General features: G+C 35.9%; 61 protein-coding genes, 1 pseudogene and 1 riboswitch (1 of these 63 only partly in view). Of the genes and pseudogenes, 21 read left to right on the top strand and 41 right to left on the bottom strand.

What is annotated here, in order from left to right:
- Both AC1Q8N_RS13695 and AC1Q8N_RS13690 read right to left on the bottom strand, forming a co-directional pair.
- Window positions 1-1437: the 5' portion of an ABC transporter ATP-binding protein gene (locus AC1Q8N_RS13695; protein ID WP_075312062.1), read on the bottom strand. The gene continues 564 nt to the left of window position 1, outside the view; 1437 of the gene's 2001 nt are visible here — the first part of the coding sequence; its start codon is at window positions 1435-1437; its stop codon lies off the left edge, out of view.
- Window positions 1434-3194 (bottom strand): ABC transporter ATP-binding protein, encoded by a 1761-nt coding sequence (locus AC1Q8N_RS13690; RefSeq protein WP_493521213.1) that lies wholly within the window; start codon window positions 3192-3194, stop codon window positions 1434-1436. The genes AC1Q8N_RS13695 and AC1Q8N_RS13690 overlap by 4 nt, the downstream gene beginning before the upstream one ends.
- A 589-nt stretch (window positions 3195-3783) precedes the next feature.
- On the opposite strand from AC1Q8N_RS13690, the gene gapN reads away from it, so the two are divergent.
- The 5 genes from gapN to AC1Q8N_RS13665 all read left to right on the top strand — a co-directional run bounded on the left by gapN (window position 3784) and on the right by AC1Q8N_RS13665 (window position 9740).
- Window positions 3784-5223, top strand: a complete 1440-nt coding sequence (gene gapN, locus AC1Q8N_RS13685; protein WP_087985762.1) for an NADP-dependent glyceraldehyde-3-phosphate dehydrogenase — start codon at window positions 3784-3786, stop codon at window positions 5221-5223.
- 178 nt (window positions 5224-5401) lie between these two features.
- A riboswitch (Lysine riboswitch) is annotated at window positions 5402-5584 on the top strand.
- Window positions 5585-5730: 146 nt separating this feature from the next.
- Complete coding sequence (locus AC1Q8N_RS13680) at window positions 5731-7155, top strand: amino acid permease (protein ID WP_048545652.1); 1425 nt, start codon at window positions 5731-5733, stop codon at window positions 7153-7155.
- A 60-nt stretch (window positions 7156-7215) separates the two neighbouring features.
- Complete coding sequence (locus tag AC1Q8N_RS13675; RefSeq protein WP_262753547.1) at window positions 7216-8415, top strand: ABC transporter permease; 1200 nt, start codon at window positions 7216-7218, stop codon at window positions 8413-8415.
- Between the two features lie 281 nt (window positions 8416-8696).
- Complete coding sequence (locus tag AC1Q8N_RS13670) at window positions 8697-9212, top strand: type 1 glutamine amidotransferase domain-containing protein (RefSeq protein ID WP_061672622.1); 516 nt, start codon at window positions 8697-8699, stop codon at window positions 9210-9212.
- A 324-nt stretch (window positions 9213-9536) separates the two neighbouring features.
- A complete protein-coding gene (locus tag AC1Q8N_RS13665) occupies window positions 9537-9740 on the top strand; it encodes a hypothetical protein (protein WP_001063863.1) in 204 nt (67 codons plus the stop codon).
- A 51-nt stretch (window positions 9741-9791) separates the two neighbouring features.
- On the opposite strand, the gene AC1Q8N_RS13660 is transcribed toward AC1Q8N_RS13665, so the two are convergent.
- Window positions 9792-11054, bottom strand: coding sequence for an MDR family MFS transporter (locus tag AC1Q8N_RS13660; protein ID WP_098079865.1), 1263 nt, complete (start codon window positions 11052-11054; stop codon window positions 9792-9794).
- Window positions 11055-11159: 105 nt separating this feature from the next.
- On the opposite strand from AC1Q8N_RS13660, the gene AC1Q8N_RS13655 reads away from it, so the two are divergent.
- On the top strand, window positions 11160-12899 hold the full coding sequence (locus tag AC1Q8N_RS13655) for an SgrR family transcriptional regulator (RefSeq protein WP_048545660.1): 1740 nt from the start codon (window positions 11160-11162) through the stop codon (window positions 12897-12899).
- A gap of 21 nt (window positions 12900-12920) precedes the next feature.
- Here the strand turns inward: AC1Q8N_RS13655 and AC1Q8N_RS13650 are convergent, their stop codons facing one another.
- Together AC1Q8N_RS13650 and AC1Q8N_RS13645 are read right to left on the bottom strand one after the other, a co-directional pair.
- Window positions 12921-13466: an NAD(P)H-dependent oxidoreductase gene (locus AC1Q8N_RS13650; RefSeq protein ID WP_048545661.1), complete on the bottom strand. Its 546-nt coding sequence runs from the start codon at window positions 13464-13466 to the stop codon at window positions 12921-12923.
- A gap of 23 nt (window positions 13467-13489) precedes the next feature.
- Window positions 13490-14029 (bottom strand): ester cyclase, encoded by a 540-nt coding sequence (locus AC1Q8N_RS13645; RefSeq protein ID WP_061672626.1) that lies wholly within the window; start codon window positions 14027-14029, stop codon window positions 13490-13492.
- Window positions 14030-14199: 170 nt separating this feature from the next.
- On the opposite strand from AC1Q8N_RS13645, the gene AC1Q8N_RS13640 reads away from it, so the two are divergent.
- Window positions 14200-14538, top strand: a complete 339-nt coding sequence (locus tag AC1Q8N_RS13640; protein ID WP_000997915.1) for a winged helix-turn-helix transcriptional regulator — start codon at window positions 14200-14202, stop codon at window positions 14536-14538.
- Between the two features lie 186 nt (window positions 14539-14724).
- Here the strand turns inward: AC1Q8N_RS13640 and AC1Q8N_RS13635 are convergent, their stop codons facing one another.
- From AC1Q8N_RS13635 to AC1Q8N_RS13615, 5 genes are all read right to left on the bottom strand, one after another.
- The gene (locus tag AC1Q8N_RS13635; RefSeq protein WP_048545666.1) at window positions 14725-15927 is read right to left on the bottom strand and encodes an MFS transporter; all 1203 of its coding nucleotides are present in this window, start codon (window positions 15925-15927) and stop codon (window positions 14725-14727) included.
- Window positions 15928-16138: 211 nt separating this feature from the next.
- Complete coding sequence (locus tag AC1Q8N_RS13630; protein WP_001993037.1) at window positions 16139-16717, bottom strand: TetR/AcrR family transcriptional regulator; 579 nt, start codon at window positions 16715-16717, stop codon at window positions 16139-16141.
- Window positions 16718-16868: 151 nt separating this feature from the next.
- Window positions 16869-17183: a DMT family transporter gene (locus tag AC1Q8N_RS13625; protein ID WP_000539670.1), complete on the bottom strand. Its 315-nt coding sequence runs from the start codon at window positions 17181-17183 to the stop codon at window positions 16869-16871.
- A gap of 2 nt (window positions 17184-17185) precedes the next feature.
- Window positions 17186-17530 carry a DMT family transporter gene (locus tag AC1Q8N_RS13620; RefSeq protein ID WP_048545668.1) on the bottom strand — a complete coding sequence of 115 codons (345 nt, stop codon included), beginning with the start codon at window positions 17528-17530 and terminating at the stop codon, window positions 17186-17188.
- A 415-nt stretch (window positions 17531-17945) separates the two neighbouring features.
- Window positions 17946-18305, bottom strand: a complete 360-nt coding sequence (locus AC1Q8N_RS13615; protein ID WP_048545671.1) for a MerR family transcriptional regulator — start codon at window positions 18303-18305, stop codon at window positions 17946-17948.
- 137 nt (window positions 18306-18442) lie between these two features.
- Here AC1Q8N_RS13615 and AC1Q8N_RS13610 point away from each other — a divergent pair, with 137 nt between their 5' ends.
- Window positions 18443-19213, top strand: a complete 771-nt coding sequence (locus tag AC1Q8N_RS13610) for an SDR family NAD(P)-dependent oxidoreductase (RefSeq protein WP_048545673.1) — start codon at window positions 18443-18445, stop codon at window positions 19211-19213.
- Between the two features lie 65 nt (window positions 19214-19278).
- On the opposite strand, the gene AC1Q8N_RS13605 is transcribed toward AC1Q8N_RS13610, so the two are convergent.
- Both AC1Q8N_RS13605 and AC1Q8N_RS13600 read right to left on the bottom strand, forming a co-directional pair.
- The gene (locus AC1Q8N_RS13605; RefSeq protein WP_048545675.1) at window positions 19279-19734 is read right to left on the bottom strand and encodes an N-acetyltransferase; all 456 of its coding nucleotides are present in this window, start codon (window positions 19732-19734) and stop codon (window positions 19279-19281) included.
- 128 nt (window positions 19735-19862) lie between these two features.
- The gene (locus tag AC1Q8N_RS13600; RefSeq protein WP_048545677.1) at window positions 19863-20357 is read right to left on the bottom strand and encodes an Lrp/AsnC family transcriptional regulator; all 495 of its coding nucleotides are present in this window, start codon (window positions 20355-20357) and stop codon (window positions 19863-19865) included.
- Window positions 20358-20562: 205 nt separating this feature from the next.
- Between AC1Q8N_RS13600 and AC1Q8N_RS13595 the strand changes: the two genes are divergently transcribed.
- Window positions 20563-21474, top strand: coding sequence for a DMT family transporter (locus AC1Q8N_RS13595; RefSeq protein WP_048545678.1), 912 nt, complete (start codon window positions 20563-20565; stop codon window positions 21472-21474).
- 33 nt (window positions 21475-21507) lie between these two features.
- Here AC1Q8N_RS13595 and AC1Q8N_RS13590 read toward each other — a convergent pair whose 3' ends face one another.
- The 9 genes from AC1Q8N_RS13590 to AC1Q8N_RS13550 form a co-directional block, all read right to left on the bottom strand.
- Entirely contained in the window at window positions 21508-21993 is a 486-nt protein-coding gene (locus AC1Q8N_RS13590) for a PRK06770 family protein (RefSeq protein ID WP_048545679.1), read from the bottom strand.
- A complete protein-coding gene (locus AC1Q8N_RS13585; protein ID WP_048545680.1) occupies window positions 21993-22394 on the bottom strand; it encodes a nuclear transport factor 2 family protein in 402 nt (133 codons plus the stop codon). Before AC1Q8N_RS13585 ends, AC1Q8N_RS13590 begins: the two co-directional genes overlap by 1 nt.
- A 155-nt stretch (window positions 22395-22549) precedes the next feature.
- Window positions 22550-22954, bottom strand: coding sequence for a DoxX family protein (locus AC1Q8N_RS13580; RefSeq protein ID WP_001077749.1), 405 nt, complete (start codon window positions 22952-22954; stop codon window positions 22550-22552).
- A 160-nt stretch (window positions 22955-23114) separates the two neighbouring features.
- Window positions 23115-24179, bottom strand: coding sequence for a DUF871 domain-containing protein (locus AC1Q8N_RS13575; RefSeq protein ID WP_493521212.1), 1065 nt, complete (start codon window positions 24177-24179; stop codon window positions 23115-23117).
- Window positions 24180-24227: 48 nt separating this feature from the next.
- Window positions 24228-25592 (bottom strand): PTS transporter subunit EIIC, encoded by a 1365-nt coding sequence (locus AC1Q8N_RS13570; protein ID WP_098080779.1) that lies wholly within the window; start codon window positions 25590-25592, stop codon window positions 24228-24230.
- A gap of 24 nt (window positions 25593-25616) precedes the next feature.
- On the bottom strand, window positions 25617-26501 hold the full coding sequence (gene murQ, locus AC1Q8N_RS13565) for an N-acetylmuramic acid 6-phosphate etherase (RefSeq protein ID WP_493521211.1): 885 nt from the start codon (window positions 26499-26501) through the stop codon (window positions 25617-25619).
- Between the two features lie 309 nt (window positions 26502-26810).
- Window positions 26811-27674, bottom strand: coding sequence for a MurR/RpiR family transcriptional regulator (locus tag AC1Q8N_RS13560; protein ID WP_048545687.1), 864 nt, complete (start codon window positions 27672-27674; stop codon window positions 26811-26813).
- Window positions 27675-27703: 29 nt separating this feature from the next.
- Window positions 27704-28018, bottom strand: a complete 315-nt coding sequence (locus AC1Q8N_RS13555) for an outer surface protein (RefSeq protein WP_087979550.1) — start codon at window positions 28016-28018, stop codon at window positions 27704-27706.
- 125 nt (window positions 28019-28143) lie between these two features.
- On the bottom strand, window positions 28144-29367 hold the full coding sequence (locus AC1Q8N_RS13550; protein ID WP_098079900.1) for a cation:proton antiporter: 1224 nt from the start codon (window positions 29365-29367) through the stop codon (window positions 28144-28146).
- 180 nt (window positions 29368-29547) lie between these two features.
- Here AC1Q8N_RS13550 and bcaP point away from each other — a divergent pair, with 180 nt between their 5' ends.
- Entirely contained in the window at window positions 29548-30951 is a 1404-nt protein-coding gene (gene bcaP, locus AC1Q8N_RS13545; protein ID WP_493521210.1) for a branched-chain amino acid transporter BcaP, read from the top strand.
- 28 nt (window positions 30952-30979) lie between these two features.
- Here the strand turns inward: bcaP and AC1Q8N_RS13540 are convergent, their stop codons facing one another.
- The 3 genes from AC1Q8N_RS13540 to AC1Q8N_RS13530 all read right to left on the bottom strand — a co-directional run bounded on the left by AC1Q8N_RS13540 (window position 30980) and on the right by AC1Q8N_RS13530 (window position 33909).
- Window positions 30980-31150 carry a hypothetical protein gene (locus AC1Q8N_RS13540; protein ID WP_001174844.1) on the bottom strand — a complete coding sequence of 57 codons (171 nt, stop codon included), beginning with the start codon at window positions 31148-31150 and terminating at the stop codon, window positions 30980-30982.
- A 12-nt stretch (window positions 31151-31162) separates the two neighbouring features.
- Complete coding sequence (locus AC1Q8N_RS13535; RefSeq protein WP_000391504.1) at window positions 31163-31366, bottom strand: hypothetical protein; 204 nt, start codon at window positions 31364-31366, stop codon at window positions 31163-31165.
- 80 nt (window positions 31367-31446) lie between these two features.
- Window positions 31447-33909 carry a LamG-like jellyroll fold domain-containing protein gene (locus AC1Q8N_RS13530; RefSeq protein WP_493521209.1) on the bottom strand — a complete coding sequence of 821 codons (2463 nt, stop codon included), beginning with the start codon at window positions 33907-33909 and terminating at the stop codon, window positions 31447-31449.
- 351 nt (window positions 33910-34260) lie between these two features.
- Between AC1Q8N_RS13530 and AC1Q8N_RS13525 the strand changes: the two genes are divergently transcribed.
- Window positions 34261-34686 (top strand): S-Ena type endospore appendage, encoded by a 426-nt coding sequence (locus AC1Q8N_RS13525; RefSeq protein ID WP_098068530.1) that lies wholly within the window; start codon window positions 34261-34263, stop codon window positions 34684-34686.
- A 57-nt stretch (window positions 34687-34743) separates the two neighbouring features.
- Here the strand turns inward: AC1Q8N_RS13525 and AC1Q8N_RS13520 are convergent, their stop codons facing one another.
- The 4 genes from AC1Q8N_RS13520 to AC1Q8N_RS13505 form a co-directional block, all read right to left on the bottom strand.
- Window positions 34744-35088: a DUF3992 domain-containing protein gene (locus AC1Q8N_RS13520; protein WP_000525813.1), complete on the bottom strand. Its 345-nt coding sequence runs from the start codon at window positions 35086-35088 to the stop codon at window positions 34744-34746.
- A 20-nt stretch (window positions 35089-35108) separates the two neighbouring features.
- Window positions 35109-35477: a DUF3992 domain-containing protein gene (locus AC1Q8N_RS13515; RefSeq protein ID WP_064470958.1), complete on the bottom strand. Its 369-nt coding sequence runs from the start codon at window positions 35475-35477 to the stop codon at window positions 35109-35111.
- Window positions 35478-35588: 111 nt separating this feature from the next.
- Entirely contained in the window at window positions 35589-36194 is a 606-nt protein-coding gene (locus tag AC1Q8N_RS13510) for a DedA family protein (protein ID WP_000435010.1), read from the bottom strand.
- Between the two features lie 11 nt (window positions 36195-36205).
- Window positions 36206-36487, bottom strand: coding sequence for a YkvA family protein (locus AC1Q8N_RS13505; protein WP_000733852.1), 282 nt, complete (start codon window positions 36485-36487; stop codon window positions 36206-36208).
- A 349-nt stretch (window positions 36488-36836) separates the two neighbouring features.
- On the opposite strand from AC1Q8N_RS13505, the gene ku reads away from it, so the two are divergent.
- The gene (ku, locus tag AC1Q8N_RS13500; RefSeq protein WP_098079846.1) at window positions 36837-37649 is read left to right on the top strand and encodes a non-homologous end joining protein Ku; all 813 of its coding nucleotides are present in this window, start codon (window positions 36837-36839) and stop codon (window positions 37647-37649) included.
- Window positions 37650-37666: 17 nt separating this feature from the next.
- Here ku and AC1Q8N_RS13495 read toward each other — a convergent pair whose 3' ends face one another.
- Both AC1Q8N_RS13495 and AC1Q8N_RS13490 read right to left on the bottom strand, forming a co-directional pair.
- Complete coding sequence (locus tag AC1Q8N_RS13495; protein ID WP_493521208.1) at window positions 37667-38446, bottom strand: DUF2935 domain-containing protein; 780 nt, start codon at window positions 38444-38446, stop codon at window positions 37667-37669.
- Window positions 38447-38460: 14 nt separating this feature from the next.
- Window positions 38461-38874, bottom strand: a complete 414-nt coding sequence (locus AC1Q8N_RS13490) for a VOC family protein (RefSeq protein ID WP_097891327.1) — start codon at window positions 38872-38874, stop codon at window positions 38461-38463.
- Between the two features lie 48 nt (window positions 38875-38922).
- On the opposite strand from AC1Q8N_RS13490, the gene AC1Q8N_RS13485 reads away from it, so the two are divergent.
- The 4 genes from AC1Q8N_RS13485 (at window position 38923) to brnQ2 (ending at window position 41526) form a co-directional block, all read left to right on the top strand.
- Window positions 38923-39138, top strand: coding sequence for a spore coat associated protein CotJA (locus tag AC1Q8N_RS13485; RefSeq protein WP_001046257.1), 216 nt, complete (start codon window positions 38923-38925; stop codon window positions 39136-39138).
- Between the two features lie 8 nt (window positions 39139-39146).
- Window positions 39147-39410, top strand: a complete 264-nt coding sequence (locus tag AC1Q8N_RS13480; protein ID WP_000194492.1) for a spore coat protein CotJB — start codon at window positions 39147-39149, stop codon at window positions 39408-39410.
- A 12-nt stretch (window positions 39411-39422) separates the two neighbouring features.
- Entirely contained in the window at window positions 39423-39992 is a 570-nt protein-coding gene (cotJC, locus tag AC1Q8N_RS13475; protein WP_000265275.1) for a spore coat protein CotJC, read from the top strand.
- A 217-nt stretch (window positions 39993-40209) separates the two neighbouring features.
- Window positions 40210-41526, top strand: a complete 1317-nt coding sequence (brnQ2, locus tag AC1Q8N_RS13470; protein ID WP_098068529.1) for a branched-chain amino acid transport system II carrier protein BrnQ2 — start codon at window positions 40210-40212, stop codon at window positions 41524-41526.
- 38 nt (window positions 41527-41564) lie between these two features.
- Here brnQ2 and AC1Q8N_RS13465 read toward each other — a convergent pair whose 3' ends face one another.
- The 3 genes from AC1Q8N_RS13465 to AC1Q8N_RS13455 all read right to left on the bottom strand — a co-directional run bounded on the left by AC1Q8N_RS13465 (window position 41565) and on the right by AC1Q8N_RS13455 (window position 44260).
- Window positions 41565-42569 carry an ABC transporter permease gene (locus AC1Q8N_RS13465; protein ID WP_098079842.1) on the bottom strand — a complete coding sequence of 335 codons (1005 nt, stop codon included), beginning with the start codon at window positions 42567-42569 and terminating at the stop codon, window positions 41565-41567.
- 1 nt (window position 42570) lies between these two features.
- Window positions 42571-43437, bottom strand: a complete 867-nt coding sequence (locus tag AC1Q8N_RS13460) for an ABC transporter permease subunit (RefSeq protein ID WP_141520054.1) — start codon at window positions 43435-43437, stop codon at window positions 42571-42573.
- 88 nt (window positions 43438-43525) lie between these two features.
- On the bottom strand, window positions 43526-44260 hold the full coding sequence (locus tag AC1Q8N_RS13455; protein ID WP_048545708.1) for a YwaF family protein: 735 nt from the start codon (window positions 44258-44260) through the stop codon (window positions 43526-43528).
- A 211-nt stretch (window positions 44261-44471) separates the two neighbouring features.
- Between AC1Q8N_RS13455 and AC1Q8N_RS13450 the strand changes: the two genes are divergently transcribed.
- The 4 genes from AC1Q8N_RS13450 (at window position 44472) to entC (ending at window position 49258) form a co-directional block, all read left to right on the top strand.
- Complete coding sequence (locus AC1Q8N_RS13450) at window positions 44472-45575, top strand: efflux RND transporter periplasmic adaptor subunit (protein WP_048545709.1); 1104 nt, start codon at window positions 44472-44474, stop codon at window positions 45573-45575.
- Window positions 45572-46246, top strand: coding sequence for an ABC transporter ATP-binding protein (locus AC1Q8N_RS13445; protein ID WP_000609100.1), 675 nt, complete (start codon window positions 45572-45574; stop codon window positions 46244-46246). Before AC1Q8N_RS13450 ends, AC1Q8N_RS13445 begins: the two co-directional genes overlap by 4 nt.
- Before the next feature lie 2 nt (window positions 46247-46248).
- Entirely contained in the window at window positions 46249-47427 is a 1179-nt protein-coding gene (locus AC1Q8N_RS13440; RefSeq protein ID WP_098079838.1) for an ABC transporter permease, read from the top strand.
- 457 nt (window positions 47428-47884) lie between these two features.
- Window positions 47885-49258 carry a cell wall-binding protein EntC gene (gene entC, locus AC1Q8N_RS13435; RefSeq protein WP_493521207.1) on the top strand — a complete coding sequence of 458 codons (1374 nt, stop codon included), beginning with the start codon at window positions 47885-47887 and terminating at the stop codon, window positions 49256-49258.
- Window positions 49259-49358: 100 nt separating this feature from the next.
- Here entC and AC1Q8N_RS13430 read toward each other — a convergent pair.
- From AC1Q8N_RS13430 to AC1Q8N_RS13395, 8 genes and pseudogenes are all read right to left on the bottom strand, one after another.
- Window positions 49359-49481, bottom strand: a pseudogene (locus AC1Q8N_RS13430) (HEAT repeat domain-containing protein); the annotation flags it as partial.
- Window positions 49482-49573: 92 nt separating this feature from the next.
- Window positions 49574-50659, bottom strand: coding sequence for a DUF871 domain-containing protein (locus AC1Q8N_RS13425; RefSeq protein ID WP_048545715.1), 1086 nt, complete (start codon window positions 50657-50659; stop codon window positions 49574-49576).
- Window positions 50649-50927: a hypothetical protein gene (locus AC1Q8N_RS13420; RefSeq protein ID WP_000900031.1), complete on the bottom strand. Its 279-nt coding sequence runs from the start codon at window positions 50925-50927 to the stop codon at window positions 50649-50651. Before AC1Q8N_RS13420 ends, AC1Q8N_RS13425 begins: the two co-directional genes overlap by 11 nt.
- Window positions 50903-52213, bottom strand: coding sequence for a PTS sugar transporter subunit IIC (locus AC1Q8N_RS13415; RefSeq protein WP_002063903.1), 1311 nt, complete (start codon window positions 52211-52213; stop codon window positions 50903-50905). Before AC1Q8N_RS13415 ends, AC1Q8N_RS13420 begins: the two co-directional genes overlap by 25 nt.
- Before the next feature lie 79 nt (window positions 52214-52292).
- Complete coding sequence (locus tag AC1Q8N_RS13410; protein WP_061680155.1) at window positions 52293-52598, bottom strand: PTS sugar transporter subunit IIB; 306 nt, start codon at window positions 52596-52598, stop codon at window positions 52293-52295.
- Between the two features lies 1 nt (window position 52599).
- Entirely contained in the window at window positions 52600-52920 is a 321-nt protein-coding gene (locus AC1Q8N_RS13405) for a PTS lactose/cellobiose transporter subunit IIA (protein WP_000131328.1), read from the bottom strand.
- 111 nt (window positions 52921-53031) lie between these two features.
- Window positions 53032-54972: a BglG family transcription antiterminator gene (locus AC1Q8N_RS13400; protein ID WP_493521206.1), complete on the bottom strand. Its 1941-nt coding sequence runs from the start codon at window positions 54970-54972 to the stop codon at window positions 53032-53034.
- A gap of 76 nt (window positions 54973-55048) precedes the next feature.
- Window positions 55049-56137: a DUF871 domain-containing protein gene (locus AC1Q8N_RS13395; protein ID WP_493521205.1), complete on the bottom strand. Its 1089-nt coding sequence runs from the start codon at window positions 56135-56137 to the stop codon at window positions 55049-55051.
- 320 nt (window positions 56138-56457) lie between these two features.
- On the opposite strand from AC1Q8N_RS13395, the gene AC1Q8N_RS13390 reads away from it, so the two are divergent.
- Window positions 56458-57660 (top strand): MFS transporter, encoded by a 1203-nt coding sequence (locus AC1Q8N_RS13390; RefSeq protein WP_493521204.1) that lies wholly within the window; start codon window positions 56458-56460, stop codon window positions 57658-57660.
- Window positions 57661-57671: the final 11 nt, after the last annotated feature.

The following is a 57671-nucleotide window of genomic DNA, read 5'->3' as shown; positions in this document are numbered from 1 at the left end:
CTCATAAAACTGGAAGAGTACATTCATAATAGAACTTTTTCCTGATCCAGTATGACCGACAAGTGCCACTGTCTCTCCTTGTTTCGCTTCAAAAGAAATATTTTTTAGCACTTCATCTTTTCCATTATAAGAAAACGACACATTATCAAACTTCACATTTCCTTGTAGGCGAGGCATACGTTCCTCTTCTACTGCTTCCCCTTTTTCCTCTAACAATTCAAAAACACGTTCTGATGCAACACGCGATTGTTCTAAGTTAGCAAGCTGATTTACCATATTTGTAATTGGCGAGAACAATCGTGTTAAATAATCAACGAACGCATACAATATCCCTAGAGAAATGACGCCTGAAGCACTTAATGAAGCACCACCAAAATACCAAATCACACCTGTGAAAGCGATATTTCTTAATACAGACACTAAATTATGAGAAGTTGCTGCATTTAAATTCAAAATTTTATTTTGATACTTAAAATAATCGCCATTTAATTCTTCAAACTCTTTCTTCGTTTCACGCTCTTGACGAAACGCTTGAATAATCGGCATCCCTTGAATAGATTCATTCACTGTTCCGTTAATATCAGATAAACGTGAGCGCATTTTATGATTGTATACAGACGCATACTTTCTATAAAGAATTGCCCAAACAATTAAAATCGGGATGATAAGTAAACATAACGTCGCCAATTTTACATCGAGTAAAAATAGCGCAGCGAATATCCCGATAATATAAATGATACTAGAAACGAATGTCGCCAGTACCGTTACGTATAAATCACGAATGGCTTCCGTATCATTCGTAACACGCGATACAATTTTCCCTGCTGGTAAATGATCGAAATAACGAATCGGCAACGTTTGAATATGAGAAAAGACATCTTCCCTCATAATTTGAATAATTTTGTTCGCTGCCTTCTGTAGGAAAAATTGCTTTCCGTATGCAAATAATGAGACAACTACTAATAAAGCGAAATAACCACCACCAAGTAATAATAGGGGGTTTATTTCTGGTTTATAAAACGCAAACACTTCTTCTTTCGTTAATGCTTTCGCTTTATACACTTGCACTGCCTTACCATTTTGGACGGTAATCATATCATCTTTTACAGTACGTGACCCTTCAGCATTCACTTTATTCGGTACAAAGTAATATTGAAAACCGACTTGCATCACGCGTACTTCTTTTCCTTTTTTCTCACCTTCCTGGAAGCGATCACTTCGCTTATAAAAGGCGCCATTATACGAAACAGCCTCTTCACTCTTTTCTGTTTCATACCAAGGTTTCTCTATCCCGACGATATGATCGTCAATCATCGTTTTCGCGACGAAAGGACCAGCAAGCTCTGCGATAACGAAAATAAATAACATTAGCATCGCTGCAAAAATTGTCCCTTTTACTTTCATCGCATATTGAAACAATCGTTTTGAAACGCTCATATTTTCACCCCACTATCCGCACTTTCATTTTCCCCTTGTTGTCTTTCAAACTGCTCAGCATACCAGCCTCCGCTTTGAATAAGCTGTTCATGCGTACCCTCTTCCATTACTTCTCCTTCATCCATAACGAGAATCCAATCCGCATGTTGTACGGCAGATAAACGGTGCGTCGTAATAATCGTCGTTTTTCCGCTTCTTTCTGTTCTTATATTTTCAATGATCGCTGCTTCCGTACGAGCATCAACAGCTGATAAAGAATCGTCCAAAATTAAAATTTCTGGATTTTGAATGACAGCTCGCGCAATTGAAATCCTTTGTTTTTGCCCTCCTGATAAAGAAACACCCTTCTCTCCAACGAGCGTTTCTAACCCTTCTGGTAAAAACTCTAAATCCTTTTTAAACGCCGCAATTTCAATCGCTTTCTCGAGTTCTTCTTCCGTCGCTTCTCGGTTTCCGAATAAAATATTTTCCCTCGCTGTTTTTGAGAACAAAATATGTTCCTGAGGTACATACCCAATCCATCCGAGTACATTTTCATTCGTTATGTTATCTAACGTCACATCAGAGACTGCAATATCCCCATCTCCAAGTGGGTATTGACGAAGAAGCTGGCGTACGAGCGTCGTTTTTCCGCTTCCTGTTTTTCCAACAACCCCAAGCGTTTCCCCTTGTTTTAATGTAAATGAAACCTTTTTTAAATTTGTTTCAGTTGATGAAGGATATGAAAAGGTAACGTCATCGAACTGAATATAATCCGGCTCTTGTACAAGCTTTGGATTTTTCGGATCCTTGACATCCGGTTCATACGCTAACGTTTCATTCACACGGTCTAATGAAGCATTTCCTCTTTGCATAACATTAATTAATTCGCCAATTGCAAACATCGGCCAAATCATCATCCCTAAATACACGTTAAATGAAACAAGTTCACCAAGTGTTACCTTTGATTGAAATACAAGATACGCGCCATACACTAAACCAATTAAATAACTAAGACCAACAAGCATTTTCACAGTTGGCTGGAATAATGCATCGATTCTAGCTACTTTCATATTTTTTTCGTATACGTCATCTCCTAAATGATGAAATCTTTCCTGATCCGCGTTCTCTTGTACGTATGCACGAATAACGCGCACACCAGCGATCGATTCAAGTACTTTATCATTCATATCTCCGAACGCATCTTGCGCAACTGTAAATCTCTCATGCAATTTCTTTCCATATATGTTCATCGCATACGCCATAATCGGAAGCGGTATAAGTGCCGCAAATGTAAGCTCCCAACTAATTGTAAATCCCATCATAAAGACAATCGTAAGCATATATAAACTCGAATCCACGAGCGTTAATATACCGAAACCAGCTGTCATAGCAATTGCTTTTAAATCATTTGTCGCTCTCGCCATTAAATCACCAGTACGATTTTTATGATAAAACGTCGGTGTCATCTTAAGTAAATGCCCCATAAATTTAGAGCGCATCGTCTTCTCCAGTACGAATGCTCCCCCAAACAATTGATGTTGCCAAACGAAAGTAAGACCATATCCAATTACCGTAACCCCTATTAAAATAAGAATAAATTGCATAATTGCTGCATTCGTTAACGTTCCTGTTTTTATATTATCAATCGTAACCCCTAACACTTTCGGGGGAATGACTTCAACTATATTTACAATTAAAAGAGCTCCAATGGCGATACTATATCTCTTCCAATGCTCTTTAAAAAACCATTTTAACTTTAGTAATACTGATAACAATGTAACCTCTCCCTTCTCGTTCTCGTTTCACTCCCATTTCTTTACCCACTATCCAGATCCATCACATTTACATTTCGTAATCCATACAGTCTCATCACATTTTTCCACCTTCCAAATTTTTATATAGTAACGTGGAAAATAAACAAAAAAAAGCATACCGCCGCTTGACGATATGCACAAAAATGCATAAAAGCGTACGTTACGATATACGCAACGTACGCTTTTTATAAGACAAAGATGCCTTATATATCCGCACGGGCTGCGTAATGATATGAATGTTTTCTGCCATTTAACAGAGCTAAGCCCATCACATTTACGATTACAATCATTACGCACACCCCCTTCATTTATTTTCCATTTATAATCTTACAACTTTATTGAGTATTCTGTCAATTGTTTTTTTACAAACCGAATAAAAATATACGCTACATCATTTTGAAATAAGGGAATCTTCTGTAAGAAAGGGCATACAAAATAAAAAAAGAATAAGAAATCGTTTTCACAAACATTTCATTTGAAAAATGTTATCAAACACCCTACAATCACCTTATACTCACTCTTACAAGTTGCTATTTTAGGAGGACTAATCATGACAACTAGCAATACGTACAAATTTTATTTAGACGGAGAATGGAGAGAAAGCTCTTCAGGAGAAACAATCGAAATTCCATCTCCATACTTACACGAAGTAATTGGACAAGTACAAGCAATTACTCGCGGAGAAGTAGATGAAGCAATTGCATCTGCAAAAGAAGCTCAAAAATCATGGGCGGAAGCTTCTCTACAAGATCGCGCAAAATATTTATATAAATGGGCTGATGAGCTCGTAAATATGCAAGATGAAATTGCCGATATCATTATGAAAGAAGTCGGTAAAGGTTATAAAGATGCGAAGAAAGAAGTTGTTCGTACAGCTGATTTCATTCGTTACACAATCGAAGAAGCTCTTCATATGCACGGAGAAAGCATGATGGGCGATAGCTTCCCTGGCGGAACGAAATCTAAACTTGCGATCATCCAACGCGCACCCCTTGGTGTTGTATTAGCAATCGCACCATTTAACTACCCAGTAAACTTATCTGCTGCAAAACTTGCACCAGCATTAATTATGGGTAACGCTGTTATTTTCAAACCAGCAACTCAAGGTGCAATTAGTGGTATTAAAATGGTTGAAGCACTTCATAAAGCTGGCCTTCCAAAAGGTCTTGTAAACGTAGCTACAGGACGCGGTTCTGTAATTGGTGACTACTTAGTAGAACACGAAGGCATCAATATGGTATCGTTCACAGGTGGTACAAACACAGGTAAACATTTAGCGAAAAAAGCTGCAATGATTCCACTTGTATTAGAACTTGGTGGTAAAGACCCTGGTATCGTTCGTGAAGATGCTGACTTACAAGATGCTGCAAACCATATCGTAAGCGGTGCATTCTCTTACTCTGGTCAACGTTGTACTGCTATTAAACGTGTACTTGTACACGAAAACGTAGCGGACGAGCTTGTTAGCTTATTAAAAGCGCAAGTAGCTGAGCTATCAGTTGGATCTCCAGAACAAGACAGCACAATCGTTCCATTAATCGACGACAAGTCTGCTGACTTCGTTCAAGGCTTAGTTGACGACGCTGTTGAAAAAGGTGCAACAATCGTTATCGGTAACAAACGTGAGCGTAACTTAATTTACCCAACATTAATCGACCACGTAACAGAAGAAATGAAAGTTGCTTGGGAAGAGCCCTTCGGCCCAATCCTTCCAATCATCCGTGTTTCTTCAGATGAACAAGCAATTGAAATTGCTAACAAATCAGAGTTCGGTCTACAAGCAAGTGTCTTCACAAAAGACATTAACAAAGCATTTGCAATTGCTAACAAAATCGAAACTGGTTCTGTTCAAATTAACGGACGCACAGAGCGCGGCCCTGACCACTTCCCATTCATCGGTGTAAAAGGTTCAGGTATGGGCGCACAAGGTATTCGTAAGAGCCTTGAGTCTATGACACGTGAAAAAGTAACAGTATTAAACTTAGTTTAATCTTATATGTAGAAGCTGATCTAGTTTTGGATCAGCTTCTTTTTATATCAAATAATTATTCATTCCTAATAACAAACTCTTCTCTATAATCTGATTATTACTATATCCATTGACGTATAAAAATTCATTTGTTACTCTTAAAGACGTTAATTTAATATTTAAATCCTCATTCGTATCTCGGTGAGGTAGAGGTTGCAGTCATTAAGAGTATCATTTCAGGAGATGTAGTGGCATTGATGAAGGAATGAGAAAGGAATGATTGCCGAAGTAAGCCCGTGTCCACCATGCACGCTTGCTGGGTCTGCATTTAATAAGTGCAGAACTGTCACAAACGTTTCGTTTGTGGAGAGCTATCGAGAGGTATGTCGTGGGTTTCTTATAAGATAGAAAGCATGTAGCGGCAAATTACGTGCTTTTTTTGTTTTGTTTGGGACTTCTCTTCTCTACTAAGAAGACATACATATCTCCTCGCTTGACTTGGTTATACTAACTTTGGAGGTATTTTCTATGCAACAAAAAAAATGGGGCTTTTGGGTATTAACAGCTTTCGTTGTCGGTAACATGGTTGGCGCTGGTATTTTCATGGTGCCAAGTACGTTGGCACAAACAGCAAGCCCTCTCGGTGTCACTTTAGCTTGGTTAACAACAGGGTTTGGTGTTTTAATGCTAGCTCTTGTTTTCGGTAATTTAGCAATTCGTCGTCCTGATTTAACGACAGGACCACAAAGTCATGCATATGCTTTATTCTCAACACCAAAAAAGAAAAAAATGGCTGGTTTCAGTATGGTATGGGGATATTGGGTAGCAAACTGGGCAAGTAACGTTGCCATCATTACATCATTTGCGGGATATTTATCACTCTTCTTCCCAATTATGAAAGATACACGACTACTATTTTCAATCGGTTCTTTTAACATAGAAGTCGGAAAACTAATTACATTTACGATTTGTTCCATCTTACTTTGGGGAACTCATATTATATTAACAAACGGTGTAAGCGGAGCTGGAAAGCTAAACTTCTTAGCAACAACAACGAAAGTAACTGGATTCCTTTTATTCATCGTCGTTACTTTATTTGCATTCGAAGCTTCTAAGTTTGGACAATGGTACACACCGATGATCGATAAATCAGGTGTATCACACGGCCTTCTTTCACAAGTAAACTTAGCTGCTCTTACAACGCTTTGGGCATTTATCGGAATTGAATCGGCAGTACTTTTATCAAACCGTGCTACCTCTCCTAAAACAGTAAAACGCGCAACAGTTGCAGGATTACTTATTACAGTTGCGATTTACTTAGGAATTACAATTTTAACAATGGGTGTACTTCACGTTGATAAATTACAAGCTTCTGAACGTCCATTAGCAGATGCATTAAACGCTGCAATGGGTCATGGCGGCGGGAAACTGATGGCATTACTTGCTCTTACTTCCCTATTCGGTTCTATATTAGGCTGGATTTTATTAAGCTCAGAAGTACCGTATCAAGCAGCAAAAGAAGGTTTCTTCCCTTCCTTCTTCACAAAAACAAATAAAAAAGGAAGTCCAATTTACTCATTACGATTAACAAACATTATGTCGCAAGTGTTCTTATTCTCAACATTATCAGGAACTATTGCGGAAGCTTATACATTCGTTATTACCGTATCAACACTGGCCTACCTCATTCCATATCTCGTTTCACCAATCTTCCAGTTAAAACTAGTCGCAACTGGTGAAACATATAAAAATGAAATGCGGGCAAGAATTACAGATGGCATAGTCGCAGTGATCGCACTTTGCTACGCACTATGGGTTATTAAAACCGGCGCATCCGATATAAAAACGTTCCTTCTCGGAATTGGTTTATTCGTAATCGGCTTTGCCTTCTATCCATTAATGAATCGTGATCAGAAAAAAAATAACGAAAAGAAAAACGAGCAAGTTGCATAACGCAATTTGCTCGTTTTTTCTTTTATAAAACATATATAATAGAACAAAGAGGTGAAAAACATGTCAATCGAATCGCTATGGAGCAGCCGCTTCCAACAACATATTCAAAATATCATTACATACTTTGCACGTATGATTAACGGTTTACTATATAGCTTTATCTTCGTTGCCTGTATAGGTGCTTACTATTATGCAAAGTTTCTTAAAACAGCTCCTTCTAAAGGACTATCTTTATTACTTATTACAATCGTCCTAACAGCGATTATAACGAGATGTCCTATCCGTACATTTATTCAAAAACCTGATGCTGTCTATTTACTTGCATTAGAAGAGAAACTAACGTCTTATTTTAAAAAATCTCTTCTATATAATTACATCATTCAGCTTTTTCCATTATTATTTACGTTCCTTATTCTCGTTCCACTTGCCCTGCAATCATTACAAGTAACTGTACCTTTCTTATGTACAATCTTTATCGTTTTAATGATTACGAAAGCTTGGAATATATATACACATTGGATGTGGCGTGATAGTCATGAAAAAAACATATGGTTCATTATTCGTATTGCTTGTAACGCCTTAATCATTTATATGCTGTTTTACTCGGCACATGTTCTCATATTAGGCGGATTGCTCTTACTACTTGCTTTCCTACTTCTATATACGAAAAAACAGCCTACAAAACGAATACCGTGGGATTACATAATCGAGCAAGAAGAAAAAATGAACGTTCGTTTTTATCAATTTGCTAGCATTTTCACCGATGTTCCGCAACTGAATAAGCAAGTAAATAAAAGAAAATGGCTTACAAATTGGATTGAACCTTTATTACATAAAAAACGAGCAACTTTCTTCTATTTACATACACTCGCATTTTTACGCGGGAATGATTATTTCGGTATATATATCCGCTTAGGGGTAATCGGTGCCTTCGCCTTATATTTTATACCAAACATATACGCAAAAGGTGCTATCTCTTACATCGTCCTATATATGATTTCTATGCAGCTACGTTCCTTATGGAAATATTTTTCGGGAAATATTATTGTAGCATTATATCCAATTGATACTGAAAAACGAATGAACCAATTTCTTCGCTTAATCTTTATATTGCTAAGCATTCAACTCATTGTATTTTCAATTGTTATACTCATTGCTACAAGTCAATTTTTACATAGCCTTATCATTATGATTATCGGATTACTCTGGATCAAATTTATTATTGTACCAAAAACGAAGCAACGCGTTTCTGCGTTTTAACGAAAAGAATTATCTTAAAAGCCAAGGAGAGAATAAATTCTCTCCTTGGCTTTTTTATTTTCCCTCCTCAAACAAGAATCACCAGCACAACCGATATTTTATAATTTCACATAAAAAAACGATAATACATGTTTACGTCCTAACAAAAAGGGTATGTATTAAAGTAACAGGGCAAAGAAACTGGAGGGAATGAAAAAATATGAATTAAAGTTTCACTTTATAAAAGACATTGCTCAAGGATGATTCTGAAACCGATAATATAATGTAAGGAGCGGATTAGAATGAGTAAAAAAATTGCTACTTTAATAACAGATTATTTCGAGGACACAGAATACACAGAGCCAGCAGAAGCTTTTAAACAAAAGGGATATGAATTAACAACTATTGAAGCAGAAAAAGGTAAAACGATACACGGTAAACAAGGAAAAAGTGAAGTTGTAATTGATAAAGGTATCGATGATGTTTCTCCAGAGAACTTTGATGCCCTCTTCATACCAGGCGGATTTTCCCCAGATATACTTCGTGCAGATGAACGTTTCGTTCGCTTTAGCAAAGCATTTATGGATGCGAAAAAACCTGTTTTTGCTATTTGTCACGGCCCCCAATTACTCATCACTGCCCAAACGCTTGAAGGACGTGATGTGACTGGATATAAATCCATTTCGGTCGATTTAAAAAATGCCGGTGGAAATTTCCATGATAAAGAAGTCGTCGTATGCCAAAATCAATTAGTTACAAGTAGACAACCGGAAGACATCCCAGCGTTTATTGAAGAATCGTTGCGTATATTAGGATAGCTACTTTGGTTAACTAACCTCCTTTTATTTACATGAAAATAATTAATCAGTGGAGTTTTATTCATCCCCCACTGATTAATTAGCCCTCACCAACTGGTCGTTTACAGAAAATCCGACCACCACAAATAGCGGGATAAATAAAAAGAGTGTAATCCAAAAGTGTAGTTTTAATGGCCTTTTGGGTTACACTCTTTTCTCATCCCAAAATTTCTTATCACTTTTCATAGGCAGTTCTCATATAGTGAAAATGACTATATAATTCCTATCCATAAGTTAAATAACGATTTCGCACATATATAAATACAAAAGATGGGAGCCTTATTTATGAATAACAATCCACCTTCAACGCCCCCAAATCCAACGGAAACGAATAATAATGAAGTGAGCTTACAAACGTTACGCGTCATCGGACTTATTGTACTGATTAGTGGCTACATATTAGTCGCTCTTTCTGAAGTAGGCACATTAAAGAATCTTTTGCTACAGCCTAACACTACTCCAAATTTAGCTGAAGTAGATCCGTTCTAAAAATTATATAAAAAGCGAGTCCCAGTATAACTGGTTCGCTTTTATATAGTTTCATCCAATTTGAGAAACATTTCTCTCATCCTCATACTTCTCTTTCCCTATCGCCTTCATAAATAATAAAATACTGCTCATGCCAACGATAAAGTACAGAGCACTCATGCCCCAAGATGCAAGAAATGAGCCTATCATAACACCTAATGCCCCGTTCATTTTTGCCACTTGAAAGACCATTCCGTTAATCGCCATATAAGAACCTCTTGCCTCGTTTGGCACCATATCTGCCATTATAGATTGACGTACTGGCACATACATCATCTCTCCTACCGTTTGGAAAAGCCCTGCGATTAATAAGATCCATAAACTATTGCTCGTTCCGAGTATTGTAAAGCCAATCGTATAAATGAATAAACCTACATATAAGATTTTCAAATCATTGAAGCGTTTCAGCATTTTAATAAGAAGCGCCGAACATAACACAACTAAAATTGTATTCTCTGCTGAAATCCAGCTCATCATTCGAATACCTGTTAAATCAAACGTAACACCATTCCAAAAGAAAAAGTGCACCGTTTCAAATTCCTGCTGCAAACGTACTCCTAAATAATTATTAACCTGAAACTCTAAAGATAATGTGCATATACTTGCTGCACAAAAAATTAGAAATGCTCTATCTTTCATCACGGCTTTATAACTATCCGCCATATCTTTTAATACATTTTTCTTCTCTACCGTTTTTCGTGCTACATACACTTCTTCCATATATACGGCCATCACATATAATGTAATAACTGCAATAACTGTTAATCCGATAAACAATTGTAATCTATAGTTCTCAAATAGTAATCCGCCAAATATCGCTCCAATCGCAATGGATAAATTAATTGCCCAGTAGTTAATGCTGTACATCACTTTTCGGTTTTCCGGTGTACTCACATCAATTAACATCGCCTCTGTCGCAGGATTCATAAGTCCAGATCCTAAACTATTCACTAACATAAATATAAATGTTAGCCACGGTGAGTCTACATAATCCGAATTCGCAACCCCCATACAAGCGATTGAAATGACTTGTATACTTTGACCGATAATCATCACTTTTTTACGACCGAGCCGATCTCCCACATATCCACCGTATAAACCAATTACTAATGAAGCTATGACATTAATGAGTAATAACGCACCTGCAATCGCACTACCTAACTTTATGGAAAAGTAAATCGCCATAAATGGAAAAATCATCGTGGACACAGCACGTGTTAAAAACGAAGTTATAATTCTAATTTTTATATTTCGATGCATACTCCAAAACCCCATTGTTTCCCCCTCCTTATGCTTACTTATTTTACTTTGAAAAAAAGGAAGAAAAAGGTTAGAATATTCTAAAGAGTTTCCCCTTTTATTATAGAAGGAAGTGTATATATGAAAATTATGGACTATTACATTCGGTTAAGATTACATGCGCAAGATCAACAACATATGCGAAATAGCTTACAAGAGTTAGCAGATATTTTATATTGCAGTACGAAAAACGTAAAAATTTTATTAAAGAAGATGAGTGAGGAGCAATTAATTCGCTGGACTCCCGGGCGAGGCCGCGGGAATAAAACGGAAATCCTATTTATACATAATTTCGTAGAAGCGATTGAGTCCTATACAGATGAACTGTTAACGCAAGAAAAGTTAAAGGATATTTTTCTTCTTTTAAAAGAGCCCCTACCCTTTACACTTCAAAAAAAAATAGAAAATAAACTACATCATCATTTTGGATACGAACCTTCAAATGATATGTACGACATATTAAAGATTCCTATATCGAGAAAGATATTCCCATTAGATCCGGCTTTTGTGGCTGTAACTACAGAGAGCCATCTTACGAGTCAAATTTTTGATACGTTAGTCGTCTATAACGATGTTACTGAAAAAATGGAACCACACATTGCGCATACGTGGGAATTAAGTGAAGACGGACTTACGTGGACTTTTTATTTACGAAAGGATGTATATTTTCATAACGAAACAGTTTTAACTTCTAAAGATGTACAATTTTCATTTGAAAGACTAAAAGAAGTTCACTCTCCTTTCGAATGGTTAACAGAAGAAATTGTTCAAATTGAAACGCCATCACCACTGCAAATTCGATTCCATTTAGCGAAACCAAATTTATTTTTCTTACACTATGTAAGTTCAATGCAGCTCGCAATTTTACCGCGTGATACGAGTATTCAAAATCATCATTATATAGGTACTGGACCTTTCAAACTTGCTCATTACTCGGAAGATAATATCGTACTCGAAGCGTTCACCCATTATTTTAAAGAGCGCGCGTTATTAGACCGTATTGAATTTTGGGGTATTCCTGATCATGTGCAAATAGATGCTGATTATGAACTGCCAAATGAAGAGGAAAATGAAAGGCATGATATACAAATAGAAGAAATAGGTTGTATTTATGCTAGCTTCAACTTTACAAAACCTGGTCCTCATCACGACATTTACTTTCGAAAAGCTTGGAGAGAACTATATGACGTTGAAACGATACTTCGTAGCATAGAGGGTAGACGAACAATTGCTGCTTCAAGCTTTTTCCCTGAAAGAAGCCGCCAAGTTCCTAAAAGATCCTACTCTTTAGAGAAGGCAAAAGAGTATTTAAAAAAGAGCACCTATAATGGAGAAACGATACATATTTACTTCTTCGCATTTAAAGATAGTGCAAATGACGCTCATTTCCTAAAAGAACGATGTGAAAGTTTAGGTATACAAGTAGAGCTTCACCCATTTCCCGTTTCAGATTATATGGATCGCTCTATTGATAAACATGCCGATATTATTTTCATGGGAGAAGTGTTTGCTGCCGATCATGAACTTGCATTCTTAAATGTATTTAAAAATAAAAGTTGCTTCGTAAACCGGTTCATGGACCCGCACTATGAAAAACAAATTAACTGTTTACTTGATACATTTTTATTAGAAGAAAATAAAGAAAAGCGCTACGAACTCATGTATGAGATCGAAGAATTTTTACAAACAGAACACATCATTTTATTTAACTATCACGTTTTAAAAAGAAAAACATACCCTTCTTCTTTGAAAAACGTAACAATTGATTCATTCGGTTGGGCAAATTTTGCGAAATTATGGATACAGCCATCCCCGCATTAAATATGGGGATGGCTGTAATTATTAAATGATTTCTTCTAAATGATTCTTCAAGTTCTCTAAATACTTATCAATTGTAGGATGCTTCACCACATCATAACAAGCAAAGCTCTTTAACGGACTCATGCCAAGAAACTTTTGCACGCGGTGTAAATGGCTAAGCGTTGACTCTAAACTTTCCCCTTCAAAGAACTTCGTCTTATCTCCAAATGCCTTTTCAGGTGCATTCCAAGTTGTAGAAAACATATACGCTTTCTCTTTTAATAAACCGCCTGTTCCATATTCATCAGCACCTTTAAAGAACAAACCATATTCATATACTTCATCCATATACGTTTTAAATAAGCCCGGTACACTAAACCAGTAAATCGGTGTTTGATAAATCACAACATCCGCCCATAAAAACTTCTCTTGTTCTTCTTTAATACTATAGCCATCTTGAATCGTTGTTGTTTTCACATGATGCTTCTCACTTAATACCGTTACCATATAATCAACTAACGTTCTATTTAATCGTCCTTCTTTCGTACCGTATTTTTCATGTCCATTTATAATAAATATATTTTTCATTGCTTTTCTCTCCCCTATATAATTTACTCTTCAGCTATTAACCCAAGTTGTTGTTTCAGCGTAAGATTATCTTCTAAATGCCAGTCTTCCGTGATCTTTCCATCTTTCACATGTAAAATATCAATGGCAAAAAAATTGATTTTCTTATCATTGTGCGTTCCTGTAAAAGAAAGACGAGCTGTTACTTTATCACCAACGACTAATAAATCTTCAATCTCGCAATGTATATTAGGAACAACTTTACGAAAATTTTGTGCCGCAAACTTTAATCCTTCAGTTCCTTGTGGTCGCCCTTTCGGCAATGTATTATCGGAAAAATTTTCAGAAACAGTTTGCAGAATAAGTTCCTCTTTACCTGTATCCCAAAATGCATAAAAACGCTGCGCTGCATGAACCATCTCTGTCGCTTCTTTTTTACTTAGTGAGGGATCAATTGTCATTGCTTTTGGCTTTGGCATTTCTTTTAATAACTGGATTTCCGTTTTTTGTTCCACGCCGCATGCTACAAGTACAATACAAATAACAAACAAACTAAGAAATCCAAATAACTTTTTTATCCCCATGGAAATCACCACCTCCTTATATAAATCCTTTTTGTTTCGTATTGCTATTGTATATGCACTAACTTCCTTTATGGAAGTAGTAATATTTTTTTCATATAGTTACCAAAAGTATAGTTTTGTGATACTATAAAGCAAATTCATCCAAAAAAAATTTTATGGAGGCTAGTTCCATGAACGATATAAATCCAGTTGAATTAACGAAAGGTTTACCTGGCATACCTTGTCCTATCGCTAAAACACTTGATGTAATTCGTACAAAATGGACGTTTTTAATCATTCGTGACCTTCTTATCGAAGGAACATTACGCTTTAGTGATTTACAAAAATCAATGGACGGGATTAGTCCGAAAACATTATCGCTTCGACTAAAAGAATTAGAATCTCAAGGCATTATAACGAGAAAAGTATATCCAGAAGTTCCGCCTCGTGTAGAGTACACATTAACGGATAAAGGAAAGCAATTAGAGGGGATTTTCATTGAATTAAAACGGTTTGGATTAAGCTTATAAAGTGAAACTTTAATCAGTGGGGGTTTTCTTCATCCCCCACTGATTATTAGCCCTCACCAATCGGACTTTAATGGGCAGCCCGACCCCCACCTAAATTCTTTGCTTTCAGTGAATTTTGAGCTGGGGGTCTTACTGCCCATTAAAGCGGGATAAAACAAAAACCCCTTACCGTCGTAAGGGGTTTTATTACTTCGCAAAACTTTCAGCTAGCTGTTTCTCTCTCCACATAAATGTAATGCCGAGACCAACTATTAAAACAACTCCTGAAAATGCATATGGATAATGAATATTCATATCAAATAATATTCCGCCCATCGCTGGTCCTGCGATATTTCCTAAACTCGTATAAGTCGAGTTCATACCAGCAACGAATCCTTGCTCTTTTCCAGCTGCCTTTGATAAAAATGTCGTTAAAGCTGGACGAAGTAAATCAAATGCTAAGAAAATAAAGCAAGTAACGAGAAGTACAATCCAATAATTAAAGACTACAGTTGAAACGAACGCTAATACTGCACCTACAATTAAACATATTTGAATTAACACTTTTTCACCGAACATGTCGACTAATTTGCCAAACATAAATACTTGCACAACTACCCCAAAGATTGAGCTAATCGTAATAATTGCCGCAATATCTTTCGGGGTGAATCCAAACTTATGATCAGAAAATAGACTAAACACAGTTTCATACGCTGATAATCCGAATGCGAGTACAAATACGATAATAAATGCAATTGCATACATTGGATGTAATGATTTCTTTAAATCACCAATAAAACTTGATTCTTTCGTGTTAGCAGAAATCTCTGCAAGTTCTTCTTTCGTTAACGGTTCTTTTAAAATAAAGATCGAAATTACACATGCTATAAAGGCAATTGCTGCTGCAACGAAAAACGGCACACGTATACCGTATTCTGCAATAAACCCACCAATTCCAGGCCCTATAATAAAACCAGTACTAATCGCCGCTGATAAATATCCCATCGCCTTTGGACGTTCCTGCATAGATGTAATATCCGCAACATATGCCGTAACACCAGGCATAATAAACGCGGCACTAATTCCGCCTAACACCCGTGCTGCATAAAGCATCCACACATCTTTTCCTAATCCAAAAAGAAGTTCTGAAACACCAAAAATAAATAATCCAATGATGATCATTTTCTTCCTACCGTAAAGGTCAACCCACCGGCCTGTAATAGGTGACGTAATGAGCTGAGCCATTGCGAATACTGCAACGAGATATCCCATCGTCTTCCCTGTTAAACTCATGTCATTCATAAAGGACGGCATAACCGGAATGATTAATCCAATCCCTAAAAAAGCGATAAATATATTACTCAAAAGAATGACCAATACCATCTTTTGTTCTTTTATCGGTTTCTTCACTTTTTAACACCTCTTCCCGTAAGTTCCTCAAAAAAATAATGCCCAAGAAGCTTTTTCTTTATCCTGCTATTTGTGGGCTAGTCATGAGTAGAGATGCCCCCACTCATTAGAATTTCACTCTATCCTTTCACACATACATACGCATTAGGTGAATGACTATCATTCAGTTTTCCTCAAAAATGAACCTACCTTTTCAGACAGGTTCATCTTACTACTTCTTTATATGTAGTGCATGTGTTAAAAAATCTAGTACTTCTGCCTTTTGTAGCTCGACTTGCTCATCATCTTTATGGTCATATAAATAAACTTGTTCCGCTGCAGATTCAACAAGAGCGATAAATAACTTAGCCGTTCTTTCCGCATGAACCGAATCACGAATTTCACCAGCTTCTTTCGCCGCACTTAAAAACTCGCTTAGCCACATATAAAGAGGCTCATACACAGCTTCCCATTCTTTTATATGTTCTGTAGATGCAAGACCCGCATACATTAAAGCTTGTATTTCACGATATTCCGCTATAAAGTGAAACACCGCATCTATTACTTGCGTCACTTTACTTGAGAAAGGCGCATCATTTTGCACTTTTTCTTTCACTGCAAGTATCATCTTTTCAACCATTACTTCTGCTATTGCAGGCATAACAGATAACTTAGAAGGAAAATATAAATAGAAAGTTCCTTGTGCAATGCCAGCCAATTTCACGATATCAGAAATCTTCGTTTTTTCAACGCCCTTTTCCTGAAACACTTCAATAGCTGCATAGACAATTTTTTCTTTTTTATTCATCATCTAAACCCTTTCACACACATATTGAATGACTGTCACTCATTTTATAAGATAATCGATTGTACTGTCAATGATAGTGAACTCTAAGAGGAAATCATTTTTTAATAATAAAAATCTCCTAATAAACCATTAGGAGATAAAATACAATATATCTTTAAGAAAGAGCCTTTAATCCTGTCACTCCGCATACAATAAGAGCCACACTAATGATACGTGCTTTACTTTTCGACTCACCAAACAGGAACATGTTTAATAAAACGGCACCTGCTGTTCCAATACCAATCCAAACCGCATAAGCGACACTTACTTGTAAAAATAAGAAAGATGTATACAAGAATGCGAAGGATGTAGCAAATCCACCTATATAAATTGCACCATTTGCTAACGTTTTATCTTTACTATACATTTTAAGACCAATCACACCGACTATTTCACTAATTGCAGCACAAAATACGAAAAACCAACCCATCTTTAAGCAGCTCCTTCCACAGTTTCTTCTTTATTATCAGCTAACTTTAAACCGATAACGCCAGCTACAACCATCATGATAAAGAATAGTTTCCCTACGCTAAAACTCCCGCCGAAAAGGAATACATCCATTAAGAAAGTCCCTACCGTACCAGCTCCGGCAAAAATGGCATATACAGTCCCTGTCGCAAGATGTTCACACGCTTTAGAAAGGAAGTGAAAATCAACAGCGATAACTCCTAAAATAATAATCCAATGCCACCAAGTATCGGCGGTATTAAAACCAAACACCCAAAAAATTTCAAAGATACATGTTAATATGACATATAACCAAGCTCTATTTTTCATACCTCTCACCTCTTATGACTGACTATCAGTCATTTTTGTTTTAAAAAAATATACTCCTTCATCACTACTATATATAAACAACTATCATCCTCATTTACCATTTATATTTGTTCCATTGCCAAGATAACTAAATCCTGCCATACGAAAATGACTGAATGTCATTCATATGTATTGTACATGAATATTTTAAAAACTGTCAATACCGAAAGATTATTTGAAATTTCTTTCATCCGATTTGTATATTTCCTAATAACCTGTCAATACTGCTAGTAACATAATATTTTCTCCACTCCCCCTTGGAGAGATCCCTTGAATAGAGCAGTTAGCTTTTGCTAGCTGCTCTTTTTTATTTGCCGGCACACTATGAGATCAAATCCATTTTTATCATAAATAATTAAGGGTCGGATTATGTTTTCTATTTACTTTCCAAAGAGGCCTTATATGCAATAATTTTATTCTCAAGCATCTTTTCTGTAATTACTAAGGTTTCTCTTTGAATCTGAATAGATTTCCTATGATCTTCTAGGAGCTGTAAACGAGCTTCGGTTGTATGCTCCCCTTCTAAATATAACCTAGCGTATTCTCTTATTTTCGCTATTGGCATTTGCGTTTGTTTTAATTTCATGACAAACTGCAACCACTTTATATGTGACTCTTCATACATTCGATTCCCATTTGTATCGCGATTTGCAATTAATATATTTTCTTTTTCATAATAACGTAGTGTATGTGTACTCACTCCTATTAATTTAGCCGCCTCGCTAATTGTGTACATACTCTAACTCCCTCCACGTGCTTACCCGCATATATTTTATAGCCTTATCAACTTCATAAAAAACATTTGACTTAGAGTATACTCTAACAAATAAAATCTAACCATAATATATTTATTTGAATTTAGGGGGATTTTATATGAAATACACTGTTATTACTGGTGCTAGTTCTGGAATTGGCTATGAATCGGCTTTAGCCTTTGCAGCTCGCGGAAAGAACTTAATACTTGTAGCTCGAAGACAAGAAGAATTAGACGGATTAAAATTAAAAATTAACGAAATGAATCCAGAATTGGATGTTGTTATTCGAAGAACAGATTTATCTATTACGGAAAATGTTTATAAGCTGTATGAAAGCCTACAAGCCTTTCAAATTGAAACGTGGATTAACAACGCAGGGTTTGGTAATTTCGCCTCAATTGCTGAACAAAATTTAAATAAAATAGAAACGATGTTACATGTAAATATAGAAGCACTAACAATACTCTCCTCTCTTTTCGTTCGAGATTATTCAATGGTTGATGGCACACAACTTATTAACGTTTCATCAGGCGGTGGATACACAATCGTTGCTGATGCTGTTACGTATTGCGCTACGAAATTCTATGTAAGTGCATTTACAGAAGGTTTATCTCACGAATTGAAACAACAAGGTGCAAAACTGCAAGCAAAGGTTTTAGCGCCTGGTGCAACTGAAACAGAGTTTGCAAAACGTTCATTTGATATTGATGAATTCCAATACGATAATGTTGTACCGAAATTCCACACCGCAAAACAAATGGCACAATTTATGCTTGATCTTTACGAAAGCGATAAAGTTGTAGGGCTTGTCGATGGTTCTACTTATAACTATGAGCTTAAAAATCCCATTTTTAATTTTGCGGTAAGAAAAACGAATTCAAGTTCTTAAATTCCCCTAAAATATAGATGCCCACTATTACGTAAATAATAGTGGGCCTTTTTTCTCTGAAAACTTCACCCAACATATCGAATCATCGCCACCTCATCACAATAATCCACCTTTGGACAATGTCTACAATCGATCCATACTTTCTCTGGTAACGCATCTCTATTCACAAAATCAAACCCGCACTTTTGAAAAAATTCCGTTTCATATGTTAAAGAAATGACTCTATTCACTTTTATTTTCGCTGCCTCATTTATTACATGGTTCACTAACATACGCCCGATTCCTTTCCCTGCATATGTATGCGAGACGACTAACGACCGGACTTCTGCAAGGTCCTCCCCTAACACATGTAAACCAGCAACCCCAACAATCTCATCGCTTTCTTTCACAACATATAAACACTGTAAATATTGATAGAGAGATAAAAGAGAACGTGGTAAAACTACTCCTTCTTTTGCATAAGCTTCAATAAGACTATAAATTTCTTTCACATCACTCGTAACCGCATTAAAGATTTTCATATTATATCCCCTTGTCCCCGATATTAATATTTATAACCTAAATTGAATTTTAATACATAATTTTATATAATAATACATCTCTCTTTTCTCCCCGTCAATCACTTTATACAAACAAAAAACCAAGCAATCTAATCGATGCTCGGTTCCTCATTTCGTATCGGCAATACCGTCGAATATTTAATTTCACGAAGTGCTAAACTCGTCTGTATCCTTGTAATACCAAGCTTATTCAGCTTTCGAATAAACTGCTCCAGCTCTTTACGATCACGATTTGCAACTTTTAATAAATAATCATATTCTCCTGTTAAACAGTGACATTCTAACACTTCTGGCATCGACTCTAATTCTTTCTCCAACACGTCAAGTTTATCCGATTGATGAATATTTGTACTCATAAAAATGAAGCATAACAAATCAAAACCAAGCTTTTCTTGATTTAAAATGGCTACTTGCTTATCAATGAACCCTTCTCCATCTAATCTTTTTATTCTCGCATGCATCGCAGCTGGTGATAAATTAACGCGGCGTGCTAGCTCTGCATTACTTACTTGTGACTCCTTCTGCAATATATCTAAAATTTGTACATCTAAATCATCTAACACTTTAATAACAGACGACTCCATTACAATGCCCCCTTTTTTCTTACCGATGATTATTCGAAAAAACACCTTACACCTTACATAAAACTGAATATCATTCCGTAAATATTATTCAAAACAAAACATTTTATCAACTTTTATCCATTATACAAAAGAATATATTACACAACAAAGAAAAATGCTAAAATTATTTACAATTCATATTGATTACAACAAAGGGGATTTTAATATGCCTTATTTTTATGTCTTTTTACTATTACTAACGAGCTTATTATGGGGGGGAAATTTCGTCGTTGGAAAGTCACTCGTTGATCACGCGTCTCCGATGACACTAACAAGTTTAAGATGGATGATTGCGATCGTTTGTTTATTACCGATGGTATGGTTTAAAGAAAAGAAAATCATTCCACCTCGCGCGGCAATACTTCCGTTAATACTAATGGGAATCTCAGGGGTCGCTCTTTTTAACATCTTTCAATTTTTAGCACTAGAAAAAACATCCGCAACGAATGTAGGGCTTATTTCTACATTAAATGCGATTTCAATTGCATTATTTTCTGTTTTATTTCTAAAAGAAAAAGTAAATACACTTCAAATCCTATCCATGGTTCTTTCATTCTTTGGGGTTATTCTTGTCCTATTAAAAGGTAACTTTGCACTTTTATTTTCACTACATTTTAATAGCGGCGATTTATGGATGATTGCGGCTGTTTGTATTTGGGGAATCTATTCTGTTTGTAGTAAATGGGCAACAAAAACAACGACACCGCTCATGGCAACATTATACTCAGGAATTTTCGGCGTTATTTTATTACTACCATTTAACATAGGGAGCTTCACTGTTACAAACATAAATACTTCTTTCCTAACATCCCTTTTATATACTGGGCTTATTTCCACAGTTCTTTGTATGGTGTTCTGGAATATTGGCGTGCAAAAATTAGGGGCTACGACATCCGGTATTTTTCTAAACTTCAATCCAATTTTCACAGCTATTTTAGCATTTCTTTTCCTCGGAGAAGAACTAACGTGGATACAAATTTTCGGGACAATGATCGTTGTGACGGGATGTTATTTATTTTCTCATTTCAAAACGGTTACCGTTCAGCCTGTTAGACCTTTAATGCGAAAACATTATTAATGAAAAAACATCGTCATCCGAGTGGCGATGTTTTTATTTACTCTTCATTTCTTTTATATACTGCTTTTCCTCTTCTAGTGATAAACGTTCCGTCGCCTTGCCAGTATCTCCACCTTGAAGGCTCCATAAAAAGTTGTGCTCCTCAACAGTTTGAGAAAAATCTCCTTTTTCCCATCTATTTATAATAGAGAATAACTTCATTTTATATTGAAAACCTGTACTATTTTCAATATCTCTTTTTACATTAAAAATTTCCTTTTTTGTCATTTCTAAAAATCCCCATTTTTCAGAGGATTTTACTTTTTGGTGCACCATTTTATGCATAGTAGAAATAATTTCACCTTCACTAGCTTGTGGAGATTCTTCTACAACTTTCTTCTCTTTTTCGTTTTCCGCTTGCTGGGTTTGAATATTTTTATTCTCTTTTTCCACATATGCAAGCAATTTCTTTCCGCCAACTATAGACGAGATGATTACTATAATTGTAATACATATTCCTACAATCCATTTAAAAAGCATTAGCTCTTCATCGCTTCCTTAACAATATGACTATCTACATACTGCTTAAACTTCACGATTTTTCCATTCTCTAGTTGCCATACATGAACAAACTCTGCTTCAAATGATTTTCCCGTTTCTTTATAAACTCCTGAATAAACACCTTCAGCAATAATTACATCTTTTCCGTTTACTTCATGGTACATATTTACACTCGCTTTATAATCATGCCATTCTGATCCTAATCGGCTAAATACATTTTCCATTATTGCTTCTACACCTATATAAGTTCCCCCATAAGGGAATCCTTTTGCCTCTGTCCATTCTACTTTTTCAGAGAGGGCTTCTACTAAATGTTTTGCATTTGAAGAAGCTGACCCTTCATACGTGCTTCGAATAATTTCTAAATTTGATTTAGGCATATTACTTCCTCCCGTTTTATTTATTTTTTACACAAGATGTAACCAATAACGTTACATCTTGTGTAAAAAAATATTTAAATTGTTTTATTCTTAATCCACTAGTTGTAATCATTATAGTTACAATTATGATTCAAGTCAACAATTTATAAATAAGTTTACTTCGCTTTCATTACTTTCTCTTTTACGAAGCGATCTACATATCCTTCTGCTTTTACAACGAATAAATACGCACCCATTGCTAATAATGCAAGATCTAATTCATACCCTGGATTCTTTCCATCTCCTAATAAACCTGCTGCTCCATTTACCTTTACGATAGCTCCAGCTAAAATAAGAGCGAATAATAGTCCTACATATCTTACGCCTAAACCGATAATTAATAATATACCACCAACTAATTCAACTGTTGCTACGCCGTATGCAAGACCCCCTGGTAAGCCGATGCTTGTAAACCATCCTGCTACGTTATCGATACCTGATTGAAACTTCGCTAAACCGTGCGCAAAGAATGTCACTCCTAACACGATACGAATAATTAAATTCCCAATATATTGGTTCATTTTGAACTCTCCTTTTTGTTTTGTTATGGTGAACTTTTATTTACAAGTCAAAACAATACGGTATTTCATTTCATTCGTCAAATACTTTTTTTAAGAAAACAAAAAACATTATCCCTTTTACGGATAATGTTTTCCTACAAAATAGTGCTAATTCAAGCTTTTACTCTATCGCATAAAAAAGTTGAAACATTTTTCCAGCGCCAACATACGGCAATAAAGACAAGTCCTCTTCTACAACCATGCCAACAACATTCACTTTCTCATCTTTAGGCAAATCATGTGTGGCAACTTGCATCTCTCCTGCATATCTACCGTACAATTCATTATCAATTGTAATGCTGCCTTTCTTTCTTACAATTGTATGCATCGGCTTTAAAATCACTCTATTTCCTTCTCTTGATTCAACTGAACGAATGACATCACGAGCTGGATCTAGTCTATTTGTATGCACTCGCTCCACCACTTTTAATGCTTCTTTATCGCATATAAACGATTTATACCGCAGTGGAATAATTCCTCTACTCGCACTCGCTATCTCTTGTACACTTTCTACACTTCCGCTTATATCCCCGATTAACACCTTATCGACACCACAATGTTGTACAAGTTCTAAGTACGCTTCAAGCGGGCGCATATTGCGTTGCTTTTCTAACGTTGGTAAGCCTTCATATAACGGACCACGTTTTTCATCATCTCCCGGAATAAATGCCATCGTTTTTATTCCGCACTCATGTAAGTATTCGTTTTGTTTTTGTAAAAAGGACTTTGCTAGTCCTGTTTCTGGACGCGGATAAAAATTATGCCACGCTTCTACATTCTCTACTTTTATATTTTCTATGATTAACTCTTTCCAAAATGAATCTGTAATCGTACTCGCATTTAAAGCTACTTTCATTTTATGAGATACGCGTGCGATTTCTTTCGGCTTGATGCCGTAGTCCATTCTTAAGCCTGTAATGCCCCAGTCTAATAGCTCCTCCACATTTTCATACGTTATCCCTAAATGGTGTAACGATTTTGGAGAAACATCGACCATTAATTCCATGTCATTTTCAAGAGTTTGTTTCCCAAGTATTTGAATTAACTCTTTATACGTACCGGGTTCATCTTCTGGTATATGAAGTGATGTAAAAATAGATGAAAACCCGTTTTCCTTCGCTACTTTTAGCCACTCTTCTTGCTTCTTTACTCGTTCTTTTGAAAGATAAATTGAAACTCCTATCATATGAATCTCCCTTTCTATGAATAGAAAAAGAGAAAGGAATCCCTTTCTCTATATGTTTTCTGCCATTTCTTCTTTGAATCCAAAGAAGTACGTAAAGATGAATCCGAAAGTATATGCCACTACTAATCCAAGGAAGTATAATAAATATTTATTATCAGCAATTAACGGAATTAATGATAATCCTGATACACCGATTCCGAGTGCAGCTGTTTTCATAACTGCTTGGAATGCACCGCCAACTGCTGCACCTAAACAAGCTGTAAGAAACGGTTTCCCAAGTGGTAATGTAACCCCGTATAATAACGGTTCGCCAATTCCTAAAAATCCAACTGGTAATGCACCTTTAATTACGTTACGAAGTCGTTTGTTTTTTGTTTTTACATAGATGGCAATCGCGGCTCCTACTTGCCCAGCGCCAGCCATTGCTAGTACTGGTAATAAAGGCGTTACGTGCGTTTGATTAATAAACTCCATATGAATTGGTGTTAAACCGTGATGCAATCCGACCATAACGAGAGGTAAAAATGTTCCAGCAAGTACTGCTCCCGCAAATGCGCCGCCAATACTTAAAATACCATTAATTCCGCTTGTAATTCCTTCAGATAAGAAACCTGCTACCGGCTGAATGGCTAACATCGTTACAATACTTACGACTAACACAGTAATGAGCGGTGTCACGATAATATCAACTGCATTTGGCACTGCTTTTCGAACTTGTCTTTCTACTACAACCATAAGCCATGCTGCAAAAATAACTGCAAACAATCCGCCCCGTCCGGGTACGAGCGCTTCACCAAATAACTTTACGTTCGCCATCGCCGGGTTGAAAATTAAAATACCAGCAATTGCCCCAAGAACTGGTGTCCCGCCGAATTCTTTCGCTGTATTCCAGCCGACTAAAATTCCTAAGAATGTAAAGATACCGCCGCCAATAAGTAGTAACATTTGTAGCCAAGTTGCATTCGGATCAGCACCTGCGTTTTTCGCAAAGTTAGCGACCCCGTTTATAATACCTGACGCAACAAGACCTGGAATTAACGGAATGAAAATACTTCCTATTTTTCGTAAAAAGTTTTTCACTGGTGTATTATTTTTCTTCTTAATCTCTGACTTCATTTCTTGCCCAAGGTCTTCAAGGTGATGATCTGCCACCTCACCGATTCGCAGTCCCGTTAATCCTTCCATTTCAGCTGCTACTTTATTTACTGTCCCTGGGCCAACAACAACTTGAAGCGTCTCATCTTCAATAACGCCCATAACCCCTTCAACCTTTTTCAAAAGGTCCATATTCACTTTACTTTCATCATGAAGCGTTAATCGTAGCCTCGTCATACAATGAGCAATGCCACGAATATTTTTTACTCCCCCAAGTTGCTCTGATATTTCTTTGGCCATTTTCTCTTCTTTCTTCATAATAGAATCCCCCTCCCTATTATTTTATAGTGCCTTCTTCACAAACCCTTTCGCTTCTTTTAATTTCTCCAGTGCTTCCACATACTCACACTGTAGTAACACCATAACAATCGCGGCTTTCACATTACGTTCTGCTTTTTCATAACACTCTGCTGCTATTTCATAGCTCACACCTGTTGCTTCCACAATAATGCGTTTTGATCGTTCTACTAACTTTTCATTTGTAGATTGAACATCTACCATTAAGTTTTTATATACTTTCCCCACACCAATCATAGAAGCTGTTGAAATCATATTAAGTACTAATTTTTGCGCTGTACCAGCTTTCAAACGCGTTGAGCCTGTTAAAATTTCTGCGCCTGTTTCTACTTCCACATTTAGTTTTGCATATTTACTTATTTCAGCATTTTTATTACAAGAAATACTCGCCGTGCTCGCTCCCACGCTAGCTGCGTACTTCAAACCGCCAATTACATAAGGAGTTCGACCACTTGCCGCAATTCCAATCACTGTATCTTTCTCGTTTAATCCAATACTTTTTAAATCTTCTTCTGCTAACTCTTCGCGGTCTTCTGCACCTTCCACTGCCTTAGTAAACGCTTTCAATCCACCTGCTATAAATCCTTGCACCATTTTATCATCTGTGCCAAATGTCGGCGGACATTCCACTGCATCCAAAATACCTAAACGGCCACTCGTACCAGCACCAATGTAAATTAAACGTCCCTCTTCTTCAAAAGATTTAATAACAGTCTGTACAACCTTTTCAATTTCTTCTATCTCATTTTCAACTGCTAACGCAACAGTTCGATCTTCTTCATTCATACTTTGTAACACTTCTTTTATGCTCATCTCATCCAGATTCATCGTCTTCTCATTACGATGTTCTGTCGATAAATTTTCTAACATATTACCACCCTCTTTGAAATTATATTTCACACTTTTATTATAACTTTAAGAAACTAAAAATCAATAACTCTTTCTTATTTTATGAAATTAAATTTCACGACATGACATATTTTTGTCAAAGATAATAAAGTGAAACTTTAATCAGTGGGGTTTTGTTCATCCCCACTGATTATTAGTTGAACCAATCGGGCTTTTACGGGCAGCCCGACCCCCACCTAACTTTCTTTGCTTCCGCTGAATTTTGAAGTGGGGGTCTTACTGCCCGGCAAATAGCGGGATAAAAAAAGATGAGTCTCCTCATCTTTTCTTCTACTTTAACTTCCGTAACCGCAACGCTTCTTCTCGCGTCTCCATAAATTGATCCAATACGTTATTACCAATTCGGTTGAAAGTAATCACATATAAAGCATCTATCATATTCAGTTGTGTCATTCTCGAAGCAATACTTGCAATACGATGATCTTGCTCTACATCTGGCATACAAAGACGAATATCCGCTTCTTTATATAAAGGTGATGATTGGTCAAGCTTTGTAATCGCAATAACTGTTGCACCTTGTCTCTTCGCATATTGCGCCATTTCAAGTACATCTTTCGTACGACCAGATGTTGAAATGGCAACAAATATATCGCCCTCTTTTAAATTCGTCACAAGCGGCAACATCATATGAAAATCTGATAGCATCATCGCTGTAAATCCGAGCCTTGTAAATTTATAAGCCCCGTCCATCGCAGGAGTAGCTGATCCGCCTACTCCATAAAATATAATTTTATCTGCATTTACAATACGATCTGCAGCTTTCTCAAGTTCCTTTTTATCTATCGCGGTAACGCTCGCCTCAATTGCAGCTTTATTCACATACGTAACTTTATTAAACAAGTCATACGGTCCATCTTCCGTATTCATAACTGAAAAATCATTAATATTATAATCAGCAATCGTCAATTCACGAACGAGCGCGATTTTAAATGCTTTAAAGCTTCCAATCCCAATCGACTTACAAAAGCGAACAACACTCGCCTCACTTGCGCCCGCATTCGTTGACACTTCTTTCGTCGTTAAGTTCGGAACAATTTCTGCATTCCCCATTATGTACATGGCAACCTTCTTTTCAGCTGGTGAAAATTGATCCATATTACTTTCAATTTTAAATAGTAATGTTGAAGCTTTCACTATTTAACCTCCACTTCTTACGGTTGCTTTCACTTATTTTCTCTTGCTTCAAAAAGATAAAAACCATCATCGCCAGGAGGATGGTGAACAATTACAGTTCGATCCCCTTTTTTATATGACGTTATTTCACCTTCAGATCGCTGTTTTTCCCATCCATGTATCCAAATTGCAAAGTCAGGTACAAAAGCAGTGTACTTATAGTCTTTCGGGTTTTCGTCTTCTACATAGGAAGAAAAAATAGAAACAGGAAAGTCTTTCACTTTTGACTCTTTCCATGCAGTAAATGGTATACATAGCGCAATAAGTATGATTACACCGATAACCTTCCCCTTCGTAATCCTCAAACATTTTCTCTCCTCGACTTATCATATACGTAGATTTTACCATAATTACAACCTATTCATGCTATATGACTATTGCTTTTTCCAATAAAAAAAGAGCTTACCTACATCAGATAAGCTCTTCCTCTCTATACAAAATATTTTTTCAAAAGCGGCGGCGTAATAATCGTCGTTAATATAACAACAATAACAATCGCTGTGAAATTTTCTTTCGCTAATAAATTCGCCGCAAGTCCATTCGCTGCGATAATAAGCGCCACTTCTCCGCGCGAAACCATCCCCGCACCAATACTAATAGAAGATTGAAGGTTGAACCCTGTCAGTCTTGCTCCTAAACCTGATCCGATTAACTTTGTAAAAATTGCAATAAGCGTCATGATGATAATGAACCAAAGCTGGCTTCCGATACCTTGAAATGTAATTTCCATTCCAATACTTACGAAGAACACCGGTACAAATATTGCATAAGCAATCGGTTCAATTTTATGTTCTACTTCGTGCTTATACTCTGTTTGCGAAATGGCAATTCCGGCTGCAAATGCCCCAATAATACCTGCGATCCCCATCATTTCACTGTAATACGAAAATGAGAAACAAATAATAAGAGCTGCACTAATTAACGCTTCTGTTACGCGAAGTGGTACGAGCATTTTCATAATCCATGGAACAACTTTCCAAGAGATGAAAACGATACTGACAAAAAAGACAATTTTCTTTGCAATGACAAGCGTTACATTTACATCTTGTGTGCCTAAAAAACTCATCACAAATGCTAATAAAATAACGACAATTACATCATCAAATACAGCTGCCCCTAAAATCGTCGTACTTTCTCTCGTATTCATTTTCCCTAAATCTCTTAGTGTTTGAACAGAAATACTAACCGAAGTGGCACAAAGTAATAACCCTAAAAAGATCGCATGCGACTGTAACATTCCAAATGCAAGTCCCGCTAAATACCCACCAAGGAATGGGAAAATAATTCCTCCCATCGCTACTGCGAATGCAGATTTCAAATTTCGATTTAACTCTTCTAAATCTGTTTCAAGTCCTGCCATAAACATAAGTAGTAAAACACCAATTTCACTCAGTTCATCGATCAATTCAGAACTATTAATAATACCAAGCACAGCCGGACCGATAATAATACCAACGATTAATTTACCAAGTACAGAAGGCTGGCCAAGCCTAACGCTAATATCACCAGCTAATTTCGTACAAAGTAAAATGACGACAAGTTCAAAATAAAATAACATAACATCTTCTCCTACTTTATAAAGTAAAACTTTTATGAGTGGTTTTGTCACTCTGTTAACCCTCGTCCATTCCTGCCAGTAGTTTCCCCTATTCATTCGCATTTTATTTGTCACATTTTTATTTGACAAAATATTCTGAATTATAATAAAATTAATCCAGCAATTTTAAAAAACAACCTACCATAACTGTACCTCCATTTACTTACATACTCTTTTCTAGTGGGCTCATACTATATTCGCAGTTATGAAAATGAAAAAACGGGGGGAGAGTCCAAAGTGAAGTCATTATTACGAAAAAAACCGCTTAGTACTGAATCACCACGGCAGTTAGATAGAACATTAACTGCACTTGATTTAACGTTTTTAGGAATTGGCGCCGTAATTGGGACAGGGATTTTTGTATTAACAGGTATTGTCGCAGCGAAACATTCTGGTCCTGGTATTATGTTATCATTCCTTATTGCTGCATTTACTTGTGCTTGTGTAGCCTTTTGTTATGCTGAATTTGCTTCTTCTATTCCTGTCTCAGGAAGTGTGTACACTTACGCATATATGACAGTCGGAGAAGTCGTCGCCTTCATCGTCGGCTGGTGTTTAATGCTAGAATATTTACTTGCAGTCGCGGCAGTAGCTGTCGGTTGGTCTGGTTATTTACAATCTTTACTACAAGGGTTTAACGTTCATCTGCCCGCCATAATCGCCTCGGCCCCTGGCGTAGGAAAAGGTGGTCTTATCGATTTACCGGCTGTTTGTATTTTACTACTCATTACAGGTCTTTTAAGTTTTGGTATACGCGAAAGCGCACGCATTAATAATATTATGGTTCTTATTAAGTTAGCTGTTATTATCGCCTTTATCGTAGCAGGGGCAAAATATGTAAAACCTGAAAATTGGACGCCGTTCATTCCATTCGGATACGACGGTATCATTACTGGGGCTGCCACTGTATTCTTCGCCTTCTTAGGCTTTGATGCAATCGCAACCGCTGCAGAAGAAACGAAAAAACCACAGCGCGATTTACCAATTGGCATTATCGGTTCCCTTCTTATTTGTACTGTTTTATACATGATTGTATCTTTCGTTTTAACAGGTATGGTTCCGTATACACAATTAGATGTTTCTGATCCGGTTGCGTTTGCCTTACATTTCGTTGGCGAAGATACAATTGCAGGACTACTCGCTGTTGGGGCGATGACTGGAATGACAACCGTTCTCTTAGTCGTTATGTATGGACAAGTTCGCGTTTCGTATGCAATGAGCCGCGACGGTTTACTTCCAAAAGCGTTAGCACGTGTAAATAAAAGAGTAAAAATCCCTTTATTAAACACGTGGATTACTGGTGTTGTGTCAGCTTTATTAGCAGGACTTTTAGACTTACATTTACTAGCGAATTTAGTAAACATCGGTACGTTAACAGCATTCACATTCGTTTGCTGCGCTGTACTTATTTTACGAAAAACACATCCTGATTTAAAACGCGGATTCCGTACCCCTTTCGTACCTGTATTACCAATTGTTGCAATTCTTTGCTGTTTATATTTAATGATCAATTTGTCTAAAACGACATGGATAAGCTTTGCAGTTTGGCTTCTAGTCGGCTTATGCTTCTATTTCTTCTACTCTAGAAAACATAGCCATTTAGCTACTGAAAAAACAAATGATGAAGAGAAAAAAGCATAACAAAATAGCTCGCCGATAAAACGGTGAGCTATCTTTCTGTATTATTATATTTTTTCGTTAACGATTGTAAAATGAAAAATATGCCGATGCAAGCTGTAAACGATGCCCAATTTCCTATCGGTGTAGCGTATTTAAAAACGCCAATACCTACAAGCAATAGGAAAATAATCACCTGATATATAAGCTTCCACTTTTGCATATGTTCCCTCCTTTACTTCGTTCCCTTCTTTTTCTTCTTCCATGCATTTAAACTATCAAAGAAGAAGTTAATAAATAACGTGCCTAAACCCGCTAATAAAAACGTCATTAAAAATAGAACCCATATACTTTTCTCTTTTAAGAAATAATATCCTACAAGGAGCACAACCGCGATCCATACATATTCAAGAATTCTTTTTAGCTTTTTCTCTTCCAAATTATTCGCTCCTTCATTCTATGCTACTTTTAGTATAACAAAAAAGAAGCCTATCATGATAAGCTTCTTTCTCTTCTCTCTTATTTGTTTATGCTTTTTTCAACGAGTGAAATCGCATATTCCATCGTACGATTCATCGTTTCTACTTGTGTATCTTTTACTTTCGCATCTTTTAATACAGCTTCTGCCACTGTAATTTTTTGACTCAATGATTTCACTGAACCGTCCGTTACATTTGCAGCTTGCGCTTTTTTCACTACTGCTTTTGCAGATTCAATATTGATTTGTAATTTTTCTTTCAGTGTTTTCGGTTTTTCTTCTGCTACTTTAGATTGTACAAATGTTACATTAGCTGTTTTTAATTCGTTATACGCTTGAACGATCTGCTCTCCAGTACTTCCTACATTTTCAAATGCTTGCTTTGCAGTGTTATAGCTTTTCTCTAGTGCTTGAAATGCTTCCTTTGAATATTGACCTGGTTTGTCACCAAACTCATACGTACCAGCTAACACTTCTTTCACTTTCCCAAGCTCTTCATATAACGCGTTTACTTGCTCTAATTTTGTACGATTAGAAAACTCATTATACGCTGCTAATACTTCTGAAGAACTTAATGCTTTACTATATAATTTTGCAAGCGCAATTTGTCCATTTAGCGGGATACCACCATTCCCATTACTATCAGGGTCTGCCCCAAGCGCAAATGGTACGTTCGGGTGATATACTTTCCCTGTAGCTGGTTGGCTATTTACTTTTTTACCATCTACGTAAATTGCTACTTCACTTCCGTTATACGTTCCTGTTAAATGATACGTTTTATTTGCCTCTAATTGAACGCCAACACGTTTATAACTTCCACCAATATGAGCCCATAATTCTACATAACCACTTCCTGTAGATTCAAAACCAATTCCGCCGCTCTCTGTATTTTGTAAAATACCTTGTCCGCGAATTTCATTCATTGAAAACACAGTTTCTAATGTAAATGTATTTGCTACTTTCTCTTTTTGTGCTGCTGAAAACGGAAGGTATCCAAATGTATTTGCTTTTCCGTTTAGCTTCATAACATTCTTTTTCAACACTTTATCATATTCAATAGTCACATTACCCTTAACATCACCTTTTGTACCAAATGATGAATTGTCTTTAAATGTACCATCTGCAAAGTTTACATCAAAAACATCCGCCTTTGGTACTTTCACATTCGGGTCAATATTATCTTTTTTCGTAGTAATCTCTGCCGTTAATGGTTGTACACTTTCGTTGCCGAATGAATCAATCGCAACGACTTCCAGTGTATATGTTTTCCCGCCATCTAGTCCTGCAAGCGTAAATGTCAGTTCTTTCGGCACTGGATCACGATAAAACTCTGAGAATGCTAACAATTTATTCTTTATTTCTCCCGTTTGCTTATCTCTCGCTTGTACACGGTAAGAATGAACAAGAAGGTTGTCCAACGCTTGCTGGAATGTTACTGTTGCTGCATTTTCTGTTACATTTGATGCCGACAACTTCACATCTTTTGCAAAGTATGGCCTTTCTTTATCACGATCTTCTACATGTGTAAATGTGTCTTTCTTTGATGGTAATTTAATTTTCCAAGGCTCACCTGTCCAAGAATTTGTATGGAAATCACGGCGATTAATCGTTACTTCTTTATCATCTACTTCTACTAATAAACCTTGGCTTAATGTACTAGCTCCTGACGGGATATTTCCTTGTACTTTACCACCTTCAACCTCCATATAACTTACTGAAGATGTGCCAACTGATGTAAAGTCTTTTTGATGAATCGATCTTGGATCATCTAACGGATAATGTGAATGACCTGAAAACGTAATAACTTGTGGGTATTGTTTTAATACCTCATTAATTTTCGCACTATCTTTTGTTCCCCATTCTTGGCTACCGTATACTGTATCTTTAATATGTTGGTGTAAAAATACGAAAATTGGTTTTTCTGGATCATCTTTTTGAGCTTTTGCCATCTCTTCTTTTAACCAATTAATTTGCTTGTCTGAATAATATCCGTGAGTTGTCCCATCCTCTGGAGACATTACAAGGAAGTGATACCCTTTCACCACTTTATGATAGTAAATCGATTCCATACCTGTTTTTTCTAAGAAACGTTTCTGCGCTCCCTCTACAGTTAAACCGTTCCAATAATCATGATTGCCTAGAGAATTCATTCGTACCGCATCTTTATTTGCATTTTCATTATATACTTGCATGAAACGATCATATTGTTGTACCGATCCTGAATCAGTAAAGTCTCCCACAATTACGAACGCATCTTGTTTAGGTGCAAGTGTATTAAGTTGCTCGATTGCTCGTTTCCAGCGAAACGTATCATCCGTTCCACTATTTTTAATATGTACATCACTTACGACTGGAAAAACGATCTTCTTCTCACTTGGTGCCTTTTCTTGCTTCTTCTCTTCCGCTTTGACTGATGTACTCCACGGAAATGATACAAACGCTAATACAAAAACCATTAATAATCCAATAAGGCCTTTTACTTTTCGTAAAATAGTTCTTTCCACGTGAATCCTCCTCATAATAATTGATTCATTACAAGGGCTATTTTATCTAAAACATATTAATGCCGTTTAAATAACAAATTAATTTTATTAGATTTTTGTAAATATACAGTTAATTATAAGTTAAGTCCAACATTCCTCGTACTATTGTATACAACCACCTTTTGTCTAAAAGAGTCTGGTCATTCTTTTCCTATGATGATTCACATATAATCTTTTCTATAACACTAATGATAAGTTAAGGTTTAAGCCTATTAGACAATCTTAATTTTTAACATTTCCTTCTTTTTTAACACATCGGCCATGCTTCTACATTTAATAATAGTAAAAGACAACTTAAAAGGAGGGGTTGTATTGAAGAAACAAAAAAATATTGGCTGTTTCGCTCCTTTATCTATCATTTGTCCAGAACCTTGTCCACCGCCCCCTCCTCCAAATCCAAGTTGCGAGCGAGTAACTAATGAATTTGCAGGGAATTTCCTCATAACGAATAACACCATCTCCTCTGTCAAAGATGCATCACAATCAATGATACTGTGGCAAAGTGATGGAATACTACTTATATCAGGTAATGTCTCGGTTTACAATAGTACTAGCAGCACAGAAGCAATTACAATTCAAATCGTTGGAGCAGCAACTAATGTTTTCACTGTGTTTCCTGGTAATACAATATCATACACAGGAAAAGACTTACAATCAGTCAGGATTATCAATATACAAAGTAATCCTTCACTATATTTAGAAGGTAAGTACTGTTGTCAATTTACATGTTGCTTATAAAATACTAATTTCATTACTTCCTCAATAAAAAAAGCATACCATTTACGGTATGCTTTTTTATGAAATCGGATAACGTACAGTAATACAAAACTCTCCTTGATTAACAGTTGTGCCTGTCGTAGTAATTCGAACAGTTGTAAAATATCGTACAGTGAAAGTACCACTACTTTGCGGTTGAACAGTAACAGTATCAACTACCGTAGCGCCTACTAAAAAATCAACTGTAATCGGAGCCGCCCCTACATCATATTTCACGTAACCTGAACCATATACTTCTTGTGTAATATTATTCGTATATACAATTTGAGTACCAGCACCTGTAATAGACCAGTCTGTACATACTTGATCTTGCACAAGTGTTTTATTAGAACAACAAGACAAACTGGAACTTCTCATTCCCATTTTGATCCTCTCCTATTCTGCTATGAAAGTGGATAACGTGTTGTAATACAAAATTCTCCCTGATACGTTCCAGCAGGTGTTGCAGGTAACACGACTTGTATAATATCAAAGCGACGATACGTAAATCCGATACTCGTTCCTGGATTTAATGTTTGTGTATCTAGTACAGTACCAGCAGAATCAAGCACCTCTACAGTAATTGGGCCTGGTCCAACATCATATTTAACAAAACCAGTACCAACTACGTTTTGGTTAATATTATTTGTATAAAGAACATTATCAATTGCTGTTGCAACTACAGTAGCAGACCACGGACTACACACTTTATCTTGTACATAATTTTTATCTGGACAACAAGTTAATGCAGCCCCTGAGCACTCACAAGACATAGTTGTTTCCCCTCTCTCTTTTTTTATTCCCTATATGTGTATGTCCTTTAGAGTCTTTTGCCTGTACTATTCATCTATTTTCAAAAAATAAGACAACTTCTGTACTAATGACTAGATAGATTCCGTTCTGTTTCTTTTTTTCATAAATTTATAGATTAAAATACCACCTACAACAATAACTACGACTAGTAATATCGGTAGCATATATTGTCCAACAACATCCGCCGCTTTTGCCCAATGCGGACCTAATTTCATCCCAAAATAAATATACAAAGTCGTTAACGGGAACATTGCTACAAATGTATATATACTAAATTTCCATATGTTCATTTTTGCCATACCACATGGAACAGAAATAAGCGTTCGAACTCCCGGTACAAAGCGTCCAACAAATGCTACAACTGGTCCATATTTCTCAAAGAAATCATCTGCTTTTTGAATTTGTTCTTCTTTAATAAAGAAGTATTTCCCGTACTTTATTAATAGAGGACGACCACCGTAATAACCGAGTGCATATAACGTTAATGGTCCTGTCGTTCCGCCAAGTGTTCCAGCTAATACAGCTAGCCAAAAATTCATATCCCCCTCGTACACCCAATATCCAACCATGGGCAACACTACTTCTGCTGGAATAAATTCAAACGTTAATGCTAACACAACTCCAAAATAAGAAAACTGCTTTAAAAACTCAATTATATCTAAAATAATTTGCTCCATATTTTTAACTCCTATCCTACGTTTACGTTATGCTTTTCTTGTAATTGAACTGGCGCCATTTTTACAATTCTGTTCAAAATGAATAACACAATTCCAATATCATCTAAAATACCGATAAACGGCAGGAAGTCTGGAATTAAATCGAGCGGCATCGCAACATACCCAACTAAAAAAGCAACAGATAAAATTTTCTTCTTTATTGAAACCTCTTTTGAAGTAAAAAAGTCAAATAGAAATGGAACGAAACGACGGACATGAAATACAACTCTTAATCTACTAATAAGTTTTTTCATTTTTATTTCTCCTCTCTTTGTATACAAAAAGGACCCTACCAACTATGGTAAGGGTCCTAAAAAAGACAATAAGGGGCCTTTACCATTGCTGGTAAAGGTCTCACTAACAACGAAACGTTGCCAATAAAGCCGAGGGTTTCTCCCTGTAATGACGACTTTACTGTAATAAGTTACTCCCCTTTATACACAATTTTATACACTCACATTAAAATATTTCAGAGGGCTTGTCAATATATTTTATATCCAATCCCTCCTGCTTACCCTTCCGTAAAAAACAAAAAACGTATAGGAAATTTCTTACTATCTCATAATATACATAATCATTTTTGAATGAAAGGAGAGGTTTCATTTGCATACCGTATGGAAAGGTGCACTTTCACTTGGACTATTAAATATAGGAATTAAACTATATAGCGCCGTAGAAGAAACCGATATAAAATTTTTAAGTCTCCATAAAGAATGCTTAACACCTATTAAATATAAAAAATTTGCTCCTGATTGTACGGATGAAGAAATTGATGATAAAGATATTGTAAAAGCCTATGAATATGCACCTCATAAATACATCATTATTGATGAAAAAGAATTAGCTGCGTTGCAAAAAGCTCACGAACCACGATCCATTCGTATTATATCTTTTATCCAAAATAACGAAATCGATTCTGTTCTTTATGACCGTTCTTATTTTATAGGCCCTACCCCAGGATATGAAAAATCATATTTATTATTAAAAGAAGCTCTTGAACGTACAAATAAACTTGGGCTTATTCATATTTCTATTAGAAAAAAACAACATTTAGCTATTATCCGTAACTTTGAAGATGGACTTATGTTACAAACCATCCACTACCCTAATGAAATTCGCGATATAACAAATACACCTAACTTACCAAGTAATGAAAATTACCCTATCCAAAAACAAGAACTCACCGCAGCAATTAATTTAATCCACCACCTTACAAATCCTTTTGAACAAGAAATGTATATAGATGAATATGCAGAAGCCCTTACCGAATTAATCGAGAATAAAATTGAACAACAGGAAAAAACTGAAACAATCTCTCCAGCTCCGAACATCATTAATATTATGGAGACATTACAGGCAAGCATTGAACAAGCAAAAATAAAAAGAGAAAACAAAAAAGAACAAGAGGCCAAATGAAATTGACCTCTTGTTCTTTAAAGCGGATTACATTTCGGCATTTCGAGTCCAGATGATTGAGCTAATTTTAATAAATAATAACATTCCTCTCTTGCCATATGATCTGCCATTCTAGCTGATAGTGCACTTAATACTTCATGCAATAACTCGAGCTCTTCCACTTCATGTAAAAAATGCGAAAATAATTTCAATTCAAGTGAAACATCTTTTGTAAACTTCTTTAATGCTGGAAAATGATGAAGCTCCGTTCGTAAATACCCAGTCATCTCAACTGCCTTTAAGTAAAATTGTTCAAAATGCTTCGTAAATTCTTCGCTTTTCTCTTTTAATCTTTTTTCAACAAGATCTAGCCCACCAGAAATAGAGCCCGCATGACCAGCCGCATCCGTTAACCAAACGAGATGATAATGCAATTCATGAAAAACAGGCGGAACTTCCCCTTTCTTCAAAAACTCTAAAACCGTTATATACTCTTCCACTTCGTTTACCATATGATTAATAAAGGTTGGTGTAAAATGAATAGTAATTTTCCCTTCCAACTGCTTCTGTATAATACTTAATTTAAACGTCCGAATTTCCTTAGCAGCTTGTTCTGCCTCTTTTGAGAATGCCATCAGATTCACATTCCGAACTTTATTTAACAAATTCGTAAATGTTTCAACAAAGTAAGTAGCTTTTTTTATATCCTCTTTTTCCTTCGGAGCTAATGCATCAAGTAAAAATTGCGCATGATCAGTAAGTACCTTTAGCCAAAATTGATGCTCAAACAACGCACTTTCTTCATAATTTCTCTCCACTAAATCCCCTCCGTTTATTCATCCTTCTCTACCACTTGAAGTTTATATCCATCTGGGTCTTGTACTACAATACTTTTCTCACTTTTATTTTCTGTATATGCAATTTTATAAAATACTAACCTCTTCTTTACATTCTCTATGTTAGAAATTGAAAACGTTAGAACATCAACTGAGTCCGTAACACTCTTCTCACGCCCTCCCAAACTGCGATTCATAACAAAACTAATTCTCGTTGAATCAGTATCATACCAAACCCCTGTAATATCTAATTGCGGCCTCTCTGAACTAGGTGTTATTCCTAAAATCCCTTCGTAAAAATACAGAGTTTCCTTTAAGTTCTTTACTTCTAACACAATTAAATTCTTTACATTCTCCACATTCATTCCCCCTGTACTTATTACTTTTTTATATGTGTCATAAATGCTCATTATGTCTGAATACAATACGTAGTAATGAACATTTAAGGAGGTTTATTCGTGAATAAATATATGAGATCATTCGTGCCCTATCATAGTCCTCTCGACCCTTGTCCTCCTATCGGAAAAAAATATTATTCTACTCCTCCTAATTTATTTTTAGGCTTTCAACCGCCAAACTTACCACAATTCACGCCAAAAGAAGCTCTACAAAAAGGGACTTTATGGCCTGTTTTTTATGACTATTATGAAAATCCTTATAAAAAAGGGCGGTGACTACTGACGTGACTCAATCGCTACCAGAAGAATACTATCAGCTTTTACTGGAGCTTCAAGAACTGGACTTTGTACTAGTTGAACTCACTCTTTATTTAGATACACATCCAGATGACACCGCTGCGATTAATCAATTTAATGATTTTTCCTATAAACGGCGAGTATTAAAACAAAAGATGGAAGAAAAATACGGGCCACTCCAACAGTTTGGAAACAGCTATTCCAATGCTCCTTGGGAATGGAGCAAAGGTCCTTGGCCATGGCAAATATAAAGGAGAGAAACTATGTGGATTTATGAAAAGAAATTACAATACCCAGTTAAAGTGGGAACTTGCAATCCAGCACTTGCAAAATTATTAATTGAGCAATATGGCGGTGCAGATGGCGAGCTAGCTGCTGCACTACGCTACTTAAATCAACGTTATACAATTCCTGATAAAGTCATTGGCCTACTTACTGATATTGGTACAGAAGAATTTGCTCACCTTGAAATGATTGCTACGATGGTTTATAAACTAACGAAAGATGCAACTCCTGAACAAATGAAAGCCGCTGGACTTGATCCTCATTATGTTGATCATGATAGTGCACTTCATTACCATAATGCTGCTGGTGTTCCATTTACTGCAACCTATATACAGGCTAAAGGTGATCCAATTGCCGATCTATACGAGGATATCGCAGCTGAAGAAAAAGCACGCGCAACATATCAATGGCTCATTAACTTATCAGATGATCCAGATATAAATGACAGCCTACGCTTCTTACGTGAACGAGAAATTGTTCATTCACAACGTTTCCGAGAAGCAGTTGAAATTTTAAAAGAAGAACGTGATAAAAAAATATTTTTTTAAAACACGTATCCTAGTGATATGTGTTTTTTTACGTTAAAAGTTAAATCCTTCCTATTAAAGATATAAATAGTATATTTATTCGATTTAATGTATTATTTTTTAATATTTTCAAAATTCCCTATTGCTTTCTAGTCATCAGACCTTTAAAATAGTAACAGTTACTCGACAAATTATTTGAATTTTCGACAAAAACACTCATTAGGAGGATTTTCTTTATATGCGTACAACTTTAAAACCAGCGCAAATACTTTCGATTAGTTTATTACTATTCGCAGTTTTCTTCGGTGCTGGTAATATGATTTTCCCGCCCCTTCTCGGTCTTTCATCCGGAGAAAACATGTGGATTTCCATTACAGGATTTATTATTACAGACGTCGGTTTATCTTTACTAGCTATCGTCGCTGTTGCCCTTGCCGGTGGTAGTTTTAACACTTTAGCAAGCCGCGTTCATCCAAAATTCGCAGCAATATTCGCTATCATTATTTATCTTTCAATCGGCCCACTATTTGTTATTCCACGAACTGGATCTGTATCTTACGAAATTGGGATTGCACCACTTTTCCCGGACCAATGGTACTCTATGTTAATCTTTAGTGCGATTTTCTTTACAGTCGTCTACTTCTTATCATTAAATCCATCAAAATTAGTAGATCATATCGGAAAAATATTAACACCCATTTTACTTGGAATTATTGCAATTATGGCAACAAAAGCGATTCTTTCACCAGGAACGTTTGCAGAACCTGTTGGTGACTATAAAGAAATTCCATTTTTCAAAGGATTTCTTGAAGGATTTTTAACGTTAGATGCAATTGGTGCTCTCGTATTATCAACAATTGTTGTAAATGCAATTCGCCAAAACGGTATACAAGAGAAAAAATCGATTGCGAAATATACAATTATTTGTGGAAGCATTGCAGCCCTATTCTTAACAATTGTTTATTTCTTACTCGGTTATATCGGCGCTTCAAACGGAAACTTGGGACAATTCGAGAACGGTGGTCAACTATTAGCTACTGTTATGTACCAATTCTTTGGGACAAGCGGTAATGTTTTATTAAGTATTGCCATTATCTCCGCTTGTTTAACGACAGCAATTGGCGTTGTAAGTGCATTCGCCAACTATTTCGCAACAGTATTAACAAATGTTTCATATAAGAAACTCGTACTATACGTTTGTATCTTTAGCTTCGTTATTTCAAACTTAGGATTAAGCTTATTAATCAAAATTACATTACCTGTATTAATCATTTTGTATCCAATTACAATCATTTTAATTTTCGTATCATTTATTGATAAATATACGAAACGTAAACCTTCTGTCTACATCGGATCAATGCTCGCAGCATTCATTATTAGCTGTATTCATGCACTTGATAATGTGGAATTGATACCAAGTTTTATCGCTAATATCGTACACACCATTCCTTTTTATAACTTAGGAATCGGTTGGATTATTCCAGCAATCATTGGTGGTATAATCGGATACTATATTCCTCAAACAGAAGCTGAAGGTGAAGTTTCTACAAAATAAAGAAAAGAAGCAAGCATGAAATCCATGCTTGCTTCTTTTCACATCGTATGTTTAAAAGTAAATAACTCTTCTTTTGACTGCACAGCAGATTGTTCCTCTTCTATAGCGTCCTTCTTTATCTCTCCCCCTAATCTTACTTTCATCATCGCCTCTTCTATACTTTTTACAATCATATTTCCTGAAAAAATAGTAAGTCCAAAAAATGTAATGGGAACGAGAGGAATCCATGGATTCACTGTTAATGATCTAAAATAGACTCCAATTAAACCTGACCATTCATGTGTATAAGATTCCACCTCTTTTATATGTCCACCAAACGTAACTGTTCCACCAAAGAACACTTCAAGTAATCCTAAGTGGAGTAAAATAGTAAGAGTTTGCGTAAACTGCTGAAAAAATACAAGTATAAACGTCATATAGAGATGCGGGAAAATATGCTTTATAACAATGTGCCTTCTCGATCCACCCAATATGTACGCAGCTTCAATAAATTCTTCGGTTCTCAACTTACGGACTTCCTTCGCAACATACAGTGCAATAACTGGCATCACAAGCATTACAAGTAATAAAACTTGAAACGAAGCCCTTTCAAAAAAGGTTGTTGTTTCCTCTCCACTCCCAAATGCATTTGCAGATTGAAGAAAAAAATATGCAATCATAACTGTTGGAATAACTGTAAAACTATCAAAAAATGCCTCAATTTTTGAAAAACCTCTTTTTACATATGTTCCGAGTACGACACCGAAAAACACACCTATCACCATTCTAAGTGCCGCAATTAAAATAGATATACCAATTGTCCACTTCGCACCTTCAATGACTAAATGTAACAAGTCGTATCCTTTCCGGTCTGTCCCAAGTAAAAATTGGAATGAAGGTGAAAACGGTGGTACTTGTGGATTTTCATCCGCATCATATTGCAATGTAACTTGTCTAATATGTCCATCATTCCATATCGTATTTCCGATGCTCAAAAGAACTAATATGAGAAGAAACCCAATGCTTATCCAAAATCTTTTATCGCGTTTTATATACGTCCACATATTATAATCTCTCCTTCATCGCAGCCGGAATGAGATAATGAAACAATTTAAACAAAATAAAAATTGGAATATATATAAGCAGCACACTAACGATGAAAACCTCAACTCTAATACCGAAATACGATTTCAAAAACATAAAAATACCACCCGTATTAAAAATCCATTCTATAATATATAAATTAGATAACATAAAAAAGATATTCGTTTTCGCAAAGAATAATGTACTAAGCAACACATTTCGTAAAATATGACGATTTAAAATATGAAAGCGCCCCAGCCCTTTCGCCTTAGCAAATAGTACATAATCTTTTTCTAGTTCATTTTCAAAACGAAGCACGACCATTTTTACAAACATAATCGTAGTCGGGATGCTCAAACACAATATTGGCAACCCCCTAATCGACTCGCCTCCAATTGAAGCAATTTGAAAAGGTAAAAAGCCTGTTTGTTTAAAAACCCATACAACTAAAATTTGCGATACTAAAATAAGTAAAATGTCTGGAATAGATTCTAGGAAGATAAGAAATGATTTAATTCGATGTTGTATACGCGGTGAACTACTCATAATGACATAAACAATACAAAATGCTACAAATAATGAAATGAAAAAAGCAGCTAAAAATATAACAATTGTTTCTTTATAGTGGACAAACAACTGCGGAAATAAAAATTTATCTCCCACATATTTAAATTTGGAGATATCCATTAAATTCACAAACACTTCTTGTAAACTCTTTATGTACTGTGATGCATGCAGCTCAAATCCGTAAAATAACTTTGGCAGTGCCCCTAAACAAATAATACCCAAAATTGAAATAATAAATTGAACCGTCACTTCCATCCCATTCAGAAAAACTTTTTTGACCACGTTTTCCCTTCTCTCTTTATATAATTTACCTCTTAATTTTATTCTCAATTTTCTGAATTGTAAATATTTATATAGAAAAATCACTAGGTTATGATCCTAGTGATTCTTTATGCGCATGCCCTTCTCTTTTCGCAAACGGCATATACAAAATAAAACATCCAATAAGCGCAGCTATTTCTAATGAAATAATATAGTAAGGGTGTGGCCCTAACATATCGAGTAATGAAGCAGTTTCTGGCTTACGAGCTAAAAACATATAATTGCCACCTGTTTTGTAGTTCACAAAAGAAACGATTGGAATTATTATGTTTAAAAATATCATCGTACGCTTAATTGATTGCAAGGTCGGTCTATATCCTTCTACCCACGTCATAAAGAGTGGTGCCCAAATGAGTAATACATGTGCAACGAAGAATTCTATAAAGCGAAAATGCGGAAAAGCATATTGCACGTTCGGCGTTAAAATAGCTTGTGATGCACCGATAATCCCTGTAAAAAATACAATCTCATATATGCGGTAACTTTTCGTTACAATCATAATCGATGCTAACAATAAACTAATCGTACATAGCTCAAATGGTAATGAAGTGCCAAGTTCAAAAATCCCCGCTTTCCATTCCCACATATGGAGCCCAATTTCACTCCCAACAAATAAAAATGCAATCGCATATCGAACCGTTATATTCCACTCACTTTGCCGTAATATACCTTGGTATTGATACAGAAAAAATATCCCCACCAACATAATAAATAATATAAGGACGTGTTGCCTTGAGTATGGAATAAATGGTTTTAATGGATGCGCACTAAAATAAGCTTCCATCTTACCTCCTCCTCTCTTTCATACAATATTATTGTAAGAAAGAAACGACGAGTCAATTCATTTGCTTACACTAGGACAAGCTCTACCTTACATTTACATATTCATACCTTACAAAACTGTAAGGTTATTGTAAGCTAAAACGATTTGTCAGATTCTTCACCTCTTCTATACTGAATGTAGATACTAAAACGAACGAAAAGGTGATAAATAGATGAAGAAGAAAAATAAAGTGTTAATTACTAGTGTAGTAGCAATCGGTATTGCAGCTGGATCATATTTTGCATTTGCTGGCGGTAGTTCAGAAGTAGCAATGGCATATAGCGGATATAAAGTAACAGAAAAACAAATTGAAAACGCGCAAAAATTTGGCGGTGAAGTCATTCCAAACGGCATCGAAACAATTTCATTTGATCCAACAAAAGGTACGTATGAATTAGCTGTAAAAAAAGGGGATGAAGTAAAAAAAGGCCAGCTCCTTTTTAAATATAATGACCCTACTGCGAAACAAGGCATAACAGAAGCAGAAATGCAAAAGAAAATCGCACAAAAAGAAGTAACATTGTTCCAAAAACAAATTGATGCGGCGAAACAAAAATTACAAAAAGATAAAAATTCAGGTCTTCCTGCTGAAGCATTAAAAGCATCAGAAGTTGAAGTTGGGCAATTAGAATCACAAATTGAAATGAAAAAGTTTGAAGTTGAAAAAGCTGATGAAATGATTAAAGCAGCAAAAGAGAAAGTAAACACACTTTCTGTAACAAGTCCTGCTGATGGCGTAATTGATGATATCGTGAAAACTGCTGACGAAAAAACAGGTATGAGCGGAATTACTCTTCGTCACGCTGGTCAATTTAAGGTAAAAGGTCAACTTTCTGAATATGAGCTTGCTAGTATGAAAGTTGGGCAAGAAGTAACTGTTTCATCAAAAACTGTCGCTGGTAAGACTTGGACAGGAAAAGTAACAGAAATCGGTTCTACACCATTAAAGAGCATGGATGAAAATAAAACTGTTTCTAACTATCAATTCACTGTCACTTTAGATAATAGTGACGAACTACAAAACGGCTTCCACGTTTACGTAACAAGTAAATCTGGCGAAGCAACTGGTACAATTGTTCCGAAAAGCAGTATCGTGAAAAAAGGTGACAAAAATGTTGTCTTCGTTGTAAAAGACGGTAAAGCGAAAGAACAAGCAGTTACTGTTGAATTCGAGACTGATAGCGAAGCAAAAGTTTCTGGAGTGAAAAAAGGAGAGGAAATTATCTCTAAACCTGAAAAAGACTTAAAAGATGGTATGGAGGTTGTCGCCCAGTGATTAACTTAAAAGGCATCACGAAATCCTTCCAAAATGGTGCAGAATCCGTTCAAATATTACACGGAATTGACGTAACACTGAACCAAGGAGAATTCACTTCTATTATGGGACCTTCTGGTTCTGGTAAATCAACATTAATGAACATTATCGGTTGCTTAGATAAACCGACGACAGGTACGTACGAACTAGCTGGACAAAACATTTCAAACATGTCTGAAACAGAACTTGCACATGTTCGTAATAAAGAAATCGGATTCGTATTCCAAAACTTCATGTTATTACCGAGACTTACAGCACTTCAAAATGTAGAGCTACCTCTTATTTACGCTGGAGTCGATAAAAAGGAAAGACGTGAGCGCTCATTAGCTGCTTTAACAAAAGTCGGTTTAGCTGATCGCGCTACTCACTTACCGAATGAATTATCAGGTGGACAAAAGCAGCGTGTCGCTGTTGCACGTGCAATCGTAAATAACCCAAAATTCATTTTAGCCGATGAACCGACGGGAGCACTTGATACGAAAACAAGTACACAAATTATGGATCTCTTTTACGAATTAAATAAACAAGGCTCAACAATCATTATGATTACCCATGACCGTGAAATCGGAGAAGCTGCAGCACGTCAAATTGTAATTCGTGACGGAAATATCGTCCAAGATTGGAGAGGTTGATTTTGAATACGAGTGAAAATATACGCATGGCCCTTTCCTCTATCTTTGCTCATAAAATGCGTTCCATCTTAACGATGTTAGGTATTATTATCGGTATTAGTGCCATTATTACTATCATTTCAATGGGTGATGGTACAAACGCAAAGTTTAAAAAAGAATTAGGCCAAGGAAAAGATAACGAAGTAACGATTTACTACAACAATCCTGATTACGGAACAGATAGTGCCAAAATCACACCTGATATGCTAAAACGTCTGCAAACTATACCAGGCGTAAAAGATGTGTATCCAGACGTAAGTATGAAAGTAAAAGCATCTGCTGGTTCAAAAGATGTAAATCTTGATTTAAAAGGTGGAACAGGCGCCTTTATGACAGATTCGAAAATAAAATTAGTTCACGGTCGTGAATTAAATGACAGTGAACTAAACCAAGCAATCCCTGCTGTTATATTAAATGAAGAAGCTTTCAACAAATTATTTAGTAGTGGTTGGGAATCAAATCAATACACAGATATAAAAGGAAAGCCGTATAAAATAGTCGGTGTATACGAAACGAAAAACGACTTTGGAATGCCTATGCCTGAAGGTTATACATCACTTGAAAACGCGCCTGTCATTTCAGGAGTAAATGAGTATGACTCTGTAAGATTAACAATGACCTCTCCGACTGAACGTAAGAGTGTAGAAAAACAAGCTGTTTCTGTTTTAAACGAAATGAAAGCTCCTAAATTTGAGCACAAATTCGAAGCACAAGACTTAGGTGAATTTACGAAACAACTAGACGAATCAATCGGTATGATGAAAATGGTATTCGGTGGTATTGCTGCTATCTCCTTACTTGTTGGTGGTATCGGTGTAATGAACATCATGCTCGTATCTGTAACAGAACGTACACGAGAGATTGGTATTCGTAAAGCTCTTGGTGCAACACGTGGTAAAGTATTAACACAATTCTTAATCGAATCTTGTATTTTAACAGGACTTGGTGGTTTCATCGGATTCATGCTCGGTATTTTCTTCGCTTGGATCGTCTCAATCTTTGCTGGGTGGCCACTCGTTGTCTCAAAAGAACTTGGACTTCTTGCAGTAGGTATTTCAATGTTAATCGGTATTATATTCGGTTTACTTCCAGCTAACAAAGCTGCAAAACTGGATCCAATTGAATGTTTACGATATGAATAAACAAAAACGTAGGAGTTTACACTCCTGCGTTTTTTATTTACCTATTAAATCGTGTTTCTTCTATTATATATGTTTCACGTTACAACTATCATTCTAATGCGCTTCATTATTTATAGGTACTAAGGCTATTATCAAATTCTATTATTGCAAAAATACCATGTAACAGATGAAAATCAAGGCGTAATTTTTTCCATACTTCGACTGATTTTGTAACAATTATATCGATATTTTATTAAATTTCACCTCATTTATATCTTTTTACGTCTAAAAAGATTATTATTTCATAACTATTTTTTCATTTAAACAGTAAAATGCACTACTTTTGTAACGATATAGATATCTACAAGAAACATTGCTGTAATATTATTAATGTTACAGCAATTGAAATACTACTCATTTTGTGTTCCATATGCCCTAATACGCCAAAAAACAACAAGGAAGCGATATCAGGATATTTATGGAATTGTTACAGAATATTAATGCCCCGTTACGAAAGCTTTGTAATTTTATGTTTTTCGCAAATAAGAAAATAATGGTTGCTATAATGAGGTCAACGAAAACAAATGCAATGGAGGCTATTATGAAAAAATTTATGGGTATAGCAACAGCAGCGGTTTTTGGTCTTGGGATTTTCACAACATCTGCTAAAGCAGAAACAATCGTAACGACTGATGTACTAAATGTACGAGAAAACCCAACTACTGAATCACAAGTTGTAGGAAAATTATTAGATGGATATAAAGTAAATGTTTTACATACAGAAAACGGATGGTCAAAAGTGAAATTGAATAGCGGTAAAGAAGCTTTCATTAGCGCTGACTATACAAAAGACACTTACTACGTAACAGCAAACGTATTAAACGTACGTGCTGGTGCAAACACAGACTCCGAAATTCTTGGTAAATTGAAACAAGATGATGTAATTGAAACAACACACCAAGTACAAAATGACTGGATTCAATTTGAATATAACGGAAAAACAGCTTATGTTCACGTTCCTTACTTGACAGGTAAAGCTCCAGTTAAAGTTCAGCCAGCAGTTAAAGTTGAAAAAACAACTAAAGTTCAAGATACAGCTAAAGTTCGTGAAGCAGTTAAAGCCGGTGAGGTAGCTGAAACTCAAGCAAAAGCTAAAGCACAAGAAGCAACTAAAGCTCGTGAAGCAGCTGAGGCTCAAGCAGAAGCTAAAGCACAAGAAGCGGCTAAAGCTCGTGAAGCAGCTAAAGCTCAGGCAGAAGCTAAAGCTCAGGCAGAGGCTGAGGCTCAAGCAGAAGCTAAGGCCGAGGAAGCAGCTAAAGCTCGTGAAGCAGCTAAAGCCGAGGCAGCAGCTGAAGCTCAAGCAGCGGCTAAAGCTCAAGAAGCAGCTAAAGCTCGTGAAGCAGCTAAAGCCGAGGCAGCAGCTGAAGCTCAAGCAGCGGCTAAAGCTCAAGAGGCAGCTGAAGCTCGTGAAGCGGCTAAAGCTCAAAAACCTGCTACACAACAACCTGTTGCAAAAGAAACTGAAACAAGTGCACCATCATCTTCTCGTGAGTTACGTGTTGTAGCAACAGCTTACACAGCAGATCCACTTGAAAATGGTTATAAAGCAGGCGACCAAGTAAAATCAGCTTTAGGTCACAACTTAACAGCTAATCCAAATATGAAACTTATTGCAGTTGACCCAAGTGTAATTCCATTAGGTTCAAAAGTATGGGTTGAAGGTTACGGAGTAGCAATCGCTGGTGATACTGGTGGAGCTATTAAAGGAAATAAAATCGACGTTTTAATGCCTGATAAAGGTACATCTAGTAACTGGGGACGTAAAACAGTTACAGTGAAAGTATTAAACTAGTTCGTATAAAAAGAGTCAGTCTCATTGAGGCTGACTCTTTTTTTGATTCTCGCATTCTAACTTTCTCTTGAAAGTAACTAATATGATCCCGAAGCAACTTTCACTCTGACATAAATAAGTTCCCTCGGTTTTTATATACTTTATCAAACGCCTTTAAAACTTCTTCATGATTAACAAACTTATGTAAAAAACGAAGAGCGATGACAATCTCCTTCTCTCCCGTCCAAATTAAATCTATCTCTTTGCATTCTATATACGATAGATTACTATTTCAACAAAAAAAGAGGATGCCATAGCATCCTCTCCTGCCCTTTCCTATTCCACACAAGTAAACTGCGTCCAAGCTCCTACATAATCTAGTAAGAATAACTCTTCTTCTGCAATTGTACCGACAATATTTTTCCGTTCATCTATCGGCATTTCTTTTAGAATGATTTGCAATTCGCCTTTATACTTACCAAATAAGTTGTTTCCAATTACAACTTGCCCTCTTTCCTGTAATACACTTTCGCGCACTGGGAAATCATAGTCTTTATACTTTTTACGCACTTCTGTAGAACGTACCATATATTCTGTTATATCGCCGCGTCTTACGTGTAATTCTTGCAGTGTCGCTTTCTTTTCTACTTCAGTCGCTTCTTCTACAAAGTGTACTTTCAGCTGTAACATGTAACGATTTAAGTTTCCTAGTTTCTCTAACTCTTCTTCACTCGCATAAGCATTTCCGATAATCACATCATCAATAAGCCCTGTCGCCCATAAATGTTTCGCTTGTACTTCAATCGGTAAATTACGATGCTCTTCTAGCGTACATAATCCGTCATTAATATCCCATGGACCGATATTAGCTGCATGTGACGTAATAAATGCTGCCGTGCGAATACCATGCTTTTTAAAGCGTTCACTACAGCGAATGAAATAATCATACGGAAGACCAGTGAACTTTTGCGGATAGAAGTTATGACAACCAATTAAAGCTGGTTTATTCGCCTGATGCGAAAGGATATTTTCTAAGTATGCAATATCATTACTTACGTTTAGTTCAATTTTTAAGCCGTACGGATTATTCGTCATTTTTGCTTCTGTTAATCCGTCAAAACCTAAATCTAAACGAATACCGTCTGCACCTAACTCTGCAAAGAATGATAGATCACTATAGCTAATACCAAGTTGATCGAATACTGCCGGAGCTACATCTAAAATAACTTCCATATTGTTATCTTTTGCATGATTAATAATTTCTTTAAATTCAGCTACAATTTCTTCTTTTGGACGATTCACAGATAATAGACATGTGAATATTCTTGAAAAACCGTGGCGTGCCGCTGCCGAAATGTATGCCATATCTTGTTCTTTCGTTGAATGCTCTGGATAAAGTGAAATTCCTAATTTACGCTCCATGCTTTTGCATCTCCTTCACACGTTGTATTAATGCCATGCTCGTAAATCTATATTTTGCAGATAAACATGTTGCACATAAAATCGTTGGTACAATAATTACGTATGGTGATTGTAATCCCAACATTACATAAGCACCCATTGAACAACCGATAAATAAAATTGATACGAGTAGTAAAACTAATAAAGATTTACTTTGTACCCATTTTGAATAATGTGCAATACACTGCCCCGCTACAAATGTAATTAAGATGATAATTGCTCCGAGCATTCTGTTTTCTCCTCTCCTGCTAATTGTTGTTTTTCATACATTTTGAAGAATGGATAGTAAATAACAAATGAGATAACAAAGTTAATAAGTACAAGTACACCAGCCATAATTGTCCAGTCTGTACTAATAATCGCTGCAATTGGAGCTAACATCGTAAATGGCAATTTCGCCATCATGAGCGGAATCATACCTGAAACAACTGCGAAATATGATACTGTCGTTGTCACTAACGGTGTAATAACGAATGGAATAATTAAGATTGGGTTCATTACAATTGGTGCCCCGAAAATAATCGGTTCGTTAATATTGAATAAACCTGGTACGAATGATAATCTACCTAACTCTTTTAGGAACTTAGATTTAGAGAACATAAACATAATAACTAAAGCTAACGTTGAGCCTGATCCACCGATCCATACGAACCATTGAATAAATTGCTCTGTAAATAAGTTTGGTAATTGATGTGCATTTCCTGTAGCTGTGAATACTTCCATATTTTCAAGAATTGCTGAATCCCACATCGGACGAATAATTGGTCCTAAAATGGCTGGGCCATGTATACCGAATGACCAGAAGAACACGATTAAGAATACTGTTAATAAACCGCCGAATAAATTATTTCCTACTAATACTGATTTTAGTGGTGCGATTAAATATGTGATTGTTGTATTTACATCAAATTTTAAACCGTAACGAATACCCCAGAATAAAAGAATAACGACTAAAGTTGGAATTAATGCTGCAAACGAGTTTGCAACTGCTGGTGGTACACTATCTGGTAATTTAATCGAGATATTATGCTTAATCATAAAATGATAAATTTCTACTGCAATTAAAGCTGTAACAATTGCGCCGAATAAAGACGTTGCACTTAATGTTCCTACTGAAATATATCTTCCCGCATCAATAACACCTGGTACAGCTTTCGTAATTTGAATTGGTTCAACTGATGCTAGTAAAAAGGCGAGTACAGATAACAACCCTGCACTTAACTGATTGAGCTGATAAAAGTTTGCGAGTGAAGCTCCTACCCCAAATGCTGCGTATAACGCCATTAAACCTACTGTGAATCGGAATGGAATATCTAAAATATGGCGAAATGGCGCAATCCACTCCATATACGCATCAATTGGTAAATTTAAAAAGATAACGAAAAATGATCCGACAATCGTTAACGGCAATGTAGAAATAACTCCGTTTCGAATTGCTAATAAATGTCGTTGTCCTGCAATCTTTTGCGTTGTTGGCATAATCTTTTGTTCCATAAAACTCATAAAACCATTCATCAATACCCCTCCTCTTTCTCTTTACTATGCAAGAACAAAAAGTTATAACATTATAATGTTTATATTTAAAAAAATATAATTATGCTAAAACTAATTGTTCTGCTTGTTTCAATACTTTTAAACCGTCACACATGCCATAATCTCGTTGTTCTATTATTGCAACCGGTATATCATATGAATTCGCAAGAAACTGTACAGCTGGAAACAAATACTTCACTTGTGGTCCAATTAAAACTACATCAGCATTTTTTATCTCCAGTTTCACAAGTTCTGAATCAACTGCTTTAATTTTATAATCCTTCCCTTGTTTCTTTGCCTCTTCTTGCATTTTTCTTACAACCATACTCGTTGACATGCCCGCTGCACAACATAATAAAATGTACATGTTATACTGTCACTTTCTCTTCTACTCGTTTATGAAGAGTGATAAATTCTTCAGCAAGTTCTTTCACTGTAATTGCATTCATTAAATGATCTTGTGCATGCACTAACAGTAAACTGATTTCTGCATGATTTCCTCTTGCTTCTTCTTGAATTAAGTCTGTTTGAATGCGATGAGCTGCTGAAATCTCTTCACTAGCAAGTGTCATCTTTTCACTCGCATTCTCAAAATCTCCTTGTCTTGCAAAAGCAATTGCTTCAAGCGCCGCGCTTCTCGCATTGCCACCATGTAAAATTAACGCAAATGGAGTTTGCATATCAGTCATTTTAAATTCCCCCAAGCTATCTTTTTTCTATATTGTTATCTTATTATGAAAACGCATACAATTAAACATAAAAAACTTCCGTTGTGTAACGGAAGTTTTTATATACTTTTCTTATATAGATAGTAATATCTCTTGGAAATCTTCAATTCCTTTAGCATGAGTTAATTTCTCTATCGCACTTTGACTAGACATAATATCATATAAAAAATCATAAAGCCGCTGTAAATCTTCATTATTATTACGTTTTACACTAAATAAAATAATAACTTGTACTTTTTTATCTCCCCAGTCAACGGACTTATCAAGTGTACAAAACATCAAAAATGTTTTCTCACTTAATAACTGCATCGGATGAGGAATCGCAACTAAATTCCCAACCGCTGTCGGAGATGTATTTTCTCTTTCCATAACAGAATCATAAAAGTTTTCTGGTACATAGTTTTTCTCAGCTGCTTTCTCACATAAAAACTGGATAACCTCTTCCTTCGTAGAAGCACTATGATTTAAAAAGATTAAATCTTCCTTTATATACTGCTGCACACTAGTATTCACATGCGTAAACAACTGCTGACCGATCGACTTAATCTCTTTATCATCAAATATTGAGTTCACTTTTATAACAGGAACAGGCAAACCACTCGGTATATGAATCGTACTAATAATACAATCTATTTTATCTTTATAAAGGTCTTCCACTTTCAATTGATAATAACCTGTAATCCCTACAATCTCTAATTTATCTCGGAACTGTGATAGAATTTTATATTTCAATAGCTGGGCGCTTCCTTGACCAGTCGCACAAACTAGTAAACATCTTTTCTTTTGATTCTGTTCCTGTAAACGACTCATCGCTCCCCCGAAGTGAATCGCAAAATAACCAATTTCACTTTCCGGAATCGATTCTCCCGTATAATCACCAATTATATCTCCAACGAGAACCGCAATTTCAAAAGCATACGGATAATTCTTTTTCACTTCTGCCAAAAGAGGATTTCTCGTATTTAACTTATACTTCAAACGGTTTAATAACGTTTTTAAATGAACACCAAATCCAAATAATAATTCTTCATCATAATAAAAAATAAGATTCCGTTCTTCCGCTACTTTAAAAAGAATATGTTGCATGAATGCATATAGATCTTTCCCTAATAGCTCTTCCACATTTTCATAACGATCTTTCGCTGTAACAGCAGTACTTAATAAATGCATCGTCACATATAAAACTTCTTCTTCTGGAAATGAAAGATGCAACTCTTTCTCTAAATCCCCTACAATCTGTTTCGCAATTGTATATTCTTTCTTTATGATAAGTTCCGATTGCTCCGCATTTAGTCCTTTCATATAATGTTGATCTTCACAACGCCTTAATGCAATTGCAATATGAATGACTAAATTATCAATTTCAATATCTGATAAATATATCGTTCCTCCCTCGATATACTTTAATATAACCGAACGGATAAGCGGTATATGAGGTAACGATAAATATGTATCCCTCTGTTCAAATTGCTCATGAAACGGAGTATGGTCATAACGCGGTAAACCATATTGTGATAAACAAGAACGAATATGAAACTCCTCTCCCACAATACGTATACCATAATACGGTCTCTTTTCAATTTGTAATTGATAACGACAACATATATCTGTAACATCTTTCATAATTAAATTTACAGTCGATTTACTCACATAAATCTCCTCTGCTAACTGTGAAAGCTTCACATATCCCTCTGTCGTTACAATACGTTGCAGGATGTACGCTATCCTTTCTTCATAAGAAGTTGGGATCTTTTCAGCCTGTTTTTGAAATAGACCCACGCAAAACTCTTCAAACTTCTTCGTTTGTATAATTTCTAGTTCGTATCCAGTCCCTCTTTGCGATTCAATTTTCGCTCCGTTTTCTTCCAATATATCATTTAATAATTTTATATCTTTTTGAATCGTCTTCGTTGATACATGTAAACGGTTCGCTAAAAAAGCTCGATTTAACATCGATTTCTCTTCTAAAAACTCCTCTAAAATAGAAATTAATCGCTGATGCACTTTTGTCATAGCTCTTCCTCTCACAATTTATATATAAAAAGGAAAAAGCTGCTGAGGTCAGTAGTTTTTTCCTTTTTCATTTTATCTATTTCTTTAATGTAAATCCGAATTTATCCCATGCTTGTAAATAATCTAATAAGAAAATTTCTTCTTCCACAATTCGGCCAACTACATTTGTTTTTCCTGTATTCACCATATCTTTTAAAGCAATTTGTAATTCACCTTTATATTGACCATACTGTTCATTATCAATTAAAAGATCACCGCGTTTAATTTCGCGTGTATTATGCGGTTTGAACTCTTCTTTCTTATATTTCACACGACTTTGTGTCGAGCGAATCATATATTCAGATACATCTCCGCGGTAAAAATGAGGCTCGTCTAATACGATAATTTTTTCTAATTCTGTTGTTGTATCATATAACGCTATATCAAATGTTTGTTTCTCTTTATTTAATGCACCTAGTGCTTGTAATTCTTCTTCTGATGCATACGCGTTCGCGATAATAACATCATCAATTAATTCTGTCGCAAATAAATGCTTCGCTTGTGTTGTCATCGGTAATTCACGATGCTGCTCTAACGTACATAAGCCTTCCGTTACTGGCCAAGGTCCGTACGTTGCATCAAAGGATGAAATAAACGCAGCCGTTCTCATACCGTAATCTTTAAATTGTTTCGAGCATGTAATGAAATGATCGTATGATAATCCTGAATAACGATGCGGATAAAAATTATGGCAACCAATTAAATTTTCACGGTTTGGTCTATGGCTCATAATGTTATCTACATATTTCGTACCGTTACTCATATTAATTTCAATTTTTAAGCCGTATGGATTGTAAGTCATAATCGATTCTTCTAAACCAGAGAAACCGACATCTAAACGAATACCGTACGCTCCTAGATCATGGAAGAACGATAAATCATTATATGAAATACCTAATTGTGTAAAGACAGACGGACTAATATCAACTAATACTTGGAACCCTAATGCATTTGCATGAGAGATTGTTTCTTTAAACTCTTCTATAATTTTCTCTTTTTCTCCATCTACAGACAATAAGCATGTGAATACACGAGTAAATCCGTATTTACTTGCTAATGTTAAATATTCCTTATCTTTCTCTACCGTTGAATGTTCTGGATAAATAGAAATACCTAATCGTCTCATATGTACACGCCTCTTTCTTCATTGTTTTGTAAACCTTTTCAAATATATGTAGTGAAAAAGTATATATCCCCTTCTCATTCACTACTTTTTGAATCCGCTTTCTTTAAAGGAAACACAATTTCTATCATTTATAACAACTACAAGTCTATACATCTATACTTTACAACTTTTTTTCATAGTTGTGTAGCTTTTACACAAATTTGTCAGTTTTTTCACCTCGAAAATTGTTATACGTTTTCAAGGCACCTTCCTTGACTGTTACATTGACCAATACATATACTCGAAAGAACAGAGAAAACTTTTATATAGGGGATGAATATATGGGAGAAGCAATACTCGTAAAACGAGAATCGTTATGGAAGAAAGAGTTTGTCGCTTTAATTTTTGCAAACTTATGTATGTTTTTAGGGTTTCAAATGTTAATTCCTACTTTACCTGTTTATGTGAAAGAAATTGGCGGCACAAGTTCCAATATCGGATTTGTTGTAGGCATGTTTACCGTGGCGGCACTTTTTGTTCGACCGCTAACTGGAAATGCCTTGCAAAAATTTAATAAAAAAATCATTTTAATGATCGGTACTGCTATTTGTTTACTCGCTATGGGTAGTTATCTTTTCGCTTCAACCATCTTCCTATTACTTGCCGTTCGAATTTTACACGGAGCTGGTTTTGGTATTACAACGACTACATATGGAACTGTCGTTTCAGATTTAATTCCGCAAGCTCGCCGCGGTGAAGGCATGGGATATTTCGGTCTTTCCGGAACGATTGCAATGGCGCTCGGTCCACTTATCGGAATTTGGCTTATGCAAACATATAACTTCACGATTCTTTTTTTATGTGCACTTTCATGTACAATTGTTTCATTAATATTAACGAAACTACTTCAAATCAAAAAATCGCCGCAACCACCACAGCATACATCTGGTACTTTTCTCGATGGATTTATTGAGCGCAAAGCTTTACTTCCTTCATTATTAATATTATGTATTACATTAATGTACGGTGGAATCGGGAGCTTTATTACATTATTTGCTACGGAAGTCGGAATTGCTGATATAAGCCTTTTCTTCTTATTTAATGCTCTAGCAATTGCTGTCACTCGTCCGTTTTCTGGAAAATTATACGATGCGAAAGGCCATGCATTCGTTATTATTCCAGGAGTTATTATTACGTTTACAGGTATTATTTTACTATCGTATACAACTACCATTCCGAGTTTAATTATTGCAGCAGCATGCTACGGAAGTGGCTTTGGAGCGATTCAACCGGCATTACAAGCATGGATGATCGACCGAGTAGCACCGCACCGACGAGGAGTCGCAACAGCTACATTCTTCTCAGCGTTTGACCTTGGAATTGGTGCTGGCGCAATTATTTTTGGATTCATTGCACATTTTACAAACTATGCGACTGTATACCGTTATTCTTCTCTATTACTTATTGCTTTTCTGTTCATTTACATTACAAGCTTACGGAAGCAAAAGCAGAACGATAAAACAAACGAAAAAGCCGTTGGATAGTGTTAAATCGT

The organism is Bacillus sp. GW823-FHT06B01 (assembly GCF_058952315.1).
Note: the sequence above shows the minus strand (reverse complement) of the source record. Positions and strands in the feature narration are given on the sequence as shown.

Excerpts from the sequence above, each read along its gene's own strand:
- gapN (WP_087985762.1), top strand. The coding sequence starts at position 3,784 with ATGACAACTAGCAATACGTACAAATTTTATTTAGACGGAGAATGGAGA.
- AC1Q8N_RS13680 (WP_048545652.1), top strand. The coding sequence starts at position 5,731 with ATGCAACAAAAAAAATGGGGCTTTTGGGTATTAACAGCTTTCGTTGTC.
- AC1Q8N_RS13675 (WP_262753547.1), top strand. The coding sequence starts at position 7,216 with ATGTCAATCGAATCGCTATGGAGCAGCCGCTTCCAACAACATATTCAA.
- AC1Q8N_RS13670 (WP_061672622.1), top strand. The coding sequence starts at position 8,697 with ATGAGTAAAAAAATTGCTACTTTAATAACAGATTATTTCGAGGACACA.
- AC1Q8N_RS13665 (WP_001063863.1), top strand. The coding sequence starts at position 9,537 with ATGAATAACAATCCACCTTCAACGCCCCCAAATCCAACGGAAACGAAT.
- AC1Q8N_RS13660 (WP_098079865.1), bottom strand. The coding sequence starts at position 11,054 with ATGGGGTTTTGGAGTATGCATCGAAATATAAAAATTAGAATTATAACT.
- AC1Q8N_RS13655 (WP_048545660.1), top strand. The coding sequence starts at position 11,160 with ATGAAAATTATGGACTATTACATTCGGTTAAGATTACATGCGCAAGAT.
- AC1Q8N_RS13650 (WP_048545661.1), bottom strand. The coding sequence starts at position 13,466 with ATGAAAAATATATTTATTATAAATGGACATGAAAAATACGGTACGAAA.
- AC1Q8N_RS13645 (WP_061672626.1), bottom strand. The coding sequence starts at position 14,029 with ATGGGGATAAAAAAGTTATTTGGATTTCTTAGTTTGTTTGTTATTTGT.
- AC1Q8N_RS13640 (WP_000997915.1), top strand. The coding sequence starts at position 14,200 with ATGAACGATATAAATCCAGTTGAATTAACGAAAGGTTTACCTGGCATA.
- AC1Q8N_RS13630 (WP_001993037.1), bottom strand. The coding sequence starts at position 16,717 with ATGATGAATAAAAAAGAAAAAATTGTCTATGCAGCTATTGAAGTGTTT.
- AC1Q8N_RS13625 (WP_000539670.1), bottom strand. The coding sequence starts at position 17,183 with ATGGGTTGGTTTTTCGTATTTTGTGCTGCAATTAGTGAAATAGTCGGT.
- AC1Q8N_RS13620 (WP_048545668.1), bottom strand. The coding sequence starts at position 17,530 with ATGAAAAATAGAGCTTGGTTATATGTCATATTAACATGTATCTTTGAA.
- AC1Q8N_RS13615 (WP_048545671.1), bottom strand. The coding sequence starts at position 18,305 with ATGTACACAATTAGCGAGGCGGCTAAATTAATAGGAGTGAGTACACAT.
- AC1Q8N_RS13610 (WP_048545673.1), top strand. The coding sequence starts at position 18,443 with ATGAAATACACTGTTATTACTGGTGCTAGTTCTGGAATTGGCTATGAA.
- AC1Q8N_RS13605 (WP_048545675.1), bottom strand. The coding sequence starts at position 19,734 with ATGAAAATCTTTAATGCGGTTACGAGTGATGTGAAAGAAATTTATAGT.
- AC1Q8N_RS13600 (WP_048545677.1), bottom strand. The coding sequence starts at position 20,357 with ATGGAGTCGTCTGTTATTAAAGTGTTAGATGATTTAGATGTACAAATT.
- AC1Q8N_RS13595 (WP_048545678.1), top strand. The coding sequence starts at position 20,563 with ATGCCTTATTTTTATGTCTTTTTACTATTACTAACGAGCTTATTATGG.
- AC1Q8N_RS13590 (WP_048545679.1), bottom strand. The coding sequence starts at position 21,993 with ATGCTTTTTAAATGGATTGTAGGAATATGTATTACAATTATAGTAATC.
- AC1Q8N_RS13585 (WP_048545680.1), bottom strand. The coding sequence starts at position 22,394 with ATGCCTAAATCAAATTTAGAAATTATTCGAAGCACGTATGAAGGGTCA.
- AC1Q8N_RS13580 (WP_001077749.1), bottom strand. The coding sequence starts at position 22,954 with ATGAACCAATATATTGGGAATTTAATTATTCGTATCGTGTTAGGAGTG.
- AC1Q8N_RS13575 (WP_493521212.1), bottom strand. The coding sequence starts at position 24,179 with ATGATAGGAGTTTCAATTTATCTTTCAAAAGAACGAGTAAAGAAGCAA.
- AC1Q8N_RS13570 (WP_098080779.1), bottom strand. The coding sequence starts at position 25,592 with ATGAAGAAAGAAGAGAAAATGGCCAAAGAAATATCAGAGCAACTTGGG.
- murQ (WP_493521211.1), bottom strand. The coding sequence starts at position 26,501 with ATGTTAGAAAATTTATCGACAGAACATCGTAATGAGAAGACGATGAAT.
- AC1Q8N_RS13550 (WP_098079900.1), bottom strand. The coding sequence starts at position 29,367 with ATGAATAGGGGAAACTACTGGCAGGAATGGACGAGGGTTAACAGAGTG.
- AC1Q8N_RS13540 (WP_001174844.1), bottom strand. The coding sequence starts at position 31,150 with ATGCAAAAGTGGAAGCTTATATATCAGGTGATTATTTTCCTATTGCTT.
- AC1Q8N_RS13520 (WP_000525813.1), bottom strand. The coding sequence starts at position 35,088 with ATGGGAATGAGAAGTTCCAGTTTGTCTTGTTGTTCTAATAAAACACTT.
- AC1Q8N_RS13515 (WP_064470958.1), bottom strand. The coding sequence starts at position 35,477 with ATGTCTTGTGAGTGCTCAGGGGCTGCATTAACTTGTTGTCCAGATAAA.
- AC1Q8N_RS13510 (WP_000435010.1), bottom strand. The coding sequence starts at position 36,194 with ATGGAGCAAATTATTTTAGATATAATTGAGTTTTTAAAGCAGTTTTCT.
- AC1Q8N_RS13505 (WP_000733852.1), bottom strand. The coding sequence starts at position 36,487 with ATGAAAAAACTTATTAGTAGATTAAGAGTTGTATTTCATGTCCGTCGT.
- AC1Q8N_RS13490 (WP_097891327.1), bottom strand. The coding sequence starts at position 38,874 with ATGAGCATTTATGACACATATAAAAAAGTAATAAGTACAGGGGGAATG.
- cotJC (WP_000265275.1), top strand. The coding sequence starts at position 39,423 with ATGTGGATTTATGAAAAGAAATTACAATACCCAGTTAAAGTGGGAACT.
- brnQ2 (WP_098068529.1), top strand. The coding sequence starts at position 40,210 with ATGCGTACAACTTTAAAACCAGCGCAAATACTTTCGATTAGTTTATTA.
- AC1Q8N_RS13465 (WP_098079842.1), bottom strand. The coding sequence starts at position 42,569 with ATGTGGACGTATATAAAACGCGATAAAAGATTTTGGATAAGCATTGGG.
- AC1Q8N_RS13455 (WP_048545708.1), bottom strand. The coding sequence starts at position 44,260 with ATGGAAGCTTATTTTAGTGCGCATCCATTAAAACCATTTATTCCATAC.
- AC1Q8N_RS13450 (WP_048545709.1), top strand. The coding sequence starts at position 44,472 with ATGAAGAAGAAAAATAAAGTGTTAATTACTAGTGTAGTAGCAATCGGT.
- entC (WP_493521207.1), top strand. The coding sequence starts at position 47,885 with ATGGAATTGTTACAGAATATTAATGCCCCGTTACGAAAGCTTTGTAAT.
- AC1Q8N_RS13425 (WP_048545715.1), bottom strand. The coding sequence starts at position 50,659 with ATGGAGCGTAAATTAGGAATTTCACTTTATCCAGAGCATTCAACGAAA.
- AC1Q8N_RS13420 (WP_000900031.1), bottom strand. The coding sequence starts at position 50,927 with ATGCTCGGAGCAATTATCATCTTAATTACATTTGTAGCGGGGCAGTGT.
- AC1Q8N_RS13415 (WP_002063903.1), bottom strand. The coding sequence starts at position 52,213 with ATGAATGGTTTTATGAGTTTTATGGAACAAAAGATTATGCCAACAACG.
- AC1Q8N_RS13410 (WP_061680155.1), bottom strand. The coding sequence starts at position 52,598 with ATGTACATTTTATTATGTTGTGCAGCGGGCATGTCAACGAGTATGGTT.
- AC1Q8N_RS13405 (WP_000131328.1), bottom strand. The coding sequence starts at position 52,920 with ATGACTGATATGCAAACTCCATTTGCGTTAATTTTACATGGTGGCAAT.
- AC1Q8N_RS13400 (WP_493521206.1), bottom strand. The coding sequence starts at position 54,972 with ATGACAAAAGTGCATCAGCGATTAATTTCTATTTTAGAGGAGTTTTTA.
- AC1Q8N_RS13395 (WP_493521205.1), bottom strand. The coding sequence starts at position 56,137 with ATGAGACGATTAGGTATTTCTATTTATCCAGAACATTCAACGGTAGAG.
- AC1Q8N_RS13390 (WP_493521204.1), top strand. The coding sequence starts at position 56,458 with ATGGGAGAAGCAATACTCGTAAAACGAGAATCGTTATGGAAGAAAGAG.